A 57207-nucleotide genomic window follows, 5' to 3' on the forward strand; every position below is an offset into this window, starting at 1 on the left:
TAGAAACCGCGATGTCTACGCGCTCTTACACTAAATATGAATCAATCTATAGAGCTATTATCGAAATTTAATGAGATTCACTCAAATCAAGCGAATATAGTGTGAATGCCATCAAAGGTTTCATAATATTAAGAAAAGTCCAAAAGTTGAGGGAAGTAAAAATGTCAATCAGGCAGCGCCGAAGAAACCGCCATAAACTAAAACTAATAAACAAACCAAAACTAGAACCAAATCCAATACTAATTAATTTTACTATTGATACTACTAAAGTAACATCCGCTATGTCTAGCGCCAGTAAGGCGATCGCTATTAGATTTGCTATTAATGCCTCTAAAGCAAAAGCCACTGAATATGAAGAACGAATGAAAAAGCTTGCTGATGGCATTGTTTTGAGAAAACATCATGCATTAGTTGATACCAGTTATTTGCATCCTCGATTTAATCCCAACAATTGTAATTTCTTAGAGAAACATCCCGATACCTAACGGATAGCTAGGATACAACTATGAATATTGACCAAATCAGAGATATGATGCTACTTTTACACCGTGAAGATTTTAAAGTCACGGATTGGGTAAAAGTAATTGATTCTGATTCTAAGAGATATTTATGTGTTGGTGAGGTGATTGAATGCTCTGATGGACATTTCAAAGTTGATTTTAAAGACGGTGAAAAAGAATGGTTCAAATATAATAAAATATCTAGAACCTACGAACCACCAGAAGATAAGTATGAGGATGAAGGTACTGTTAATTGGTGGCCAGTCAAAAAAGAGTAGTAATTTTGAGGTTTAGTAAATGGCGACTGAAGTGTTAAATATACCAGAAGAATATTTAGAGCAAGTAATACTAGTTATCCGTAGGGGTATACAGAAAAGTGAAGAATGTGGAGGAGTGCAGCAGGAAGTAATTGAGCAATTAAAAAAATGGTGTGATGAGGAGGAAGCTTATTTACAAGAAGAAGGCTAAAACATGAATTTGAAAGTTTTTAAATTTGATTGCTACCCCAATGCAATTAACTGGTTAAATGAAAATAGTGGCGTAGCAGTTCGCGGTGAAGATATGCCACCTAGCTCTTTTGGGGGTCGCGTTTCATTACATTTATTATTTTCAAATTTAATGAGCCAAGGAGATAAGTTAAAAATATTAGAATTCTTCCCCCAATCTCAAGACTGCAACCAAATACGGGAAAAACTTGGATATCCACCGCTTGAATATCCTCACGCAAACTATTTAATTCATGGGTATACCCGTAATCAAATAGTTGAGATTTTAAAAAAGAACTTTGGTGCGATCGCGGTTAAATCTCCCTGCTGTATGGAGACTGTAGATAATGAAGAAGTGTTTTCCAGGTTGAAAGAATTAGAAATAAGACTTGGCGGGCCGTTAAGTCAGCAAGACCCAACAAAAATTGGCGGCCTATATAGGAAATTGTACCAATGAGCCTAAAACCAATTCTACACACTCAAACTGGCGAAATTGTTGTTATTGAAGTCTCCCCTTTGTTTGAAATTAATCGTCAAGTTACAATTCTAGGAACTAAAAAATCGCTTGATATGGGTCTAGAATTAACTGATGAAGAATTGGTTACAAGTCTTTCTGCTTGTAGTGATGTTGGTAAAATACTTGAAAGCAAAGGGATTAAAGTTATTTATTGAAATATGCTAAAATTTACGGCTAGTTTGCAAAATGGTGGTACGCTTTATGGGTTTGGATTAGCAGAATCTAACCTTAATAGGTTAGAGTTCAATGACGAACCAATATTTTTTGATTTTGACTATGCCGGACATCCTGAATTGTTCGGATTAATTTTATATTTTGGTCAATTTGCAACACCTGAAGAAATTTCTGCCAATCCTGATGCAGTAGACAATCGCTGTATGCCTTTTATAGACGAAAAATATGGGGTTACAGGAGAAACATTAAGGGTATTTCCAATTGCTAAAAGCATTATGGAGACAATGAGAAATACCCATCTGTACAGTTTTGAAACGAAATGTGAAATTAGTAATCCTAACGATATACAACTATTCTTCTCTGGGCGAACCGAGCAAGAACTCGCAGATTATTTCAGAAAAACTGGGCTTGTTACCCAAGAAACAAGGCAATACAAAGGATTTGAAAAACGAGATAATTGATGTGGTATCAAAATTATGGAAAAGCCTGTAGTTAATTTAGTTCAAGAGTCTGTATACAACATTGATGTAGACTACAAAGTTATCAACAATGCTTACAAAGCTATTAAGGACTTTTACGAAAAGTACCGAACAAATCCCGATTATTTAATAGTTGGATCTTTAGTATTCGTTTCTATCGCTCATTATTTTATGAAAAATTATTATATGGCATTCGATGATATAACCTCTTTTGAAAACGTTCCGATGATTTTAGATCCTACTGCCAAAGTAGATAGTGCGATCGCAGTATTCGCATCTCCCAGCAAAGTATTAAAGTGCCAAGTAACTCCAGATGAAATAATAAAACCCGTAGACCAAAGCTAAATTTCTTCAATTTGAATAGTAACTTTGTATTTCGGGCTACTAGAAGATTCATCACTACCAACAACAAAAAACATAGAGCCATTTTCATTACGCTCCAGATTTGAAAGAACAACTAAATCATTGCCTTGTTCATCTTTTAAAATTAAATCTGCTATTTGGTTTCTGTACTTTTTGTTGTTCATAAACTTGTAACAACGTGCAATATTTAAAGTATACTAGTTAAGTTGTTAACTGCGGCAAGACATATCTCATTGAGGAAATTTGCAGCAAAGCGATTGCGTGTCAGGTGCGATCGCTTTTTTATGACAAAATAGTAATGTACAGCTTTTACTGTTGATTAATAAGCGACTGAAATGGGATAGAAGCAGCGTCAATTGACGCTGCTTTTTAATCAACTGAAGTTTCAAATAGAGCTTTCCAGAAATAAAAATCGGGACAATTGCACCAAACGGTAATAAATCCATCAAACAATTTTATTTCTGTCGGTCTAAAACCTTGAGGCAACATTTGAATTAGAACTGGAATATTTAAATCGCATTCCCAATGCTCAATTTCTTTTTTAACTTGAGCGATCGCATCTGGGTGAAACCCCTTATTGTTATTACAGCATTGAGTAATCAAACAATCGTTGCCATCGCTTTTAGCTTTGTCAATTGATAAAGCTATATAATCCCACGCTGCTTGAACTTGGGCGTTAATATTAGGAATGCCGTAGTTTTCTTTTAATATTTGTTTTCTACGTTTAGATTCTCCCATTATTCTTGCTCGATAATAATGTGTCCTAGCTCAATTTCTTTTTTGAGAGCCTCAAAAAGAAATTGAGTTCGCCCAGTTTCACTGGCCATATCATATCCTTCCATCCAAAAATTTGATTTGGCGTTATCTCTGGGTTGAAAAAGAATATTGCTAATCCATCCATCATAAAAATCATTGTATCCTTTAACTTTCATAGTTTTGGAAACTTCCTAATTTGCAAATCTTCAAGAAATTCTGACACATCGCCGCCTTTTCTATCGCATAATTTAACTTTGTATTAGTAACTGCTACACCATCGATGTAAGGCAAGGAATTAACAACATTTTCACCCAATTGTTTCACAAATACTGGAACACTTGCATCTTGGCACTGCTTGACAAGCGATCGCACCCAGTCAATATGGTTTGAATGCAATCGACCAAGTTTACTACCGCGTTGGCGTAGCCCGCCGGAGGCATCGCACATCCAAACGGCAATGATTCAAAAGTTGATTGCTCTTTAGGAAAGTACTTGTTTTTCATATAAGTCCAGGCATTTTTTTGCTCGGAAGTCTTTTTCTTAGCAGCACAAACAATAAGCGACCGCGATAATTTGTACCCCAAGAACGTGTTTCATATCGCTTCACTTCCATACCAATTAAAGTTGCCCAAGGTTGCCATAATGATAGTGCTTTAATTTCCATTTTTATCCTCACTAGTGATTAACAATTCCTTCAATAACTCCAGACAACATAGCTTGATGTTTAATCAAATTAAACGCAATGCCAGATATTCCATTACTGGGTTCAAAAATAGGGTCTTCTTCTAGGCTTTGAATCTCTAGCTGAATAGCTGCTTGCATTTCCAGAAGTGCCCTTTTATATTGTCTTTTCCTGCTAGCTACAGGGTCGTAATCGCTCATTTGATTCTCCTTTGTGGACTAAACTCCACTGATTTCATGTGACCAAGCAATTTCTTGTACAATATCTTCTGCCTGTTTTTCACTAATAGCAGAATCAGGAGTTTTATAAAACCCAATGATTTGCCCTTTGGGACGCACAATAATGCGCTGTGTGGTCAGTTGCTTATCCCAAACAAAGCATGAAATAGTGATGTTATCAGTTGCCCACCGAATACCCCTCTTATCCTTGCGAAAGCAGTACCGTGGATATACAAGAACTAAGTTCGGTGGGTTTTTCTCTAAGAATTCTGCCCGGTCGTCGCAGGGTTCCAAAAAACTAGTCAACAAAAATGCTGCAACGCCTACTTTTGCTCTCGAATGAGCATTTTTGATAATAGGTGCTGCAAATTCGGCATACGGTGGATTGGTGACAATCCAATCGGCGTCGGGAAACTCATCCCACGACTTAGATAGCGTTACATCAAGATGGTAATCAGCTTGTTTTTTGGGGTCAATATCATTCGTCCAGATACCTCTGGTGTGGGGCCACACATTTAGTAGTGATGCGATCGCACCCCCACCTACACATGGTTCTCCCACTACTCCTTTAATTTTCACGTACCGAAGTAGTTCAGTAGTGAACCAAGATGGTGACTCGTAAAAGTTTAATGGATGTCTCTCAAGTATTTTCATTCAATGATTCCTTGGATGGTGGTAAATAAAACGTGTATGGAGTTTCATAACCAAACTCCAAACGATAATATTTGATTGCCCATTGCTCCCGTAAGCGTTGATTGGGAGCAATTTCTAGCAGTAGTTCTCGATACAAATTCTTGACTTCCGTTGTTGCGTCTTGAAACAATACGTTTTGAAACCATTCAACTCTAGGACGCATGTAGGCACGGGCAAAGCGCTCTATACATGTAGAAAACCACATTCCATTTTTTTCTGATTTAGCAATTCCAAAAGTCTGCTTCCAAGACTGAGCAAATTCTTTTTCAAGGTTTTTAATTCGTTTATTCCAATATTTCTCCCAGTATTCGTCATTGATATCTTTAGAATCATTAGCACAAGTTTTTAGCAAATCATAAGCTGAGTCAATTGCTATAAAATCTTCAGATTTACCTCCGCAATCTGGATGTGTAAGCAAACATAGTTTTCGATAAGCAGTTTTTAGTTCTCCCATAGAAAAAGGAGACTTCAATTCTAAAATTTTAATAGCCTGATTGATTGTCATTTTTGTCATTGGACGCTCCTTTTCGTTACCCATTTATCCCAATACTCGCGTTCAGTTGCAGGGTGCAAATCAAAATATCTTTGGCATATAGCCCAGCTAACTTCCAATCCTGGGGAAACAATTCCTTCTAAGGTATAAAGTTCAGAGTAGCGGCTGCTAGTGAACTTCTTGCAGCGATCGCACCTTTCTCTATACTGTTTACTACCGCTCATTTTTTGCCATTCCCGTAATGCTTGTTCCAAATATCATCAACTGGGAACATAGATTTTTTTGAGTTATCAGATTTAACAGATTCAATTATTGATAAGCGGCTTTCTAAATCTTCATATTTTTGAAGTAGTTGAGCATTTTGTTCTATCAGACTCTCTATTTTACTTCCTACTTCTTGAAGCTTGTTTTCTAATTGCTCTAGTTCTGCAATTTTTGATTGGCAATCATCAGTAGAATTTGGTAGATTCAGGTATTGAGTAATTGCAGCAATCATTACCTGGGTACGCGTCCGACTAGTCAACTTGGCATTATTATCAACTGCTTCCCAAAGTTCTTGAGGTACGCGTCCTGACAAAAAAAGTTTCTCTGAAGCTATCATAATTGTACCTAATTCTTCCAATAAATCTGCTCTAGTTAATCCCTCATTTTGTGCTAATTCACCTAATATTTCCCAAATAGAATCTGTTACGCGGATACTTCTGACTATGCGTAATTCGTTTGATTTAGGTGCAAATTTCCCATTTTCATTACGTCCCTGCATCATCACATTTCTTAAACTCCACAACCCAAATCCAAGGATCTATAGCCCAACTATTTGCCCCATTAACCGATTCCCAAAGACTCTGAAAAGATGTTCTTGGACGTGTATAAACAAAAGCCCCTGAATGATAGTCTTTATATAATTCTCTTGCTGGTTGGTTATAGCTTGCATCCCTGAAAACTTTTTCAACTCCTTCTCTAGTCGCACTTATTTGGTTAATATCCCACAGCTTTTCTACCCGGATATTCAGTATTTCAAGCCAAATACGAGCAGCTTGTTTGGGCATATGGATAGAAGGTTTCCACGCACCATTTACTGCTACAAGTTTCTCAAGTTCTGGTACAGAGGGGGAACATTTATAGGACATGTCCGCTTTATAAGCGAAACACACAGCATCATCAGATGGCGCTTGTCTCCAAGTTTCACGCACCCAAAGCAAATCCCCTGGTTGTCCGTAAGGACAAGGAATATCAACCAATTCTCCTGTTGTTAAATTCTTGAATTTAGCGACTGTCACCAAGTCCTTTTTTGGTTTTTCTAAAATCAATGCTTCAAGGAAGAAGTTATCAGGCGCTTTATTGATGTAATCAAGCGATCGCAATCTGCGAGTTTCCGATTTGGAACCTTGTAAAATTGCACAGACCATATCACCATTAAATAGTAAAGGACGCTCTTTCATAAAATAGTAATAGTTGCAACTAAAGTTTTTTCTCCATCACTTAGTTCACCTATTTCTTCCCAAGCTTGTTTGGTAAAAAATAAGTGTCTTTTTGCAAAGCCTAGTTCAGTTAGATCTTGGATTTCCCAAATACCAGGAATACCTTGGTAAAACCTGACTAAATTCGTCCCAGATAAATAAATATCGTCCGATAACTGGTACAAATCCTGTAAAGTTTTAATTTCAGCAATATGCCCTAAAACAACTTCACTCGATTCAAATCCGTAAAATCTTCTTTTCATTCTTTGATTAAAATTGGGTATATCTGCTTAGCAATGGTTTCAAATTTATCGCCATCTGGGTAGGGGCGTGGAATATCTTTACCTTGTTCATAGCAAACACTTTTTAGGTGGGTTGAAAGGATAGAGCAACAGATTCTTTGTTTGAAGAGCTTGATTTTAGCTCTAATATTGAAACTGATTAATTACCCTATAACAAAAGAAGAGTTCTGCCATACTGTATGTATGGCAGGGTGTTGTAATGACATACAATTTGTCAACGCGGACAATAATTTGGCACACGGACATTAATCTGTCAACGCGGACAAATAATTTGGCAATCGACAGCAATTGCTATCAAAGCAATTTCAGTTTCCAAGGAAATTTGGTTAGTCTGCATAATTTTCCTCACCAAGGATTGATTGAATTAAGGCGTACCAGGCAGGAGCTTTTTTACCGTTCACTGGGGCCAATTTATTGAATTCTTGCCACAGTTGATCGTCTGTTGCGTGTGGTAGTTTTTTCTTGGCCCAGGCGATCGCATCGTGAGGAGTTTTCCACTTATGCCATTCTGAAGCAGGTTCAAGCATCTTTATCGGCTCAACCACCTGAACATCGACATCTATATAATCAATAGCCCTTGCATCTCCCCGCAGCAGACCCTTCACCACAGACTGAGATACTGGAAGCTGTCGGGCTTGATACTCGTTAAATTCAATCCAAGCCCTACGCAGGGCCATATAGTTGGGGTCAATTTGAATTGAAATTGCCCAAATTTTTTTGTCTGCCTTCTTCCCAGTCCGCAGTCCATTTTCAAAAATCGGAATTTTAGTCTTAATCTCAGTCCTACTGAGAATGAATGGAACTTTGTGTTTGTACTGGGAACAAGGAAAGGGAGCATTGGTAATGCTTCCTAGCATCTCTTTGAACTCTCTTAATTTGATATCCAGATAACTAATATCCTCCAGGGAATGGAGGGTCATTTGCCCAGGAATCATCAAGTCGTTATCTAGCAATTCCCGGACATAAAAATGCAGCTTCCCCTCAGCTTTGCATCCATGTTGGCACTGCATAGATAACGATTGCCCCTGCATGGGACAAGGCGTATCGTGACAATCTACAAGTTGGTGATACTGCCCTTTTTTGTCCTGGAGCATCACAGATTTTTTAAGGATATTGGTGCGATCGCACACCAATTGCAGACCTGAGCCTTTATAGCTAGACATTGAAGTTGCAAAAGTTCTATCCACCTCGTCGAACGGCAGATATATATTTAGGGCTTGAGTCAAAAAATCTCCATTGCTATCGGGATTTCCATAACTTTTGGAAAAAATGGTAGAGGCTTCTCTATTGGTGGTAACTAGGCGGATATTACTACCTAAGTCTTTCCCGTAGCCCTCGTATTCTTTTCCCCCATCAGTTCGATTTTTGACCTTACGACTGCCTTTGAATGCAGACACTTCTATCCTGCCTAAAGGATTGAAATTTGCATCATCATAACGGTTTGTCAAACCAGAAATAGGCATATATTAGTTATGTATGAATGATTTATTAGAACTCTACTAATCACAATATCATATTGTAGGTGATATTCGTCATTTTATATATGATATTATTTGCTGAAAGCCAGAAATATATGCAGCATTCAGCTTGATAGGAGATTCTATGCGGATTGCTCGGACAACTTACATTGATATTGAAGGATTGGGGGACAGGATAAGAACAGCAAGGAAGCTTGATAAAAGGACACTTAAGCAAATTGCAAAAGAAGCTGGACTGTCCGAAGGGCACTGGCACGTTATCGAAAAAGAGCAGGGCGTGATACCAGAAGAAACTTTATTGAGGATGCAAGAAGTCCTTCAAGTTAATTTAGGATTCCAGGAAGAATTTGATAAATTATCAAAAAGTTAATTTTTTTACCGCCGTAATATTTTTAGCCAAATTCCCACATTCAGCAGCACAAACATGAACGAGTTACACGAAAGACTTCAAGAGAGCAGGATTAAAGCGCTGACGCCAGTTATTGCAGATGTTCTCTGTAGCTGTGATTTGAACGGATACAGAATAGATGAAGTGTTAATTGTACTAAGCAACTACGTCAAGGAGCGCAAATTAAGTGCGGCGGTGAGGCTTTTGGAAGAAGCCGTTAATGTTGTTCAAATCCAACAGCAAAAAAACCACAATTTACTGCAATTAGCTGAGATTCAAGAACAATTGCAAGAAAATCGCATTGAAGCACTGACGCCAGTCTTTGTTGATGTTCTTTGCATTGTAGAAGCCAACGGCTACACGATTGATGAAGTTGTTATTGTGCTGACAAAATATGCTAGAAAGCGAGATTTGAGCGCAGCTGTTCGACTGCTCGAAGATGCAGCAACCGCTATCCAGCAACAATATCAACAATCAAATGTAGCAGTTTTACCTGCTCTGTCTTATCGAGAGATCTGATACTGCTAAGCATGTCTTCAGCAACTTTTGGTTTTGGATGATGATGTTGTTGTTCCTCCCCTTTGACCACTGCTAAAAGTTGCAGGACATCACCTTGCCCCCAAGCCTCGGCGATCGCAATCAAGTTATCTATAGTAGGCCAAGTCCTAGCCTGCTCCCAGTTGCGTATTGTAGTTTGAGATACGCCTAAACGCATACCAAGATCCTCTTGAGAGTATTTTCTTTGGATGCGAATTTCCTGGACTATATCAGCTAATTTTTGCTTTTCCACGTCTTAATTACCCAATTTTGTACAAATATTGCATATAAAAAATAAACAGTGTTATTAGCAACATGCTGATGTATCATCATGTATGTACTGATGATAAAAAAGCAGCATGGCCCTAAACAGATTTAGGGCTGAGTTTGCTTTGACTTTATATGGGAACTTATATGTACCAAAATAAACGTCCATTTGGCAAGAGTACTCGAACTGTGCGCTTACACAATTCTCCACAGATTACAAATTCGCTATGAAAAATATTGCAAGCTCACGAAACATGAGTGTATACTGTGTTTGTAGCAGAATAGATTATTTTTTATGGCAACTAAATGCAACACTCCGAAGTATAGAGGACTTATTCCAAGGAAACCTACTTGGAATCTTGGAGAAACCACATGCATCAGGATACCGAAAAAAATTAAAGACCAAGTTCTCCAGTTCGCCAGAGAACTGGACGAACAACAACAATAATACAACCCCAAAATTAAAATCCCCAAACACTGCTTGCGACAGTTTTGGGGAATGGGGTACTCCTATCAAATCAAACCTAACTAGGAGCATTACTTATGAATATAGCCGGCTGTGCCCCAAAACTGCAACTGGGGAAAGGCCATGAATAACAGCATCCCCGCGTTGCGGTATTTCGGGGGCAAGCATCGGGACGCTGCCAGAATAATTTCCCATCTCCCCCCACACGAAATATATTGCGAGGTTTTTGGAGGCGGGGCCTCTGTGCTGCTACAAAAAACCCCCTCAGATTTTGAGGTTTATAACGACCTCAGCAAAGACGTAACCAATTTTTTCCGAGTTTTGCGCGATCGCCAAGATGAATTAATTCGCGCAATTGAGCTTACTCCCTACAGCCGCGACGAATGGAAGAGGTCTTTCGAGATTGCAGACGACCCAGTAGAAGCAGCAAGGCGTTTATATGTCCGCAGTTGGCAATCCTATTCTGCCGATGCCATTGCTTACAAAAATTCTGGGTGGAGGTTCCAATACCAGAAGCACCAGGGCTTCAATAATGTAGTCGCCAATTTTAACAGAGTAAATCATCTGTGGGAATTGGCAGCACGTTTCAAGCAGGTGCAAATTGAAAACGATTCGGCAATAGCGGTTATAGAGCGCTATGGGCGTAATCCAAATTGCCTGATTTATTGCGACCCCCCATATGTCCATTCAACAAGAACTGAATCGGGCAATTATCTTTACGAGATGTCTGATGCAGAACATAAAAAATTGGCCGAGTCTCTACATTCGGCCAAGGCAATGGTAGTTCTGTCTGGGTACGACTGCGAATTGTACCAAGAACTTTATAAAGATTGGCGATTAATCCAATGGACGACATTAATCAACGGCAACAAGCGTACTGCCACTGAATCGTTATGGATTTCGCCAAATTGTGAGGATAAAAACAAGCTTCCTTTACTTGCTTTTCTCAATTCATCAGAGATGACGATATGAATACATTACCAGAAACTTTAGATGAAAACGCATCCTATTCAATTCTCACCAAAGCAGAATGTTTGTTTTCTGCCATTTGGCATAACCCCAAGGGTGCGATCGCTACCGAAAAAGTAGCCGAATATTATGGGGTTTCCCCAGACGCTATTTCAGAATTGCTCCAAACCCACTGGGAAGAATTTGATGAAGAAATCACCAGTGGATGGACACCAAGGGCAGCTATTCGATTGGGGATGCTATTAACTTCCCCTACCGCTACAAATGTGCGATCGCTTGCACTGGATGTTATTGAAGCGCACAAAATCCCCAGCAAGCGAGCTTCTGTGGAATTCTTGTTGAAGTCCGCTTCCTTTGTTGAGTGGAGCGACAGAGAAATAGGCAGGATAATTGGATGCGACCACAAAGTAGTTGGCGGCGTCAGAAAAAAATTGGAATCAGAGGGCAAGGTCATCCCCATCGACCGCCGCAGATGTAATAGGGGTGGTAAAACTATCGAGCAACAAAGGCATAAACAACGAGAGAATGAGGATTCTAGCCTTCATCTGGGGACTAACTCCCCAGATGCAGCCCAAAACCCTGATTCTTACGTGGAACGAGAGAATGAGGATTCTAGCCTTCATCTGGGGACTAACTCCCCAGATGCAGCCCAAAACCCTGATTCTTACGTAGCGAAAGTCAGAGTTTCATCACAATCCCACATTCGATATGGGCAGGAAGGCACAATTACTGGTCAAGCAAATATGACACATGTGTTCGTTGCTTTTGCAGATTGTCCTAGTGAGTTGGTTGCGATCGCGGACTTAGATAGTAGCAGTGTTCCGTATCCGCAACCCGCCAGAACCTACACCGAAGAAGAACTCGCTAAGTGCATAGAAGAAGCCTTGATTGGGCGGAAAGTAGAAATTGAGGAGTTGGCCGTTCGTCAAGTGCGAGAACAGCTGCAAGCCTCCAGGAACCTTGTGCAGCAGATGAAGGCGGAAAACGTCAAACTGCAACAAGAAATACAACAATTAGAAGCACTGAAGCTTTTAGAGGAGGAAAACCAACACCTCCAACAACGGAACGCAGAGCTAGAAAAGCTTGTTGCCGAAAAACCTATGGAATGGTCAAATCCAATTCCAGAAGCAGCAGCTAAAGTTTTGAATCAACAGGTGAAACAAGCTTTAAAAAACACCATTGATTTAAGACAGCTAGCCGTTGAACCTCCCAAAGACGCCGTGTTGTGTCTGCAATTGATGGGATTGGCTTTGGGCAACTTAGCCCAAGCCATCAATAACACCCAGGCCTTGGAAGCAGCAGCAATTCTCTTGGGATGTGAAGCGAACAAAACTGCGATCGCTCAAAGGATAATGGCCGAGAAAGCGATTGAAGATATCCGCGCAATCTTATCAACAAAATGCTCTTGGGAAAAATTTTGGACAGTGGCCCAGAAGTACCAAGAAGTAAAAGAACTGTACTGGCCAAAATTAACTAATTCTGAAAAAGATTTCATCAGAACAATCAAACGCAATCACGAAACTCAATTTCCTTCCATTGAAAAGAAGGCAGAGGGCAGCAGTTCGACAAGCTCACTGACCGGGCAGAGGGCAGAAGGTAGGAATTTGGAGAGGGATTCAGCGCAAAGTCAGATCGGAGGCTTCCTCCGCTCTGAACTTTGTAAGACAGACCCCCACCAAATAAATGCCACTGAATCAGAAGATAGTATTCCTTCTGCCTCCTGCCTCCTGCCCTCTGCCTTTCTTGTTGAATTGAACAAAAAAGTTGCGTCTAGCGATATCTACAGCGAACTCTACGTTAAAGAGGGAGTGGTGGTAGAGGAGATTTCATCTGATGAAGTTATGGTGCTTTGGAACCACGACAAAGAAAAGCGTCCCAGGAGATATTTTAAAAACGAGTTGCGCTTAATTTAACACTGTTCAATTATTAACTGGAATCAGCAACATGCAATTACTTCAAATCAATACTCTAAGAAAGCCTAAATATCAAGTATCAATCAACAAAATTGTTATCAAAGGCGATTGGGAAATTCAAATCGATTACGAACTACCATCGCAAGACACGGAACGTAAAAATGTGAAACTGTTTTGTAAAGAACGCCCCACAAAACAGTTTATAGAAGCTTTTGAAAAACTAAAGCCCAACCTCTATACTATTTGCGGATTAGATAGGAAGATTTGGGAGCCAGGGCGAATTACTTCTATTCGCTTCAAAGAACAAGAACAGGGCACAATGCTGTCGATTACGCTTAGAGTTGTGTCAGAAGAAGCAATAGCAATTGCTGGCACTGAAGAACTTTACCCCAAGGGTGAATTCTTAGATAAAGTCAACAACTTAATTGCTGAATTGGAGGACTACATAAATGGTGTAAGGGAAGCCCAACAAATGACGATAGATGGTTATTTAGAAGGTCAAAAGGATAATGGCTAATGGAACCTTCCTTGCTTTATTTTTGGCTATCTTCTCAAGACTTTGCCCGTGTTTTGAGGGGTTGGAATGATTTTACTTCCAGATAACCGAATTCAGATTGGAACACGATGTATTTTCTATGAAAGGACTAGCAATATTCGTATATCGCATCTATATGCGATTATTGGCGATCGCTCTTACTGGACGAATCACATTTGACATGAAACTACCGCATTTGAAACAACAAATGCGGTAGTGGTAACCATAATTTATCGACATGGAATAAGCTTTGTATGACTTATTGTAGCATTAATCAATTGAATATTCATGGCTTTTACTCAAATTTACAAGAGGTGGAGTCATGGGCATGAAATATAAATATTTAGCAGATATAAGAGAAGGTATTCCTTATAGAAAATCCCTGCGAAAACACGTCGGCAGTATTGCCGCAACTATTTTAATCCAGCAATTGGATTTTCATTTTGCTGATTATCCTGATGGAATATATAAATTTCTTGCCCCTACGCCAGGGCATCCAGATTATCGAGAAGGTGATAGCTGGGTCGAAGAATTAGCTTTTAGTGAAAAAGAATTTAGGGCAGCCTTCGATCAACTGGGAGTTAGGCATACTTCCAAAACTGCTTATCTTCAAGCCGACAACCCTTTTATCAACGAGCAAGGGGAAGAAAAATATTACTGTAGCTATCACGACAAGCAAAAAGGACTGACTTGGTACTTCCGCAACCATGATAAAGTCGATGATTTGATTGAGCAGTTAATCAAAATAGACGCGCCAAAAGCTAGCAAACGTCCGACCAGCAAGGAATCTACTGTAACTGCCCAAAGGGAATCTACCGTAACTGCCCAAAGGGAATCTACCGTAACTGCCCAAAGGGAATCTACTGTAGATGACCTTTGGGAACCCTGTAACTTACCTTTGGGCAGTTACGTAACTGCCCAAAGGTCATCTACATTCATATACAAAGAAAATACAAAGAATACAAACAAAGAAGAAGACCCTCCTACCTCCCAAGGTGAAAATTTGGGTGCTGTGGAAAACGGGACAGCAATAGTCAGGCGATCGCTTAGCGAAGAAGAATACGAAATTTTGAGGCAAGCTCAAAATTTGTCCTACAACCCCTCAATTGCTCCTTGGAGGATAAATGCCACAGAATTCAGTTCAGAGGTCTGCAAAGCCGTTTTCGCGGCAAATCCTGAGTGGTATTCGCTTGAGGATGGAACCACAAATTTAAAAAAAATCAAAGATCGGCTGAAAACTCTAGAGAGGAATATTAGAAATTCAAACTGCGTAACGGCACTTGAAGCCTATAGCCAGCTTATGGACTATGTCCACATGTCTGAGATGTCGTCCAGTGGTATCAACGGCAAGCAGATTTTACAGCAATTCAGCGAAGATTCGGAACTACAAAGGATTAGGCGCGCCACGAGCAAAAAATTTGAACTATGATTACCCAAGAAAAATTTGAAAAAGCGATCGCAATACTGCAAACTTACTTCAGCAAGAAAATTGAGCCGGAAGCCGCATTAGCCATCTGGCAGGAATATCTCGGCGACAATTTGAACGATGCTGAGCTGGGCCAAGCTGTTAAGGAAGCCATTATCCAATGCAGACCTCATCCCAGCTTTATGCCGACCCCTAAAGAGCTTGTTGCTTTCGTCAACGGAGGAAAAGAGGTGCAAGCAATCAGGGAATGGCAAGATGTCTTATCAGCAGCATCAGGTAGAAAAGATGCGATCGCTTATTTGTCGGTTAGGGGCAAAGTAGCTTTAAGTGCAATTGGTGGATTACACGCAATTGGCGCGGCCGAAGAAAGAGTGCGCGAGAAGATGGAGAAAAATTTCATCGTGGTTTATTGTCAATGCTCAGACAAAGATTCGCGTTCTTTGCCTATGGCATCACCATCACAAGAACCAACACAGCAAGATTTTGTGCCGATGCCGGAAGAAATCAAAGCACAAATGAAGGATTTATTTAGCAAGAAAGGCAGAGGGCAGGAGGCAGAGGGCAGAAGGAAATTCTGATTCCTGCCCTCTGCCACGACCGTTCGCGTAGCGTCTCGTAGAGAAGCCTACACTGATTGCAAACCTTCTGCCCTCTGCCCTCTGCTCTCTGCCTTCTTCACTAGCATTTCAAACGGTAAAAGAAAGCATGGATGAAAATTACTTACAACAATACTTCATTCAGATTGCCCAACACACCTTGCATGAATGGAACTACTGGAGAAAGCAAAAAACAGAAGTCGTTGGGTGTGTTGCTGATGCTAAAAAGCGGTGGGAACAATACAATAAACTGCGATCGCAAGATGAAATCGCGTCTATTAAATGGTTGATTGACTACCACTTTTGCATTCCCAATCAGCAAACTCCATCTTCTGATTTACAAAGCCTACAAATTTACATTGAAAAGCAATCATCAGATTTTGTAAAAGCTTCTATTAAAACCGCACTACCTTTAATTGATTGGAGTGCAATTGCGCTTGAATTGGGGGAATATGTATGATTTACTAGTTCAATTAAATAGCGGATATAGCCAATGGACTTTAGATGCTCATTTTCTGGTAGAGGCTTTATGCCAGAACTTTATCCGTCCTCAACACTTCAAAACCCACCTTCACGAATTTATTTTAGAGTCCTATGGAATTAAATCTTCTTGCCTAATTCCAGACTTACATTGTTTTGTCAATGCCCAAAGTAATACTTATGGTTATCAAGGGCATTCTGAAGTCAATAATATTGCTGGGTCAATTCAATTGTGTCCAGTTCGTTCTAAAAAGGCTGGCGATGGAAGTCGTAAAATCATAGTCAAGCGTCCCGATTGCAAACATCTTAATTTCAAAGAGTGCAGGAATTTATATGACTCTGGAGCTTTCCCAGAAGTTGTTGCCGATGCCAGAGTAACTCCTGAAGTATCTTTACAAAGACAACTGGATACTCTTGCTCAACTTCCGGAATTCAAAGAAACCCTACTTGTGTCTTACGACCGCCTAATTGACGAAAAACACCACCAAGGAAACCGGATAAAACAGCGTTGGAGTGTAGAAGAAGGAGAATTAGCGGTTGCCCAAACTGTAGAAGCTGCTGCTTACCTCAATTCTCAAAGGTCAAGACTGCAAAACTACACCCTAGTTCAATCCTGTCAAGGTGTTGATGCCCAGCAATATCTCAGATGTGTTGAACAAGTCCTATCCTACTGTCAAAAAGGGGATGTTCTGGGTCTGGGCGGATGGTGTATCTTGGGACGGCAACCTAGTTATCTACAAACCTTTTGGGAAACCATCAATTTAGTAATCCCCCTTGTTGCTTCCTCTGGCATCACCAAAATCCACATCTTTGGATGTACTTGGTACAAACCTAAAAAGTACCACCCTTTACCCCCACTACCACCTTTGCTTTGGTTGTGCGATCGCCACTATATTTCACTCAGCACCGATGGACGTTCCCCCATTGGCAATGCCTTATGGAAGGACGGATGGCAATCTGCTGGTGCAACATTCCCCTATTGGCGGCATAACTTAGCTTGGGTCAAATCAGAATTGGCAACCCTGCGCGACTCTCCCCAGTACCAAGCACCACCAGGATATACAGAAGCACCACGTTTATTTATCATGCCCAATAAATTCTTAGAGAAAAGTTTAGAGTCCCCTAAACTACGCGATCGCGTCACTATTGAACGTTGCGATATCAAGTGGGCCCAAGACCTTGCAACTAAAAACCATTATTTACATCGTCCCATTCATCCCCTATCTTTACCTTTTGCCTATGCCATCAAGCTTGATAGCGAAACGGTCGGGACGATAATTATGAGTACGCCACACTTTACCAAGAAAAAGGACTTATTTGGTTATGACGGGTTACCCTCTAAATGGCAAGTCTTACAAATAGCTAGACTTTGGTTAGACCCGAAAGTGCAAGTTGCTCAAACTAACGGACACGCCAATTGTATAGCGAGTTGTGCGATCGCTAAAATGCTCAAGCGAGTAAACGCCGATTGGTTAGAGCATCACCCCCCAAAATTCCCAGAACAACCCCACCACATTGAATTAATCTTCTCTTATGCAGATACGGGAGTAGGGCATCAAGGAACCATATATAAAGCCTCAAACTTCATCCAGTGGGATGTAACCACTAATAATCGGGGACGCCATACTAAAACAAAAACCGAAACCACAGAAAAAATACTGTATGTCTACAAACTACCCCAGGCTAAAACCCCAATTGTTGCACCAAATATATTCTTAGAGAAAGAAACTGCTCAAAATAGCCAACAAGCAGGATGCCTTTATCAATATCTAGAATCCAAAAAGCTAAAAGACGGTTCCACCATCGAATACCCCAAAGTTGTTGGAGAGCGCGACCCCAATAACCCCCAACACTGGAGATGGGGATTTAACTGGAAGGAAAAGCAAGCAGGGAAATGGAAGGGTAAAAGTATTGGGTCTATTCCCCATAGTGCGATCGCCCAAATTCGCACAATGCAAGAGCAAGGAGCAAAGCGAGAAGAGATTGTTAGCTTTGTCCTTCAAGCTAAAGAACAAATCAAAACTCCTAACCCATTACTCCTTACTCCTAACCCATTATCAACGACCACTCCCATTGCTGTTGTCTTGTTCGCTGGAGGCGGCGGCATTGAGTCCGGTATGGTTGAAGCTGGAATTCGCCCAGTGGTTGCAGTGGAGTGCGATCCAACTAAACCGAAGCTTAGTAGTGCGATCGCTGACTGCCACCAACTCAACTTTCGACAATATGGTTGTAAAGTTGTTCGCCAAACCGTTCAACAAGTTGCTGCATCTAACTTTATCGGACTCCCTTTGCATCCAGACTACTTCCACGCTTCTTTAGTTTGTTCCAGATTCAGCAAATCTTACACAGCAAAAGCTGGGCATAGAGGTGAAAGCCAAGAAGACATATCGGCAGCACAAGCGGTAGGGAAAGCCATTACAAAACTACTTCCCGCAGTATTTACTTTGGAAAATGTTCCTGGCTATATTGAAAGTCAAAGCTTTGAAACTGTTGTTAATGCCTTAAATGAAAGCGGGTATTCAGTCACTTACGAAATTATCGACTTTGCAGACTACGGACTACCTCAATCGCGCAAACGAGTTATCTTAACTGCTGGGTTAGGCTTCAATATCCTCCTACCCCCACCATCAAATAAGAGGATGGGGTGGTATGAAGCAGTTGCTTACCTCATCCCCACCATGCCCGATTCCAAACTATTAACTTCTCAACAAAAAGTAGTCGATGAGTTTTTGCTTTCCAACCCACCCCAACCCCTACTCATCCAACGCACCGGCATCCGCGACAAAAAACCAAAATATAAACCAGGACATTTACCTTGTAATACCATAGTGCGATCGCAATTCACCGATGACAAAGGGCACAACCGTACAAAGTTTGCCGATATCTGGTTACCTAATGGTATGGTGAAGTCCCTAACAATACAAGCAGCAGCAATTTTACAAGGATTTCCCAGTTGGTATGAATTCCCTGCTGAAGTTGCCACCGCTGGTTCAATTATTGGTTACTCTGTTCCACCTAGCTTTGCAAAGCTGCTATTTGTCCACTGCGAACAAGAAAGGCAGAAGTACGAAGGCAGAGGGCAGAAGGCAGAAGGAGTAAGGGCTTAAGTCCCCCACTGAAACGAACTGGATGTGGCCCCAATTAAGGAAGGGTCTGAATCCCCTTCTTAATCGTCCCTTCTGCCTTCTGCCTTCGTACTTCTGCCTTCCTTGATAACAATCATGTTACTTCTGCCCTCTGCCTTCTGCCTTCTCTTCAGGTAGTAACTTCAAGGCTTCAAGTCGCATAGTTTCTAATCTATTTACAGACTGCTTCCCTTCTTTAATGGCCATATCCATAAGTATTGGATATCCACTATCTATGGATTCCAATACTTCTTCCCTGGTCGCCTGCCTCCCTTCCCTAAACCACTCCACTTTCAATGGATTTCCAATTTTAAAAACTACTCCATTTCCTGCATTAATAACTTTGTAGGATTTAGTTATCCAAAGACAAGTTACTCCTGGCTGCCTTGCGATCGCAATTCCACCAGGCTCTTTTATATTATCGGGCAAATGCGTTTCTCTCCTGACTTCTTGCTTCTGAGCTAAAAAAGGGCAAGCTTTGATTGACCACTCAGCACATTCAGTATGTGAAGGAGGTTCTGAAATTGTTCTGTTGATTGCACACATTGGCCCAATTGGGAAGGCTAAATGACTTCCTAATCTTTCTCCACAAATCCAGCATCGCTTCAAATTGACAGCCCTCTTTAACTTTGCCCCATCCATAATCCTAAAATCATATTTCCCGTTAACTTCAGCAACAAACCAAGGCACAGGAAACCCATTTTGTACTGGTAGAGATAATATCCTCTGGGGAAATGGGTGGGGTAAATCAGTTTTATATTTGTTCATGGTTTAGCTAATCTGTATTCAACCATTGCCACGGGATTACTGATATTTGGTGGCGTCCCAATTTGAATTAAATTTAATTGGTATCTACCATTATGAGCGTAAATCTGATTTATTTCTGCTCCACTTTTACGTATATCTCCGGTGGTTTCTCCATTGTTACCTGATTGCACATTTAGCATTTGCACTACAGATCCACTGGATTTAAAATTCAATCTCCAGTAATTGCTGGAAGATAAATTCCCTGTTGTGCTGAATCCTATGTTTAATTTTGTTAAATATAAATGGTTTGTGTTTCCAGTAGAAAAAGAAACATCACTGCTATTATTATTTAATAAGCCAATAATAGTGCCTAAAAGAGATATTGTTTGCCCTGTATATAAATCTACTGTAGTGCGAAATTTTTCTCTGCTTATCCAGCTATTACCACTCCATTCCCATTGAGAAATTCTACCATTGGCGTCAGGTTCATCCCAGTAATCACCAGGGTTTGGCGAGGAATTTGGCGTCAAAGAACAAGAGTACGCTTTTCCCGCCAACGTAGTGCTTGCAGATCTTTGCATTTTACTCTTCCAATAGAATCATCGTGCCATTTTCAGCAAAGGTGAATTGCATATAAGTATTTGTGGCGATCGCTTTCCATGCATTTACTTCACCAGATGTTGGAGCAATCGCTAATCCCGCAATAACTCCGTCCCAAAAAGATTTGAATAAATTATAAGTCGGATGCATCCCGCTAGCATAATCAAGCACCGCAGATTCCAATCGGGTGACTGCGAGTATTTGGGTAGTTTGTGAAGTAATTCTTTGATAACCAGCATCAGATAAAAATCCAATTTTAGCTCCAGTCCAATTTGGAAGAATTGGGAAATTATCAATTTCTTGCACTTCAATTAAAACACCGTTTTCGTAAGTTTCAATATTCATAGTTAACCAGCTCTGAGCCAAAATAATGGGGCAAGATTCCCTGTGATGAATGAAAGATTATCTATTGGCGCAACACTAGGCATTGCTCCATAGGTAAATCCTGATTGCCTTATTGATGCAGTGGCGCTTGTACTTGTAGGAGTTGCCTGTCCCAGTAAATAATTGTTTCCTAAAAAAGTTATTCCATTGTAAAGATTTGGTGGAACTGGCGTTGCGCCAGCGTACCAATACCAGTCAAGGAGTGAAGCGCTAAAAGAAATGATTGCTTCTTTAATGCCTGAAGTTGCTGCAATTATTTCTCCCGTGTCTACCAATAAATTTCCAGGCACACCGTTTTTATTAGTATAGATGCCAAATCTCGCTGCACCATTGGCAACAGTACCAGCGCAGGAAATAGCGAAGCGATCGAAAATGACGTTTTTGTCAATTCTGAATGGAGTATAAGTAAGACTGTTTACAGTAAGTACACCAGTGGAGCTGCTGTCTGTGTAAATAAGGGGAGTATTTTGATAATATCTCCCAGATACATAGCCCGGATGGCTTGGCGTCCATATCAGGTTCCTTTGCATATTAAGTCCAGTACTGAATTAGTACGATTGTTCCGGCAGTGGAACTAGCAAAATACAATGTGCCAGTAAAAGTTGCACTTCCAAAATCCTGCATCTCTTCAACATTAGAATCCAAGGTGTAATAAGGCAAAGTTGGACTTGCGACTTTGTTTATCACATTGGAAAAACGCAAACTTCCTCCACCAGATAGCACTTTAAATGCGTATTTTTTTACTGAAGTGAAGGTAAAAGAATATTCAGTATTGGCAGCAATAATTTGGACGTGGCTAAATGTAGGGGCGATCGCCGTGACAATTGATGATTGCACATCAACCGGAATCCTGCCGCTAATCAAAGCAGGTATCCTTTGAGTAAGGAATAGATAAATTGCTGATAGGAAGCCAAACAAGCCCACGCCACCGCTTGGCATACTTGCGCCGGTGACGGGAGTATCACCAAGACGATCGCGTATCTCGCCTAATCTTGTAATCTCGGCTTGCTGATTAGTAGCAGAAGCATCTCCACCGCTTCCACCCCCTCCAAATTGATTAATTATTTGTCCCGATTCATCGACTATATGACTTCTCGGAAATGATGTTCCTGGCATAAAATGGTTTTATTTTAGATATAATGTCAGACCCAATATTTTCAATTAAATACTCCGACAAACAAGTCAGCGATCGCTTCTCTCGTCTTATGGAACAAACTGGCAATCTCCGACCTGCTTTGCAAGAGATTGGTGAATATATGCTTTACTCCACAGACCAACACTTTGTCACCGAAACTGACCCCCAAGGCATTCCCTGGAAACCTCTTACACCGTTCACTCTTAGAGAAAAACGAGCTAAAGGTCGGATTCTCAAAATTCTTCAAAGCACTGGGTTGATGCGATCGCGCATCAACTACCAAGTCAGCGATAACCAGTGCGTTGTGGGTGTTAACGACGAAAAAGCTAAAAAGCATCAGTTAGGAATAGGTGTTGATAAACGAGAATTTTTAGGTGTTAGTACTGATGATAAACAAGAAATCGTTAGCATTTTAGACGATTATATCCAATCGTAATCTAATTTCTTCTATGTTCGTATTTCTGATTTCTAAATATTTATCTTCAATTGCCAAATCGTCGGTGCTAGTACCAAAGATATCGGCAATAGCTTTGAGTAGCGCGTACTCAGTACGGTTTTTACCGGATTCGATTTTTGATAATGATTCATTGCAAATGCCAAGATAATAGGCAAATTCTAATTGAGTCATAGGTATTTCCTTTCTCACTTCTTTTACGTTTTTTCCAATAATTCTGTAAACCTCTAAATTCTGCAACAAAGGCATTCCTGTTAGTTGTGGCATTTTGACTCCTTATTATTAACCATTTAAATTATATTTTGCCATTTCAGCAAATAGGAAAACATAATTTTGCTGAAACAGCAAAAATTTTAAAATTTTAATAATAGAAATTACGATCTATGCAGTCCAACAAAATCATTGGTCGTAAAGTGGCGATTAGATTTGATGCCGGAACAGCAACTAAAAAACATGAATTTACGCCGGAAGGATATCTCCGCGCCGAAGCAACTTTTGCTAGAGACGGTGTTTTGCAATATCTTACCTCCGACGGTAAAATTCGCCGGGAACTAAGGACTCCTGAGGCAAATAAGCAAGCTTTAACAAGTTTTGGGCTAAAACCCATTTCTTTCGAGCATCCCCGTGAGTTAATCAATTCTGAAAACGCCAAACAATATTCTGTTGGATTAAGTGATTCCACAGTTGTTTATGAAGATGGTTTTGTAAAGGGGGTAATTACAGTCCTTGATAGCGAAGCTGTAAAAAGCATTAAGGATAAAGAAACTGTACAAATTTCGGCTGGATATAAATGCAATATCATTCCTAAGCCTGGAGTTTGGAAAGGGCAGCATTATGATGCCATCCAAACAGATTTAGAAATTAATCATATTGCAATTACTAAAAAAGGTAGAGCAGGTGAGGAAGTTGCAATTCATTTGGATAGCAACTTACAAAATGAAGATGTCGCTTTTGAAATTCAACAATCTAAAAAAGCTATGGCTAGAGTAACTATTGATAGTGTTAGTTATGATGAAATTCCAGAAATTTTTGCTTCTGTAGTGGGAACAAAAATTAGTGAATATGAAAAAACAAAATTAAAACTTGATGGTATTGAAGCTGAAATTATTACTTTAAGAAATCAATTAAAAGAAGCAGAAGAAGAACGCGATCGCGCTTTAGGTCGTGCCGATGGATATGAGGAAATTGTCAATTCTGCAATTCCCATACTTGAAGAAAACGGATATAGCTGGAATTCCGATTCAGCAGAATTCATAACTGATTCCAAAAAGGCTAAAAAACCCATGCCGGAAGCAGAATGGAACGAAGGTGAACCTGAAGATGAGGATGAAGACGAACCTGAAGATGAAGAGGAAGCGATGCCTTCCTCTAAACGTAAAACTAAAAAAACTGATTCGGTTGCTCAAATTGTTTCTACTCTTAGAAAAGCTGAGTTATTGTTAGGCGATAGTTTTGATGATTCAAAGTTTGATTCTGACGATTTAGACGCAGATTCAATTAGACGCTCTACTTTACAAGAGCTATTACCTGACCAAGATTTAAGTGGCTATCATCCTGGATGGATTGAGGGACTTTTTGATGCTATGCATTTACAGAGTTTTTCAGATGAGGAAGAAGAACCACACGTAGATAGCACGCTTCAAGACATGATTAAAATTGCAAGAATTCCAAATTCAACAACTGCAATTAGTCAAAATGAACGCTCTCAATCGTTAGCTAATGCTTGGCAAGAACCTTTGTCTTTGAGTAGGTAAGGGGGTAATTCGTAATTCGTAATTCGTAATTCGTAATTATTTAGGAGTAAAAAGTGACATTTTCATCTAATACACCTATTACTGGGCAAACTAACTTTGACCGCTACATGCCCCCGGCGCTACCGGGGATGTTGTCGGGGTTTGGTAGCTGCACTATCTTGCCACACATCAATAGCGTGGCAGCTTTCGATACAGTGACGATTACACCTCCTGCTACTGTAGATAACTCGAAAGAGTACAAGGTCATTGTTAATGGTAGAACCGTTAGCTTCACCACTGACGCCAACGCGACAACTGCGGAATTAGGGGCCGGATTATATGCAGCAATCCAGCAAGACCCAGTTGTATATGGATTAGTCGATGTTGCCTTAAATACTGGCACTTCTGTTATTACTTTGACTGCCCGGACTGTAGACCTTCCTCTTACTGTTGCGACCAACAGTGCCGATACAACCAACGACATTGCGATCGCTAAAACAGTCAGCACTTCAAGCAACGCAATCATTCCCTTTGGTAGGTTTGTCGGGCGTAAATCAACTTATACCCGCGACACCTTAGAAGGGGTAAGCCAAGCCACCTTGATTGACGCTACCTCTGGATACGAAGTTTTAGGTGTCACTCTTTCATCCCAAGCTACCCAAAAAGTCGGGCGATTTTCTGCTGCTAAAGATGGCTACGCTTTTGACACAGTGATGAATGTTTTAAAAAACATTGGCACTTATAAAGGCGTTTGGGTGGAATCAGTTGATGCTGATTTAGCAATTGGGGATACACCGTATATTGCAGTCGCATCTGGTAATGAAGGCAAAATTACCAAAACTTCTAGTGGAAATTTAGCAGCTGGTAGCAATATCAAAATTATCTCTGCGGCTCAACAATCCTTTGGTAAAAATATCGCCTTAATCGAAATTAAACTTTAATTTAGGAATTAAAATAAATGCCTATTTCATCGCAAATTCGCTTGGATGCCCCCACGGTCGGGGCATTTGAGCAACAACTGGAACTTAAAGAAACAGAAGTAATGAAGCGGATGCTGCCGGAATATAAGGCAGCTTCAGGAAAGTTATTTCAAATAGAAGAAATTAATGCACCTTGGGCACAAACTACTAGTTTTACTAGCATTGATGGTGTTGGTACTTTTGAATTAGATACTGGAGACACTACTAATCTACCTTATGTAGATATGGTGGGCGACGAGTACTATCAACGCACATTTAGATATCGTTCTGGTTACTATTTTGATGAAGATGAAATAGCAGCGACGCTTCATCGTGGCATACCAATTGAGGATCAAAAAGTCAGTCTTGTTCAACAGGCCTACACTGAAACCATGAACAAGTTGTTACTGGTTGGTGATAAAAAAACTGGTAATCCAGGTTTCATTAATCATCCAGCTTGGTTGCGTTCCATTGCACCTTACAAATTAGATGGCAGTGTTACCTCTGCAAACTCCATATTGGCTACCCTAAATGCTGGCGTCCAGGGCATGAAAAACGCCACCAATAAGGTGATGGCTCCCGACACCTTACTCCTAGCCGAGCGCCGCTACGACTTTTTAATGTCCCAGCTACGCCTCAACGACTTCCAAGAAAAAAGTGTACTGAAGTTTTTCTTAGAGAATAATCCCAGCATCAAGAACATCGAACCTCTAGCAGAACTCGAACAAGCAGGCCCCAACGGTGAAGATTTAGCCATCTTCTACAAACGCGACCCCAACTGCTTCAAAGCCAGAATCACTGACGCTTTCCGTCCCCGCCCACTACAAAACGTCGGCCCGTTTAAGGTTTATCGCGCTTACTCTTTCAAGTTTGCAGGATTAGTTGTTTATCGTCGTTACAGCTGTCACGTAATGATTGGAATATAGTTAATTCGTAATTCGTAAGTCGTAATTCGTAATTGCAATACCCGATGCCCGATACCGAATAACCAATAACCAATGACCAATGACCAATGACCAATGACCAATACCTAATACCCATGTCTTATACCTCCGTTATTTACAGTCCCGAATTTGAAAAAGCCACTGGTCTACCTTTCGGTGTGAAAGGCGATCGCATTTTCTACTATCAAATTGAGCGTCCCAAACCTTTAAAAGGGGAAAAGGAAAGGGTAGAACTAGAGTCGATTACTCTAAGAAAAGGTACAAATTTCATTGATACCGATGCTTGGGAAGCGGTCAGTAAGCATCCATCTAACGAGGATGAATTAGCTAGGCTGATTAAAATAAGAGCAATTACTATCTACACCCCAGACGACCCCGAACTGTGTGGCAAGGATACTACTGATTTTGCTGATGAAACAATCGTCCAAGAATTGGTTGAAAATAGCAAGGACTTAGAATGGTTGGGTCTTTGTTTGAACGTAGACCGTCGTTTGAATGTGCGGAAATTAATCAGCGATCGCATTAGGGAACTCAAAGAAGAAATCTCTGCCCAACGGCAACGAGTTGCAGCAAGCTCATTTTCGTAATTCGTAATTCGTAATTTATGAGTGTAGTAAGCGCTGATGATTTTTTGGCTAAAGGATTTCACAGGTTCGCTACTATCGACCCTGCTAACATCCAAATTTGGTTAGATACTGCCACCCTATCTTACGTCCCGGCATCGTTTTGGGGTGTGCATCGAATCACGGGTATTATGCTGTGTGCAGCGCATTTTTTGGAAATGGAATGGTTTCAAACTGCTGAAACTGCTGGGTCTGCTACCGCGATCGCAGCAGGAAATGGCGGACGTTCTCCATCTGCTCAACAAGACGACTTCCAATTAACCACATGGGGTAGGAGATTCACTTTTTTACGCAAAGGTCTACTCGATGGCACTATCTCACCACTTGCCGATAAATCTTTCAATGGCACTCCCAAATTTGGTATTGGGTTTCCTTTATGAGCGACTTTATCTCCCAAATGATTGGGTTGCGCGACTCGCTCCCAGTAGTAGCGACAGCTTTTGGTATCAGCAGCCTCAAAAGATTTTACATCCATCGACGAGAAAATAATGGATTGGTAGTTGAAGAAGTTATCCCAACTCCAGTTATTGAGGAAATCACATTAGAACTGAAAAATGTTGAGGATTTAAACAGTCTAAAAGGTGCATCTAAAGTATTTGAAGTAAAAGGAGTCAGTAAAACATATCAACGCATTGAATTAGAGTCAGAATTTGTAGATTTTGAAATAGAAGGGGGTATTCAATGCCAATTAATTGATATTAAAGAAAATACTTTAACTTGGGATTTAAGAGTCGAACAGAAACTAGGAGAACAGCAAATTTATGGATACTGAAAAAGGCAGAGGGCAGAAGGCAGAAGGCAGAGGGCAGAGGGCAGAGGGCAGAAGGCAGAGGGCAGAGGGCAGAAAGCAGAAGGCAGAAGGCAGAGGGCAGAGGGCAGAAAGCAGAAGTGAAGAATGCACAAATACGATTAGTTCTGGACACCAAGCAGAAAATAAACCTTCTGCCCTCTGCCCTCTAACTTCTGCCTTTCTTATTGATGACTCTCACTTAAAAGGCAATATTTTCTCAAATGTAAATGCTAGCACTAACCAGGGTCAAAACTTATCTAGAAGTTCGCCAGGATATCAACAATCTAAGGCTGAAGTGCAGCAACAAATCAAAACAATGCGGAAACGCCTGCATCCCAAAAATTCATAAATGCCGCTTAACTTCTGAACAACTAAATGCTGTCGTCGAACGAATAGAAAATCAAATTAAAGATAATCCTACAGAACAAGCGATCGCAGTTAACCCAGCTACAGGTAGAGTAATAGTTTCTAAAGGAGGAAATTCAACAAGCGTTTATTTATCTTCTCAAGATTTACGACAAATGAGGGGAGCTATCGTTACCCATAATCACCCGAATCTAGGTTGGTCTAAGAATGACGCTAGGAGTAAAGGACTTAGCTTTTCAGCTTCAGATGTTGAAGTTGCCTGCAAAGCAAATATGGCAGAGATTAGAGCAGTGTCTAGTGGCTATCGGCACTCCCTAAAACCTCCTCCTTCTGGATGGAATGAAAACTTTTGGCGATCACAGGTTAGTCCGACTTATAAAAAATATGAAAAGCAAGTTTATGGAGAGTATTTAACACAGATTCTTACAGGTAGGAAAAAAGTAGACCAAGCAGAAGCAGACTATCATCACGAAGTAATTAAAAGAACTGCCAGTCAATTAGGAATGAATTATTCAAGAAAGGAGTTGTATGGTTAACACAATTGAAGAAAGAAACTTAGAAATAGCAAATATTTTTATACAAGAATTTGATGCACCCGTGCAAATATTAACTGCTTATCAAGACGATGAAGGCGTAATTTACGGTAATTTATTAAGTTCTGGAGATTTTTATACTTATGCTTTTGACGAAGAAAGCATAGGTGTTGTACACCACGAACAAGAAACTGAAGAATTAAACGAATATGCCGAAGGATTACTTGCAGGTTATGGCGTAAAAACAGATAGTGACTCTCCTATCGAATACACTTTTGGAATGCTTAGAATTGACGCTCAAGTTAGGTGTAATAAAGGGGGTACGCCATGCGGAAAAGTATGCCTTCCTAAAGGTTCTGTTTGCCGTAAGTATGGTAGTGGTGGTGGAGGTGGGGGCAAGCTTAAAAGTGGCGGTGGCGCTGCTCTTGGTGCTGGGATTGCGGGTGGGGTAGCCCTTGCTGGCACTGCTGGCGCTGCTGGTACTTTAGCCTATATAAATCGTAAAAATTTAGCAACTGGTGGTAAAGCGGTTGCTGGCAGATTAAAACGGGCAGGACAAGAAGGTTACAGCGAATTAAAAACAGGTTTGTCTGGAGCTAAAATGAGCCTCAAGGCAGGATTTGAAGCTGCTAAAGAACTCGATAAAAATATCGCCTCTGCGGAAAAACAAGTCCCCGAAAAAGAAAAATCAAAAGCTCGGATGACGCGCAGAGTAATAACAAATACTACAGCAGCAGGAGGTGTTGGAGGTGCTATAGGCTCTACATCTGCTGGAGTTGAAAATGCAGCGAGAGCGGTCGGTAGAAATTTAAAAGCCGCAGGGGAAGACATAAAAACAACCGCTAAAAACAGTGCAAATACAACTGCAAGGGCAGCAAAAAATGTCAAAGAAACATTTTTTGGTAAAAAAACCAATACTAATTCCCAACAAGCTACACCGATAGACCCTCAACCAATAAAGCCGCCTACAGCATCTAAAGAACCCAAACGTCAACAAGTAACTGTTATTCCAGTTCCCCAACCCAAATTGCCCCAAGGCGAATCTTCAAAACCATCCCAAAAAAAACCCGGTAGACCCCGTAAAAATAAATAATATTTAGGTAATTTATGCCATCAACTAGTTATTCAGAATCTAAACAGTCAGTATTAGATTCTGTGAAATGTAAAAAAGGTAAACCTTGCGGCGAAATTTGTATTCCTAAAACAAGTAAGTGTTCTATTGGAAATTCTAAATCATCTCGCCTCCAATCTCCTAAAAGTGAATCTGGAACTATTGTTGGTGGCGTCGCTATTGGGTCTACATTGGGAGCAGCGGCAATTGCCGCAGGATTGGGCACTTATGGAGCAGCGAGATTACATCAAGTAAGAGAAAACTATCGAAACAATTTTGCTGTAAGTGCAGTTCGCGCTGAAGTTGAATCAAGAAATGTTAAAGCTCCAATTTTTGGTAAAGATACTAAAACAGCAATTTTAACTGTTGGTGGATTCGGTACTAAAGATGCTTACTCTGAAAGTGAAGTTTTAAAGAAAAATATTGAATCGTTAGGCATCAAAGGACTTTATGTAGAGCCTCAATCTTATGCTGAATTTAACGTCCCAACTCGACCAGTAGATAAAGAGACTACAAAAAAAGCTTCCGAAGAAGCTAAAAATTTGTTTATCAAAACAGTTTTTGAAACGGGGTATAATCCTACTGCTGTAAGCGTAGCTGCCAAAATAATTGCTTATAAAAAAGCTAATCCAGACAAAGAATATCAATTAATGGGTCATTCTGGTGGTGGGTTAGTAGTGCAAGAAGCTCATGAAATTCTACATAAAGCAGGAATTAATATTAAAACTACAGCAATTGGATCTCCTGATGTTGGTTTAATTCCCGGTACTGGAGATTTAGTAACTGCAACTAGTAAACACGATAAAATTCTCAAGCTGTCTGGTGGACGCGGGGTAAATGGTAAAAGTTTTGATAATGTTCTAGACCACGGACAAAATTCTTATTTTGAAGATGCAGATTTCCGCAATTTTATTAAAAATAGATTAACCCCTACCCGACAAGATAGGTTGGATAAAGCAAATTGTAAAATTGGTAAAAATTGCGGTGATATCTGCATACCTAAAAAATCAGTATGTAAGTCAGAAAAACCTTCTACAGCTACAAATACAGCTAATAAATTAGCAATGACTTCTGCTATAGCAGCAGGGGCAGCTATTTTAGGCGTACCAACTGCCGCATATCTCGTGCAAAAAGCACGCTTCCAAGTGGGATTTTCTAAATCGGCAGATATGGCTAAAGAGCAAGCAAAAACTTATAAACTCCCAGACAAAGTATTTACAGGATTTCGGTCGATTGATGACCAGCAGTTACCGGGAAGTAGTGTTAAGTCTGGAGTTAAAAATATTGATACTGGTTCCGTTGCAGACCAAATAACTTTTTTTGCTGGTGGTATCGGAGCAGTAGGAGGACTAGAAGGAGATCATATCGGGCAGCAAATTAGTAAAATGCTACCAAATCATCATGTTGTTGCCGTTGAAACTCCAGAACAAGACGTTTCTTTTACTTCGGGCGATTCGGTTGCTAGCCCTCGGTTCCTGAAAAAAGCTGTATCAGCTTTACTAAAAGATAATATTACCAAAGGACGCAGTGAAATCGCCGTAAGAATTGCGTCCCGTGCCTATGCTTATCACCAAAAAAATCCCAATTTACCTATAAATTTAATTGGGCAGTCTGGTGGCGGAATGCCAGTCAGAGAGTCGGCAGAAATCTTAAAAAGAATGGGAGTTAAAGATATTAGAGTTGCTACAACAGGTAGTCCTTATTTTGGCTTGACTCCGCCAGTAGGTTTGAGTTTAGTCGATACTAAAAAAGACCCTGTAAATAAAATTTACGGCGCAACTATGCCGAATAAAACTCATGTTGATGCCGTTGGGCATTCGTTATACTTTTCAGAAAATCATTATAAATTAATTGAGAATGGTACTTGGAATCAACGAGTTTCCCAGAATATTTGGGAAGAAGCAGTTCCTAATAAAAACGTTCAAAAAGTTTTAGTTGATTATTTTGACCGCACTGCTAAATCTAATAACGCAAACAATATTGTAAATACTTCTAAAAAAGTAGCGAAGGACTCAGTTATTGATAGTAACATTTCCCAAGAAATACAAAAACAATTTGCTATTCTTTTATCTAGAAGTTATGGTAAGCCAATTATTAAAGTTGGTAGTATTAAAATATCTACAAATAATACTGTCACTGGATTAGCTCAAGATAATTCAGGAAAGCTTTTAAGCTTTACCTTTAAAGACGACAAACTTACTTACCAAGTAGCTAAAAATCTTACCAAGTTAGATACTGCTGACTATAGAGAAGACAAATCTGTAAAAAAAAAGTGCCGCAAAGGCATGAGTTGCGGCGATACTTGCATTGCCGCTAACGATACTTGTCGCTTGCAGGTTAACCAAATTGCAACTCCAACTGAAATAACAAGACTTAGGCAATCGATAGTTAAATTTAAACTCGCACAAAACCAAAATATTGTTCCAGCAACGCCCATACCAGATACGTCAGAGCAAATACCTATAAAATCAAAGTATATCGTTAATCCCCAAACCGGAGTTCCCTATACAATCCGCGAACTCAGAAAGCAGGCATCAGAGAAGAGAATTTACAACTACGGTTCCATGACTATCAAAGAGTTGCAAGGTGCTTTGCAGCTATACGACCAAAAACCAGAATCAAGAGACAGAATTGTTCGAGGGATTTCAAAACGTAAAGGATTTAGCACCAGAGCAATTGCGGCTGCTGGACTTTCTGGTAGGGGAACCCCATTAGAGCGTTCTACCAAGCGATCGCTCAAAAACACTGCGGATGTTTGGCGCAAGCTAGAGGCCCTAGCCAAATTTGCCAACACTTCTCCTGTTTCTTGGAGTGCTGCTGCCGTTGGTGCATTCCTCATCGGCAGAACTATTAAAGGTTACGAGCAGGCCAAACAAACCTACCGTGAAGGGTTCAATGAGTCGGCAAGGATGGCTGAAGAACAAGCTAGTAAACTTAACTTGCAACATCCATTGGAGCGTGATGGCGAACCTAGTTTGTTACCCAACGGTAAACCAAGGATGACTTCACGCATCAACCAAGACAATATTACCTTTGCTATTGGGTCTGGTAAAGGTTACGGTGCAGAAGAAATGAAATCTCTGCTGCAACGTGAAAAGAATGCGGACAATACCAAAGACTACTGGCTTACCCACAGCAATTATGTAATTCCTTTCAACCTCAAAGAGTTTGGTACGCCCCAGCCCCCAGGAGGTGGAGAACCAGGAATTGCTAGTACAGTGGTTAATGGTGTGGGTGGCATCATCCAAAATTTTGCTCGCAAGCGTAACCAAGATGCAGTTGATTTGGCTGCTTCGATTTACGCCCATGCGATCGCTGTTTCTCCCCAAGATGGTAAGACTCTAGTCAATAGAAACAAAAAAATCAACATAGTAGCCCACTGCAACGGAGGCTTGGTAACCAAAGAAGCTTTAGAAATTCTCTCCCGTATGGAACTCAAAGGCAGTCCCTCTGGAAAGAAAGTAATGGAGCAAGTGAACGCTGTTTATTTAGGAACTCCACATTTTGGATTCGCAGAAAATGTATCTCGCCGCCAGCGCACCATTATCAGCCCCCAAGACCCAATATCAATTCTCCCTACTTTTGGAGAAGGCGCAAGGCAACAATGGATTAGCTCTGTTACAGGCGGTTCTGCTAGGGATTATTTAACTGACGAACGAGTTAGGGATGCCATCCGAGAGGCTTTTGGATATTATCAAGGCTCTCCCGAAGAAGTAAGGCGCAGAATTGGAAAGCGCAAAGACTCAGCTAAAACCCCGCAATGTTCCACAGATACTAAAAACTGCGGCGAAATTTGTATTCCAAAAGCCAATACCTGTCACGTAAATACCGCAATTGCTGGTGCAACGATGGTAGCAGCGATTGGAACTGTGGGAGGTGCAGGTGCGATCGCTGCTATATATTTAGGTACTAAATCTGACGTTCCGTTACTTGCAGATAATCAGCTACAAATTGTCAATCAAAAATATCTCAACCAGTTAAAACCAGATGGTACTTCTCCGAAACAAGGAGCAATTGGTAAGGCTTTATTTGTTAAAGATGCCAGCAACAAAAGATTTGTTTTCAAAGAAGTGAGGCACAACTTCCATCTTTTAGAAGCGGCTTCAGAAGCTACTGCTTCTGACATTGCTCAAAAATCAAACATTAATATCAATAAAGTTTCTTTAATTCCAGCAAATCTTAAATCTCCATTAAAAACAGGATTTGCTGGAGCATCTTTGCACTCCGTCGTTCCCGGAAAAACACTAGCTGAATTAAAAACTAATTCAAATTCTGTTTTTGAAAATCTTAATATCAAGCAGCAGTCGGGCTTAACTCCAGCAATGCTTTCAAGTTTATCAAAACATTCAGACCTACCTAAAATCGCAGCATTTGATACTTTTATTGGCAATTGGGATAGGAAATCTGAAAATTTGATGTATGACTCTAAAACAAATTCATTTAACGGCATAGATAATGGATTAGCTTTCACGCGAAACCTAGTCTCAAAAACTCTAGATAATTTTAAAAATTTAGATGTTGGACAAATCAGTCTGTCAGAACGCAATGCTTTATCACAATACTTAAAAACTCTTAAAAAACTCCGCAGCGAACATACTGTTGATGAAATTAAAAGTAGGTACATTTCTTATTTCAAACATGAGAAAGGAGATTGGAATTTATTGAAAAGGTATTCAACAATTACAAACATAGAAAATAACTACAGAAGTACTGACAAATTGATTCAAGTTTTAGAACAAAAGTTGAATACATCTAAATTAGACTCGGAAGCTTATAGGTTAGAAAAAAAACTTATACATCTTGATTTTCTTAAAAAATGTAAAACTGGAAATCCCTGCGGTGATATTTGCTTGCCTGCTGGTCGTAAATGCCGGATTAAAGAATTCGATCGTAGGAAGCTATCTGTAAAACTCGGCAGAGGTGCTGTATCGCAAACTATTGGTGGTTTAGGTCAAGATTTAGAAAGGGCATATTTGAGAACATCTAAACTTGTTAGAGAAAAGCATCGTAATTTAACCAAAAAGCCACCTTTAACCACCAAAGAAAAAATCAAAGAAACTCTTGCCCATGAAGCAAAATTACTAGGTGTATTTTTAGGTCAAGGAACTGTTTCTAAAACTTTAAAAACAGTAGATGAAAAATTAATTGATTTTTCGGATTTTGTTGCTGAAACTCCTGAAAAGCTTGCAGATACAGTTGCAGAGGTTCAGAAAAAACTATCTAATTTAATTAATAAAAAGTAGTCTATGGCAGCATCAAGCAGTAATAGCAATAAAGTTCAAGTTGTCATCGAAGCTAAAGATGTTGCTACTGAAGTAGTGAAAAAAACTGGCATCTCCTTCAATAATTTAAATAAAGAAGCGACAGTACTTTCTAAATCTTTAACTGGGACTGGACAAGCGTTGCAATTTGTTATTAATTATGCTGATTTAACCAGAGTTAAACTTACTGATACTAGCGTAGCCATAATTGGTTTGGGCGTAGCAACCACTGGTGCTTTGGGGAGCGCAGTTTCCAAACTTATTGGCTTAACTTCAGTAGTCGGTAAAATCAAAGAAGGCATTCAATCACCGATTGGTCAAACTTTTATTGGACAAATACAGCAATCTGCTGAAAATGCCACTAAAGAGTTAGCACCTCTTAGTACTTTGCTCAAAGAAGTTAGTTCTGTTGGTGCTGGTATTGGTGCTGGGTTTGGACAAAAGCTATTTAATATTGATACTCGCAGCATTTCTCAGCAATTAAATGATGGTATTAACTTAGGAGTTGAACAAATTGCTGATAGAATTAGTAAGCCTTTAAAAGAAGCTTTAGGTATATCAAGTAAAGAAGTTCTGCAATTTGTTGGTAAAACGTTTCAAAGTCTAGATAAACAGATTTCTCGAAGTATTGTTGATACTACATTTGGATTAGCAATTGGTAAAGGCGCAACTCAAGATATTATTAAAAATATTGCCACTAACCCAGCGATCGCACAATATTCACCAGTTTTTCTTAAATCATTACTGAGCGGGTCTACAGCAGGTGCAGTTGATAGTTTACTATTAGGTATTTCTCAACAAATAAAAGGCACACAGTTTAGCCCAATTGCTGATTTATTAAAAAAATCAGGATTGGGAAAACAGATTGAATTATTAGCCAACATAAAAATCGATAAATTAGATGAAAAACAATTAGCCAAAATTAAAATTCAACAAAAAGTCTCTCAAGCTTTGGGTAAGGAAATTACTCCGGAACTTAGATTAGATCTTGATAGTGTTTTTAATCAATTAGATGCTCAAATAGCTAATTTCGTCATTGACCAAAAAATCGGACAAGTTTTAGGTAAAAATGTTTCTACGGGATTAATTAAAAGTATTTTACAAAATTCTGCTGTTAAAGGTGTGCTTTCATCTTCAATTCAAGACTTATTAAATGGTTCTTTTAGTGATGCTTTGTTGAAAGTCACCCAAAGAGGTATATCAGCACCATTAGGTAATCTGTTTAATTTAGCTAACACTTCTGTAGAGAATGTAGCTTATAACTCAGGCGTTCGATTAGCCAATCGCTTGTTTGACGGGCTAGACCCTGAAATCAAAAAACGTAACCAAAGAAGTCGTGAAATTTTAGGCGATACTTTTGATGGTGTAGGGGCAAAGTTTACCGCAGGTTTAGGACTTGGAACTAGCAATTTACCTTTATTAAGTAGTTCTAGGGGTGGCTTACTATCTGGAATTCTGAACGACCAAATTAAAAATCTAATTACTTCATTTGTTCCTGTTCCTGGAGTAGTTGTTGACCAATTATTAGATTTTGATGGTATTATTCAACAACTCTTTAAAGCAACTGGTCTTAAAGGTCAAATTCCTGGATTAAAACAGCTTGATGCAATTTTGGGTAAAGCCGTGGCGGCAAGCCTGGGTAAAGCCATTGATACACAATTACCTGTGCTTTTAGCTCCTTTGGTTGATAATGCTGCCAACTATGTAACTAAACGTTTTAAAGATGCAGGCAGTAATGCCATAGCTTCTGCGGCAACAGCGTTTTTACCTGGTTATTTGAAAAATGTTGTTAAAACTAGTTTGTTAGAAAGTGGAGCAGCAGGATTTGTATTTGATGCTTTACTGGAAAATCTTAAACCCGCAAACCTAAAATCTAATTTTGCTGCTTTAGATGGTGTGCTGGGAAATTTAAAAACTAATGTTAACGCTGGGTTGAAACTAACTGATACATTATTGCGGGGATTTAAAAGCGGCGTTGCAGGAATTCCTAATATTCTCGGAAATACTCAATCATTGATTAATTCTTTAGTAACTAGTGCAGATGTAGGATTAGCCGGATTAAAAGTAGATGCTATTGATTTTGTACTGAATTTCAACTATGGTATTGACCAAATATCTGCGAATATTGTTAATACCTTGCTCGATGCTTCCATTGCCCTTCAAAGCTTGAGAGGCACTACTGTTGGAGATAATATAATTGATGCTTTACAAGAAGGCATTCAAAAAGCTATTCAAGCAGTAGGGTTTTTGCAAGCAAAAATCAAAGCGATTGCCAACGCAAGTCTAGGCTTTACTATTGGTGGCATTGATAATGTTCGTAACTTTTTACAAGGGTTTAACAATTTTTCTCAAAATATAATTCCTAATATTAAATCTGGTATTACGAGCGTTTTTAACACAGTTAATTCTGGCATTGCAATTGCAAATAGAAACATTCAATCATTATTGATATCTGCATCTAGAGGAATAGATTCTATTAAATCTGCAATTCCTAGTATAGTTGCTCAAATTGCTAGTTCAATCAGTAGCTTAAGGACTTCTTTAGGGCAAGGATTTACTAACATAGATACGTTTTTAAATAGTCTTCAAACGTCTACTAGTTTTGGAACAACTTTTGCTACGCAAATACAATTTGTCCGTGATAGATTTACAGACTTAAAATTAATTGCAGATGCTAGTTTGTCATTTATTCAAACCAAAGTAGCAAGTTCAAGTGGATTATTTATTGATTTTGGTAACAAGCTACAAGGAGCCATCGCTGCGGTTTCTGCTTTTAGTAGTGGCACTGCAAGGAATATTCAGTCTGGATTAAGCGCTGGATTGCGTAATACTATTAATGCCATAGATACGGTTGTGCCCAGTGCAGTTAGAACTTTAACTGGACTGATTAATAGTGCTTTAGTCGGCATAGGTGCAAATGGTAGAGGCGGATTTGGTAAATTTTTTAATGAAGCTATTGATAGCGCTAGGGCGATTGTTACCAAGCTAACGCCAATTTTTAATACCGTTGTTACTTCACTAGAGACAACTTTTGGCAACGTCGTCAATTTTATCAGAAAAACCTTTGGCTCCATAGCAGGGGTAGTTGCAACAAACCTTGGCAAGATGATCGGCAATATTTTGAAAGTTGATTTGAACTTCACCGAACTTCCTCCGGGATTGGTTGAGAACATCGATAGATTGTTTGGTGGAGTTTTTTCCAATTTATTTGGTAGAATTGGGCAAAATGCTAATCGAGCTTTCCTAGCTGGATTTTTTGGTGCTGGATTTGAGCGCGTATCCCCCGCTATCGATGCAATTGATAAATCAGCTATCAGAATCTACAATACCCTTTCAACTCTCCCTAGTAAAATTGCTGCTCCGCTCAACACCATTGCTCAGTTTCCAGGTGCGATCGCTGGTTTTAATGAGCCACTGAAAGTATTCGGTTATTTACAAGATACAATTGCTGGATTTGCCAATGGTGTTTCTTCGGTAGTGGAGCGAGTTGCGTTTTTCAGTCAAGGGCTATCTTCGCTACAACAATTTGCCACAACTGGCCCCTTCAAAACTTTGATTGGGCAAAACATTGAATTGAGAGAACAGTTGCTTTCCACTCAATCATCTTTGGTTGCCACGTCTAAAATTTACAGTGGATTTACCGGACAACAAATAACAGACCCCAAAACCGCTATCCAATCACTAGAAGACCCAATCAAAACCGCAATTGATAAACTCAGAATAGAGTCTTTGGATTTAGTCGGGGTCACAAGTAAAGATTTGGTTCCTTTGTATCAGCAAATTGCTGGCCAAATTACAGGCATTGGTGGAAAACTCACAGATGCCAAAGATTTATCGTTGGATTTTGCAGCCAGTTTAGGTACTTTACAAATTCCCCTATATCAATCGCGACAAGAAATCGGCTCCATATTATCTGGAACCATTGACCAAAATTCAGTTTTGGCTAAAAGCCTGAATATCAGTAACGAACAAGTCAATAACTGGAAATCTCAAGGGCGATTAGTTGAGGAGTTGCGAAAAAAACTGGCTCCCTTCCGAGCTGGTAATGCGTTGGCTGCGGCGTCTTTTTCGGGTGTGATAAGTAATATTCAAGAAGTTTTTGATGAAATTGGTAGAAGGGCAGGGGAAAGGTTACTCGACCCATTAATCGAGCAAGTTACTAGTGTTTATGACTATTTAAAAGCCAACCAAGAACAGTTTGTCAGTTACTTCGGATTAATTAGCGACCAGATATTACGAGTTGGTTTAGCAGTAGTAGACGCAGGTAAAACCGTCTTTTCTTCAATTAGTGGCTTGATTGCAGAAGCACCATTATATTTATTCAAATCCTTAGCTAATGCCGCAGAAGCATTAGCGGGAGCAATTCGATTTGTAGCAGAAGCTTTGGGGCCTACTATCCGTTTCATGACGGAACTGGTAAAAGCAGCTGGCCCCTTGGGCGGCGTATTTTTGCAATCTTTTGTCACCGTCAAAGCTTTATCGGTAGGTGTGACAACATTAGGCGATGTTTTTGGAACTTTAACGCAACTGGTTCCAGGGCTTGGCGAAGTGATGTTTGCTTTGGATTTAAGAACCAATGGCGTAGCAAACCAATTCATTAATTTATCTAAAGTCCTTGGTACTGGTGGTGGTGGATTTTTGATTTTGGGTAAATACCTTAATGAAATACCGGGTGCGGCAGAGGCCGCGACGGTAGCTTTGGGGCCGTTGGGCGGACTACTCGTCGGATTTATTCCCACCGTTGCTAGTGTTGGCATTCAAGTTGCTGGTTTGATAACTTTATTTCCAGCAATAGGAGCATTTTTGAGCAATTTGCTTACCCTTACTCCAGCACTAATTACCGCGGCTGGTGCTTTCGTCTCCTCCAATATTTACCTTGCTCCTTTAGCGCCCCTATTCACCCAAGCTGCTAATGCGGTGGGATTATATGCCAATGCCACGGACAGAGTGCTGCTTGTTAACCAACAATTTGCGGCGGTTTTGAAGAACATTGGTACTGCGATCGCAGGACAGATACTCACTTTTGGTTTACTTGCTGGTGGTGCATATTTAGCGTTTCTGGCCTTCGATAAATTCGTGCTGCAAAACGAAACCGTTAAAGAGATTCTTTATGGTGTTATCCAAGGCTTGGGTTCTTTAGCGGATATGGTGAAAATAGCTTTTGGCAATCCTTTTGCTGTTGCTACTGCCGCCGTAGTCGGACTAACCGTGGCTATTAATCTAGGGTTGATTCCTTCAGTATCCAAATTGATTGCCACAACTTTAGCAGGGTGGGCAGTAAATTTAGCTGGAATTTTAGGAGGTTTGGCAACAACATTAAGTGCGCTGGGTTTTGTAGGGGTAGCTGCTTCTGCTTCTAGTGCTGCTGTTGGAGTCCGGGCATTGAGCATTGCCATGACCCAAGGTACTGTAGCATCTGCACAATTCTTGGCCACCAATGGCATCACCATCACTAGTTTATTTGGACTGACCGCGGCCACCGGGGGCGCGACTGTAGGACTTGCTACCTTTGCCACTGCCCTTTATACTGCGATCGCACCTCTACTACTGCTTGCTGCCCCACTAATTGCCCTTGCTGCTGCAATTGGGCTAATTGGTATTGGTTTATATTCTCTGCAACTCAAAGACGCCAATGAAGCTACAGAAATCCTCGGCGATCGCACCGCTAAATTATCAGAACAAGCTATTAAAACCGCCCGCGACTTGAAAAAAGCATCAGATATTCAAGCAGACGCCGACAAACGCGGAGTTAGACTCAGCGATGAGCAGTACAAAGCTAATCAAAAATTAGTCGCCCAAGCTAAAAATCAAAAAGCAGATTTATCTGCTCAACTTGCCGATTTACAAGACCAATTAAAAAATGTGAGAGGAGAAGCTAATAAAGCTAATATTCAATCACAAATTGACGAACTAAATGCCAGAATTAAATTAATTGATTCATTTGTTGGCAACATTAAAATTAAACCCAAAGACCTAGAACGTGTAGGTTCTGGCTACGAACAATTAGCCAAACAAGCCCAAGGTGCAGAAGAAGCAATCCTCAAGTCTTCTGGCGACTCTGCCATTTTCAAACAAAAAGCTGAGGAATTACTTGCTGCCACAGAAAAACAAGCCGAGGCAGGACAAATCAGTGCTGATGAAGCAATTCGCCGCTACAACTTAGTTGCTACAAATGCGTTCGCTTCCCAGGAACTTCAAGACAAAGCCCAACAGGCAATTACCGCAGCATTCAAACGTGAAAGCGATAAACGTATCGGCATTGTTCAAGCGCAACAAGCCGCTATATCTGCACAATTAGCTGTTGGTAAAGTTGAATATCAAGAAAATGCCAAAGCTATTTCAGACGCTCAAAATTCTCTATTAAAATCTCGTCTCGATGCTGAAAATGAAGCTCATCAAACTAAGCTCAAGCAAATTCAAAAAGAGTTTGACGACCAAACTTTTGTTAACAATGCACTCCTTAAACAAAAACAAGACGAAGCTACTAAATTATCTGCCCAAGGGCAAGATGCTTCTGCTCCATTAGCCGAAGCTGAGAAGCTAAAAGCTAAAATTATTCAAATCGAACAAGACAAAAATGCTGCGTTAAATTCAGAAAATACCAGAAATGCTAGAATTACTTCTGAATTGAGTTCTCAAATTGCCGAAAACGAAATATCGGCTAACTTGGTAGCTGCTGACTTGAGAATCAAAGTAAATAAAGGTATTATATCCCAAGAATTAGCAGCAGAAAAACAATTAACTTTCGCTAAAAAAGTTGAACTAGAAACTCAACTACGTAATACCAACGACAACTATGCCGAACGCCGTAAAATAATTGAGCGTGACTTTGCCAATACTACTAAATATTTAGAAGATGAAATAGCTAAAAAACAGTCTGAAGCAAGCAAAGCTCCTACGGATTCCCCAGCAGCTAAAGCAGCAGAGGCAGATATAGCAGCATTAAATACCAAGCTAGTCAACTCTAATAAAGCTAAAAATTCATCACTTTTATTACTAGAACAAAACCACAAAACCGAAGTTACAAAAATTAATGCAGACATCCAAAAAAACCAAGCAGAATCAGCAGATAGAGAAGCAGCTATTCAAATTAAGATTTTAGAACGCAACCAAAAGAAAGCCCTAGATGCAGTGCAATTGGCTCAGAACGAGCGCTTAATTCAAATCCAACAATTAGAAAATAAAGGCTTGCTTGACCACACCGAAGTCGAAGAAAAGAAAACCCAAGCAAGTAAAGCAAATATTGATGCTCAACTTAACGAAGAGCGCCTTAGACTCAAAGCTCTCCAGGCTTTACCCAAACCTAAAAATCAAGAAAAGGCAGCAGATTTTGATGCTTCAATTCGTGCATCCCAACTAAAAATTCAAGATTTAGTTAAGCAGTCGTTATCTGCTGAATTATCATTATATAAACAACATATTGAAGTTATCAAGGCCCAAATTAAAGATGAAGACAATATTAGAGAAACTCAATTAGAAAGCCAAGCAAGAAAAGGACTTGTAACCCAAGCTCAGGTAAATGAGGAACTAGCAAGGCGTAAAGTATCTGCCTTAGAAAAAGAATATAATCTAGAGACTAGGGATGCTTCTAAGAGAATAGAGTTAGCCTTAGCTATTGAAAAAGCTAAAACTGCTTTATTAGATGCTGAAATTAGAACTCGCCAAGAAAAATTAGAAGTTGAAAACCAGAAACTCAAAAACCAAATTGACGAGCAAAACCAATCAATCAAGCGTCAAGGTGACCTGTATCAAATCCTGACTAAAGCTATAGAACAGCGCAATAAACTACTAGAAATTAGTCGTGATTTAGCCAAAGCTGGAACTGATTTTGTGCTTGGCGAACTAGAAGTATTAAATTCTGTAGAGCGCAGTGAATATCGCCGTAAACAGTTAGCAGAAGTCACCGCTAGCATCAAGTTACAATCTCTCCGTCAACAACAAGAATACGAGCGCCAAAGCCTACTCAACCAAATCGAACAAAATAAATTAGCTCTAGAACAAGAAGCCATCCAAAACCGTATAAATCAGGGACAAAAACTAGCAGATATAGCAGGGGTCAAGGCAGACATCGCGGTGCTAGAAGCTGACCCCAGAAACCAATCGGTGGCAGGACAAGCCAAAATCAAAGCTTTGCAAATCAAGTTGCAATCAGAACTTGATGCTCTAGGATTTCTGCAACTTGAGGGCGGATTGATTGGGCAAAAATTTCAAGGGCAGCAAACCCAGGCTCAAGCCCAGCTGCAACAACTAGACCTCAAGCAAAACCTGGATACCTTAAAAGCCCGTGCCGAATTAGCTAACGCTCTACCTCCAGGTAAGCAACAACAAGCTCAAAGACAGCTACAGCAAGAAATTGCCCAATCTTTTGGACAACAAAATATCAGAGAATTTTACAACGCCGCGATCGCTCAATCTAGGGGAATAGCTGCTAAGGAATTTCCCATATCTTCCACGCCAGATATTTTAGCTGCCATCAGTCCAGACCTTGGGGGAATTTTAGATATGGTGGGAGGACAAGCAGCAACGGCGGCTATTACCGATGTAAGTAGGACATTTGATAAGCAATATGGTAGTACCGCAAACATCACGGGTGCTTTGACCACTGGTATTGCTAAAACACCATTGCAGACACCTTTAGAAGTACAGCGATCGCAGTCTTTAAACCAACAAATTCTGCAACAGGCAAACCAACCAATTTCCCTCACTTCAGGAGCATCTTTAAAGTTGCCTCCACCGAACGAACGAGGCGTGACCCTTTCTTTAGAAAGCTCTGGAAAGCTGTTTAAGGAAGGAGTTGATAAATTAGTTGATTATTTAAAACAACCGTTTAACAACAGTAATAATACTTACAATATCAAAATAGATGCTCCCGCACAAAATATTACTGCAACTGGTAACGGTAGTACGTCAAGCTTGGAAAAAGTGCTTGACTACGCAAAACAGATGGCTGGGGCTTATTGAGAAGGGCAGGAGGCGGAAGGCAGAGGGCAGGAGGCAGAGGGCAGAAGTTCCTAGCTTTTTTGGGTAAGTTTAGTACTTACACCAATGCGATATGCACTACTCAGTAGATTAAACTGAAGTTAGCAAGAAAGGCAGAGGGCAGAAGGGAATTCTGATTCCTGCCCTCTGCTACGACCGTTCGCGCAGCGTTCCCGCAGGGTAGGGAGTAAGGGTTTAAGCTCCACACCAAAATTTTTAATTTGGTGTCTTGCAATCAGTGTAGGTCTGTTCGCGTAGCGTCTCGTAGAGAAGCCTACACTGATTGCAAACCTTCTGCCTTCTGCCTTCTGCCTTCTGCCTTCTTCACTTTTCCACTTATCAAAAATGATTAAAACCTCAGTACTTATGTCTGTTATCGCTTGGAGCTTTTTTAGCTTTAGCGCTTGGGGACAACGTCCTCAAGAAAACAGATTTTTGGAAGTTGCTAACGGACAAAATGGAGATCGAGTCTACGTGCAACTTGATTCCATCAAAAAAAGGAATCGGTATGGTGAAAACAAAGTATATTTTTCTCAAATCACTTTATATGGGCAAATGCAGCTAAATAAATCAATTAAATCAAGTTCAAGTTATACAGCTGACTGCAACAATCAGACTTTGACCTTGCATAGATATGCTACATATGATGCCAGCAACAAGTTATTATTCAACGTTTATTATGGCACTCCTTCAACTCCCAATCCTCCTACACAGAAAGTAGCCACTGACACAGTTGGCTACGCATCTTGGCAATACGTTTGTAAACAGTCAAACGAAGGCAGAAGGTAGGAGGTAGAAGGAGGAAAAGCCACCCACAAGGGGGAGCCACTGCGGTGGACGGGTTTCCCGGCATAAAGCAAGTGGCGTCGGGGCTTGAACTCAACAAGCAGTTTTCTTCCCTTCTGCCCTCTGCCCTCTGCCTTTCTTTAGTAAAAAAGTAACTGCTATAATTCTTGTGGGGGATATTATCAAGAAAGGCAGAGGGCAGGAGGCAGAAGTCAGAAGGAATACTGCCTCCTGCCCACTGAGAGCGACCATTCGCGCAGCGTCTCGTAGAGAAGGGAGTAAAGGTTTAAGACCCCCACTGAAACAAAGTTCAGTGGACTCAATTAAGGAGGGGACTGAATCCCCCTTCTTAGTTGTCCCTTCTGCCCTCTGCCTTCTGCCTTCTGCCTTCTTCAATAGCTAGTACTTATGGGCAAAGTTTCTAAATTAAAAATTAGATTGGTATTTATATGTTTTAGAAATGCATATGAAAGCGGCCAATCTGTCAGCTATGAACAATTAGAATCAACAATCCCTGGAATTACATCTAATTATCGATACCTGCTAGAAAGAATTTTTGAAAAGCTTCAAAAAGAGCATCAATACTTCTTTGACCTTAAATCTTCTTCTGCTGGTAAATTTTTTGTTCCGTCCCTGCATGATTCCTATAAATTCGATTACGAAAAGTGTATAAAAAACCCATTAATTCTAATTGAAAACCTAGTACTTTTATTCAAGGAAGCTTACGAACAAAATAATTTTGTAACTAATAGAAAAATTAGAGCAGTATTACTCAACAAATCCAAAAATAAGAGAGGTCGGCATCGCTGCAATTACTTAGTTGAATCAGCTTTGAAAGACGTTGAAGAAAAATTTGGCTATAAATTTGATTTTATAATTAACCGAGGCTACTACCCATTACGGGACGACTTTGCTTTCCCTAGTAATATTACTAAAACCATTGAATTGAGTGTTGTTTTAAAAAAATCTTATGAAAGTAACAAATTTATTAGCCACACTGATTTGAACTCTGTTTTGCCTGATGCTGTGAATAAATATCAATTAAGGCAAGCTTTGTCCGACTTAAAAAAGAACTATGGATACGAATTTATCCGTGATTTAAAGGGATATTACCCAGCGATACCGTCTGTTTTTTGCACGCACTTCGCATCTTCTTCATAGCTTCTAATTCTATTTGCCTAATTCTTTCTCGACTTATGTGAATGGCATCAGAAATCTGCCTTAAAGTTAAGGGATTATCAGCATCCAATCCATATCTTAATGCAATGACCATCCTTTGTTTTTCTGATAAATTGTCGATTAAATTGGACACTTGTTCTTTGATGAACTCTTGTTCTACATATTCTTCTATTGACAGTTGATTGCCTTCTAAAAGCTCTCCCAATTCATTTTCTTGGCTATCCCCGCATCGGGTATTTAAAGATATGGTGTGCTGATTTTGTAAAATTTCTAGATATCTTTTGACTTTAGAAGCATCTATTTTCAAAAACTCAGCAACTTCTTTAATGTTTGGGCTTCGTCCTAAAGACTGGCTTAATACAGACCGCGCTTGCTTGAGTTTACTTAGTTTTTCATTTAGATTTATTGGCAGTCTAATTGTGCGCGCTTTTTCTGAAATAGCACGAGTAATTGCTTGTCTAATCCACCAGTAAGCATAGGTAGAAAACTTGTAACCTTTACTAGGATCGAATTTTTCCACAGCTCTGCACAAGCCTAGTCCACCTTCTTGTATCAAATCCAAGAATTCCATGTTACGGTTCTGATATTTTTTTGCAACTAATACTACTAATCTTAAATTGGCATTTATCATCTGGTTTTTTGCCTTTTCTCCCGTACAGATAATAGCTCGTACCTCATCGCTTGATAAATAGGTATCCCGCTCTAATTTGCACATCTGCTGGGCTTTTTCTTTGATATCCAGCATTTGCTGGACTTGTTTGCCCAGCATAATTTCTTGTTGGGGGGAAAGTAATGGATACTTTCCAATCTCTTTAAGATATGTGTTGATTGAATCGCCGCTAGGTGCTTTTTTAGCCATATTACTCGTTTGAATTAAAAATCATGTCTACAAATTCATTTAAATCTTTAGGGCGAATCCTCCATCCCTTACCTATTTTTTTACCTTGCAATTTTCCAGATTTCAAATTCGATAAAATAAAATTTTTAGAGAACCCAGAAATTTGCGCTGCTTGCTTCACTCCAATTGTTAGTTGACTGCCGATGTGCATCAACTCAAAGTACCTAGAAATTACTTCAACATGGGCTACACCTTCATGAAAATATTCAGATATGGCTTCAATATATTCAGGTGCGACACTGTGCGACAACTCGATGTCGCTCCCTGTCTTAACAATTGCTGGGTGATGGATAGGTTGGGCTTTTTCTTCCTTGTATCTTCTCAACTCTTCCTCTGAAAAATCCCGCTTACCATCAATTTTAGTAACCGCGATTTCGTTCCTTCTTACAGCTCGTTCAATAGTCTTGATTGAAACACCTAAGTATTGAGAAGCATAAAAGATATTCATACTGCGACACTATGCGACACCTTAATTGTCGCATAGTGTCGCAGTTCCAATCAAGACTCACTATGCTGTCGTAGTAACCTTCTAGCTAAAGCTTCTTGTTGTGGCGTCAAAGGTTCTTCTTGATAATCGTCTTCGTAGTCGTCCGCATCTATCGTGGCTGCCGACTTTAACTCTTCACCTGCTGAAACAACTTCAGCATCGATTTGATTAACTTGAATTTGACCTACTATAAGTTTTACTTGTTCTGGAGTTAAACCTTTATCTAAATCTACTAAAGCTCTTTTTAGCTCTGCTATTTTGTCGCTGACTGACAACCTATCTTCTTTCGACCTAACCTTAGACCGCTCCAAAATAGCAATATTTAGAGCAATCATAAATCTACTAATTTCCAAACTATCCAGTGTCATTTTAAAATTGGAAGCACTTTGATAGCTAGCAATATCTGGTGTAATTGTAGGACAAGCAGTAACTAATGCATAAGCTATCCGCGCATCATCTTCTGGGTTGACCATGCCATTTTGCATGGATGCCGCTACTTTGCTTAATAAAGTATCGCTACTGTTTGCGATCGCAAACGCTTTTCCTCTAATTTTAAATTCCATGTTTTTCTACTTTTGAAGAAGGCAGCTATGCTGGAGGCAGAGGGCAGAAGGGACAATTAAGAAAGGGATTCAGATCCCTCCTTAATCGGGGTCACATCCAGTTGGTTTCAGTGGGGATTTTAAACCCTTACTTCTTCTGGTCGTGGCAGAAAAACAGTATTCCTTCTGCTCTCTGCCTTTCTCGATAAATAAAAGTTGCCAAATGTCTAGTTTTTGGCAACTACTAATCTCTATTAGATTTCAATTATGCTAAAGCAGTTACGTCGGGAAGTGCCGCAGCAGCTACATCTATTAGCTGATTAATTTTTTCTAAATTAGTGCTTTCAAGTCCTAGTATCTGTGCTGCTTCTTCTTTTGCGGCGTCCCTTTCTTCTTCAGCAACATTTTTAGCCTGTATTAATTTCTGGACTAATTCGGCTAATTTACCAATGGCTTCACCGGAAATTTGTTCTGTTGATGCTGTCATATTAACTCCTGTAGTTTCAATTATTAATTATGCTCATTTAATCAAATGTTGCCCATTAATATCAACAAAAATTGACATATTTGCTGTTGCTTCACAGGTAATATCTACAATCCAATTGTTTGGAGGTTTTAACGCTTGTCTTTTAACACAAGTAATATCTGAAGTCGTCATCAAATCATAAATCAATCGACTATCAAAAAATTGTTTTAAAGCTGGTATGCCGTGGTGTAAATCTAGTGCTGCCGACAATGAAAGTGCTTCAGATGTAATACGATTGCTAGCACCCAATGTCATCAATATTTCCATCTGCAATTCTAAAAATTGAAACCCCCCCCGGACTGCCCTGCCAGAGGCTCTGTCTCTATTTTCTGCCAGCGACCGGAATGTAATAACTCCAAAGCGATCGCCCTCAGCAATACCTTCGTATCTGTAGGTGGGTGCGAGTTGGAAGTAGTTTACAAAGTAATCATTGAGTTCGGTGAAAAAAACTGAACATAGTTCAGAGTAAGGACTAGGCATAAAGGTAAGGCAGAAGCTAAGAAGGCAGAAAGCAGAAGGTTGTTTATTCGTTTGTGACGATAACTTTCGACATTGAGAGCAATTACATTAATTCCTTCTGCCTTCTGCCTTCTGCCCTCTGCCTTCCCCCTCAAAATCCCTCTGGTGGTATAACACCAATCGCACTAAGTCGCTCCAATATATACAACTTTTTCTCTAAGAAAATCTCGTCATCTACCACCTCAGTTTTTTTATCCCACCCTGTAAATTCTTCTCGCTCATCTGGGTCTTTCATTCTTTCTGAAGCCTGTTTACAAAGCAGGGCACATTCTTCTAGTGAGTGGGTTTGCCAAAGTTTAGGAGCGTGGCGCTTGAATATTAGATACAAATCGGTTTTAACATCTAATATGTAGTCACCGGTGGTTGGTGGGGGTGCGCCAATGAAAGTTGATTGCATGGGTTTTTCTTCTAAGGAATATCCCATCAACTGCTCTAAATAGGACAACCCAGGCCTGAAATTTTCGCCTTCTCCTACTGGGGCACTACAAACCAATAGCAAATGTCGAGATTCATCAGTTAGGCGATCGCAGTCTAATTTTAGTAGTTCGGTGATTTTATGGTAATGCTTACCAAAATTAGCGTACAAAACAGCAGACACTTCATCGACAGGCCAAACTGGTATTCCAGATAATTCCTGCTGCAATTCTAAATGATAAGCACGAATTTGCAGATGTAGTTGTCCTGGGATATCACTTTTAAACAGTAGAGTGAAGTCTCCATCAATAAAGTCTAGGCGTTTCCACATTGCTTAGAAACTAACCACGCCCAACGCATCTTAACCGTTCTCGCCCCTAATAGCCCGTTGTGATGTCCTGGCGTTTCTAGGGAGGGTGGTAATTGATTTGCAGGAATTCCAAGATGAGTTTCGCTAAATTGAATAATATCATTGCAATACATAGGGAATCCACTAGGTAAATCATCCATCATCGTCCCGAATATTTGACAAAAAGCTACCCAGTCGTAACTACACCATTCACCCCAGAATTCCGGCTTGTTATTGTCTGAATTAAATGCGACGAAATCTTTGATAATAGATGCCATATCTTGTTTTCTTAGCCATCTTTCTCCTGGCTTATCTGGCTTAGGAGGTAGATTGACCAAGACATTCTCCTTTACCCAATCGCTGGCTTTACTGTAATCGCAATCCCAATTAAGCAAATAAGTTTCTTTGCCGTTCAAAGTTGTAATGCCAATATCAATTAAATCTATTGTTGTGCCATTCTCGATGAATTCACAATCCAAAAAATAAATCAATCTAATACCTCCACCCTCTTTTCGACAATATTTATTTTTATGGTTGTTAATTTGTTTTTTGCAGAGACACCTTTGTTTTGCTCTAAATTCCCTTTTATTTCTAAATATTCAACGTTTCCGGTTTCTGATAAACAGACTAAATGGGCAATTATTTGCTCCAAATCATTTTGCATCACTATCACCTGCCTGGGGTAAATAACAGGTGTACGCACCTTAACTATTTTGTCTTTGACATTTTTAGAAATATAAATTCTCCCTTCAGAATTAATAGCAATTTGGTCATCATCGAACACTTCATCTGGATGGCTAACAACTTCTAAACCTATTCCTTCACCTGATTTTTGATTTGAATCTACCAAGTAGTAAGCAATGGCACTACTAAGTTCTGATTCAATTAAATGGAAGTTAGTTTTTCCAGAAGTATTTTTTAACCTGCTATTTTGAGATTTTGGATGGGCTTGCAGTAATTCTATGGTTTGGATGTTGTGTTGAACTTCGTAATCGAGTCCCAATGCGATCGCATTTAGTTCGCTAGACTGATTTTCAGTCTTAAAAGTCATCTGCAACTTATCAACAGATATTTTTACTAAATGCGGTATGGCTAAAGCTTGAATCACTTCTTGTTTGGCTTCTAGCCATGCTCGGTAAATTTTTTTGATTCCCACTAGCTAGAAGGTCTTGCAATTCCTTGGGCAAGTTGTATGGCGTCGAGCGTAGCGTAACCAACACCAGTTAATGGCCCAAAGGATTGTTTTTGTACTGGTGATAGCGCAGCATCGTACCATTTACCAGAAGTGCTAATTTTTGGAAATCCAGATTCATTAGCACTAAAGTCAATTTCTGCTTCTGCAATTTTCCTGTGTAACGCGGTTCCTGAATTTGCTGTAGTTGTCGCTATTACTACATTACCGACGGTTGTAGAGTCGGTGTTACTAAGTGTAAATGCCTGTCCGGGTATCAAAGACTTAACTGTAATTACCCCTCCCACATTTGTAGCTTGGACATTGGGATTGGTGTTAATTAAAGTCGCCAAAAAAGTTGCAATGGAAGCAGCTGTTTCGCTGGCGACTTGTTTGTGTCTATAAGTTAGGGCGCTACTGCCTACAGTGACCTTAACAGCGTATTCGTCGCCAGTACTGCCAGAGGTAATAGTAACAGTGGAAACTTGTGGTACGTTGTCGGGATTTAAAGTTAAATACCACTCGATTTTGACTTTGTTGTTCTCGGCAGAGCTAATTCTATATTCTGCTTCTAATTCAGTGGGAGTAGTAGAGGTATTTCTAGGGCGTTCGTAGTCAATAACTCCAATTGGCATGGCGCTTGTAGTAAATGAAACTGCTTTTTATTTTCATTTATTAGCGAGTTAAAAATAAAAACTTTGCTATTTCAGCAAAATTTTGCTGAAATAGCAAAGTTGTTGAATTGAGATTGGAGATTTTGCATTATCGATGAATGAATGCAAATCCTTTTTCAATTGAAGACGAAGACGTTCGGCTAGATGCGGCTTTAATCAACCTCATTACTCAAATGGGGACAAGCGGCGATCGCTCCGAACACACCACAGTTGGTAGAAGTCACAAAATTCCCAAACAAGATTTAGAAGAACTATACAAAGTCCCAATTTGTCGGAGAGTGGTTAGGGCACGGGCAGATAGCGCCGTACTAAAAGGATGGCATTTAACTTTAGGAGGTGAAAAATCAGACCAAAAAATAATCCCCAAATTTACCAAATATCACGACAAGCTAAAAGTCAAAGAAAGCTTTCATGAAGCCCAGATTCAAGCTAATATTTACGGGGGCGCAGTTATTGTAATTGTGGCCAATGACGGTAAGAATGCCTCAGAACCACTAGATATAACAAAAATCAAAAGCATTACTGCTTTAGAAGTCCTTGACCGCTACAAAATTCAGCCAGAAATAGATATCGGCATCAACCCATCCAATCCGGAGTTCTATCGGCTAATACTGCCAGAATTTTTGCAACGCAAATTTAGTCAATTGTTTCCGAACCAAGGAGCAAATTTTAAAATTCACGCATCTCGAATTATTCGATTTGATGGTATTTCTTACACCCCCGATATGCTTGGGTGCAACGAAGGGTGGGGAGGCAGTATTTTAGAATCTCTTTGGGAAGATTATCGAGATTGGAAAACCGCCCTAAAAGCTCTTGGGGCAATGCTGCACGACTGTTCCGTGTTTGTGTACAAGCTCAAAGGCTTGGCACAAATGGTGAAAACCCAGGACGAAGGGCTTTTGAAATCACGTCTGCGGTTGATGCGGATGATGATTTCAGTTTTTGGTGGGTTTGCTGCTGACGCCGAGGGGGAAAATGTGGAATTTCCCAGTCGGACATTTGCAGGCGTTGACCAAGTAGCTAATCAATTGAGAGATGCCTTTATTGGCTCTACAGGCATTCCCCACGACCGCTTATTTGGTGAATCTCCTAGTGGATTGGGGGCGACCGGAGAAAGTGAAGAGAAAAACTGGGCTACTGATGTAGCTTCATTCCAGCAGACTGAGTGGAAACCCAAATTAAAAGATTTTGGGCGATTAATTTTTTTGGCGAAAGACGGCCCTACAGGAGGTAAAGAACCGGAAGACTGGGACTATGAATTTCCATCTTTGCTACAACAATCTGAATCTGAAATTGTTAGCACCCGGTCTAGCCAAGCTTCCATTGATAATACTTATCTTGCAACTGGTGTATTGCTACCTGAAGAAGTCCGGGCTTCTCGTTTTGGTGGCTCAAAATACTCAATTGAAACTGTTTTAGATACAAAACTTTTCTCTAAGAAACAACAAGAGGCGCAACAACAACAATTTGGTGGATTTGATGGGTTTGGTGAAGAGGAGTTACCACCCGAAGAAGCACCTCCTGAAGAAGAAACAACGAATCAAGATTCCCTTGAAAGGTATGACGCTTTATATTCCCAATTGCCCAAGGATGAACAAGGACGAGTTAAATATTTGGGTAAATGGTGGAAGCCCAATAAGCCGGTAGCAAGTAGTCGTCAGGGTAAAAAGCGGATGGTGCTAGCTAAAAAAGGCGATCGCGTCAAGTTAATCCATTATGGTGCAGAAGGTTACCAACATAATTACTCCCCAGAAGCCAAAAAAAATTACCTCACCCGCTCTGCTGGCATCAAGGATAAAGAAGGGAATTTAACTAAAGACGATCCATTTAGCCCAAACTACTGGGCCAGGAAGGACTTGTGGAATAAAAGACTTCCTGCTGATGGGAGAACCTTGTATCAAGGCAGAGGACAGAAGGCAGAAGGCAGAAGGGAAGAAACTAATGGAAATGGTAAGCCATGCGGCGATGGGTTTATTCCTGGCAATAAAGAGTGCCACAAAGACTCTGATTCATTACCTTCTGCCTTCTGCCCTCTGCCTTCTGCCTTCAAAAAAGACGCCGACCCACCAAAGAAAATCGTCAACTGGAACGGTTTATCAATCGGCGTCACTCACCAAGTTGGAGATACTCGATTCCCCCTTGCTCGTCCAATGGTTGCAGACTACGGGCACTTACGCCGTAGCTATGGCAGCGCACCAGACGGCAAAGCATTGGATTTCTATTTGGGCGAAAACCTAGAGTCACCCAACGTTTTTAAAATCAGACAACTCGACCCCCAAACTGGGATGCCCGATGAAGATAAATATTTCATCGGATTTGAAGATGCCGCATCAGCTAGAGATTGCTTTACTTACCACGCGGGACGCGATCGCTTCGGGGGAATAGAGCCAATTGACCAAAATCAACTGCAAGTTTACAGAAAAGATAATTGTGCAATTTCTGAACCCAAGTTAAATAATGGCGTCAGAATTTTTGATAACAAGTTACTTATTGATAATCCACCAGATAATCATCAAATTTTGGGTATAGTTACCTCCACTTTCCCCGAACAAGTATTAGGTTTGGGCAACTGGAAATACAAAGCCGATGGTACTGTTGATGGGGAATTTTACACACCTATTGGTGTTTATGGGTTTGGAATTAAAAATAATTATTGTGGGTATTCTTGGAAGCGGGAATTGAGTAATGAGGGCAGAAGGCAGAAGGCAGAAGGCAGAAGGGAAGAAAGTTACCCTACTTCGTCCTTCGTTTTAGATTCTGACCCCATAAGACCCGGTTACACCTGGGTTAACGATAAGACTGTAAAAGGTGGTGGCTACTTCCGCAAGGGTGAAGCTAAAGAAGAACCTGAGTCAGCATCCAAGAAGAAAAATACGAATATACTAAAAAATCTCAATAAAACTATTGAAGAAATTAGCAATATAGAGGAGATGCCAGAAGGTAAAGAAGGCTCTGCTTTTAGAAAGAAATATAATGATTTGCTTTTAGGTGCTATTTATGATTTGGATGATGCCCATATTGAAGATGTCAGAAAGCTCAAATCTATTATAGATGAACCAGTTACTTTAAAGGACTACTCTGGATTTTTTGCTAGCAAAATAGTTCAAGAAGAATTTGATATAAAATTTGGCAGATTATTTCAAGTAGAAAACGACAGAAAAAAGAGGCTATTAAGCAGCAATTATTCTAGTAGGCTTTTAAAATCTATCTATATTAAAGGTGCTACTGAAGAAGACAATAATAGTTTATCTGAGTGGGAACAAACTTTAAAGACAGATAAAACTTTTTCAAATTTTGTCGATGGTAGTAGCTTAATGACCAAAGAAAGCGATTCTTTTAAATATGCAAATGCTGTAATTAACGTTTCTCAAAAAAATCCTGGTGCTTTTAGAGGAATTAGAGATAATCAAGGCAAACTTCAAGCGGCTGCAATAGTCTATCCAGAAATAATTAAAGGATATTTATTTGTTAATTATTTAGCTTCAGCACCACACAATATGATAGAAAATCATCCTGACAAAGCTGCTGGTGCTGGCGTTGAGATGATTTCACAATTGATTCAAGAATCTAAGGAATTAGGATTTGAAGGCAAATTGGTATTAGGTGGACAAAGCGGTACTGGGTATGAGTTTTATAAAAAATGTGGTTTTGAAGGTAATATTTTACCTCCAGAAAAAGCTGAGCAGTTCTTACGAAGATTAGAAGAATCAAAAAAAGATTTAAAATGAGTTTTTTACAAGAGTTACTTTTAACTGAAGATAAATACGGTTTTAGCGTAGGTCAAGATAACCGTCACGACTCAGACCCAGTACGCCCTGGTTATACCTGGGTTAACGATCGCACTGTAAAAGGTGGTGGCTACTTCCGCAAAGGTGAAGCTAAAAAAGACCCCCCGAAAGTTTTTCAACGCAAATCTCAACACTCCCCCGAACCTGAAGGCCCAGGAATTTCTATTTCTGAAGATTTACTTGAAGTAGATTCTGAACAGGAAGGCAGAGTTAGAGGCGCTTTAATCAGTCTGATGGACGAAAACATTACTCGTGCCATCGACTCTATCAAACAAGTGCATTCTTTATCGGGACTTCCGGAATTTGACATCGATTTATACAGAAATCCTCAACGCCCGCAAGAAAGTGGTGGCATGAGGATTGCAGGAAGAGGATTAAACCCAGACGGCAGCGCCAAAATTGCGTTCCAAGATATGAGGTTGAATCTCGCAACACCAGAACGTTTACTTCAAAATCGCGTCCCTATTGCTGATGTGAAGACCTTTCTTAAACTAACTGTAATTCATGAAATGGGACATACAGTTGATTTGACTCTTCTGGGGACAAGAAAAGACCGTTTCGCCTCAGCAGCGATTGATACTACTGATAATAATTTACCTAACTCTGCCGATCCAGAATTGGCTAATCTGATGACCACTCTAAACAACTCCCAAGGGGCAGAAAAAATTAGGCGAGGGACTGCTAACGACCCAAATCTTAGAGAATATGGCGACTATTTACTTTCCAATAACGAGTTGTTTGCGAGGGCTTATACTCAATACGTCGCTACTAAATCAGGCGATCGCACACTCCAAGACAATATTCAAAATTTTGGCATTTCTGCCAACCGCCCAGCAAGAGATACACCATTAGGTCACGGTCACTGGGATGAAGAGGAATTTAATTCTACAATACTCCCAGAATTTGATAGAATCTTTGCAAATAAAGGGCTATTAAAATGATTGACCAAAATACTTATAATTTACTGCTATCAGAATATAGCGTATCAATACAAACCCTAGAAACACTATCATTAGATAAAAATTCAACTCTACAATCTCCTGGATTTAGCATTTTAGACTGTGTTGCCAAGCAAATACCATACAATGATATTTTAGGATTAATTCAATATGTATACGGCACAAATCTTTATAATGCCAATGAAATGTACCAAGTCGTTGTAGATAAGCGCAAACCAATTGAAATTGTTTTTGAAAATGAGGTAAAAAAAAAGTCGATAGCGTAGAAGAGAAGGCAGAGGGCAGAAGGCAGGAGGCAGAAGAGGAAGAAGATGTTGTAGATTTAATTGTTAAGAAGTACGCTAAGAAACTACCACTTGATTATATAATTCGCACTGTTTCTAAAAGCCTGGGTCAATTCTCATCTTTAGAAGATTTACGCGATCGCACTGCTGAAATCTACCTGAAAATCAGCCCTAAACTATTCACCCAAACAATTGAAAAATGCCGAATGCTGTCTCATTTAGCAGGTATGGCAGATGTTGAAGATGAGTTTTTAGAAGACAGGGGTGATAGTGCTACCCAACAAAGAACTGATGCTAAAGTTTTCGCATGGCTTAGTCAACCCTTCAAAGAAGCGATCGCATATTTCCGCAAAAAAGTCATCATTCCCACCCAACGCTGGGACGAGTTCACCGCCCAAAACCACGATTTTGCTTTCACTGTTGCTGGATTAACCAAAGCAGACTTACTTGAAGATGTGCGCTGGCTAGTTGATAAAGCCATCTCTGAGGGTAACGACTACGAAACCTTTAAAAGTCAATTTCGCCGTCTAATTGGGCGTAAAGGTTGGCATCCAAACGACAAACGAATCTATACAATTCTGGATACTAATTCTCGTCGTGCTTATGCTGCTGGTCGCTACGAGCAAGCCACCAATCCTGATATGCTGCAACGTCGCCCTTATTGGGTGTGGAAGCACCGCGATTCTGTTGTTCCTCGCCCAAATCACTTA

At 40.0% G+C, this 57207-nt stretch carries 62 protein-coding genes (1 of these 62 only partly in view); 33 read left to right on the forward strand and 29 right to left on the reverse strand.

Annotated elements, in window-relative coordinates; genetic code table 11:
* Nucleotides 1-161: 161 nt before the first annotated feature.
* Genes VF06_RS14915 through VF06_RS14940 form a run of 7 tightly spaced genes read left to right on the forward strand, consistent with a single transcriptional unit; the run spans nt 162 to nt 2500 of the window.
* The gene (locus VF06_RS14915) at nt 162-485 is read left to right on the forward strand and encodes a hypothetical protein (RefSeq protein WP_099076426.1); all 324 of its coding nucleotides are present in this window, start codon (nt 162-164) and stop codon (nt 483-485) included.
* 20 nt (nt 486-505) lie between these two features.
* On the forward strand, nt 506-778 hold the full coding sequence (locus VF06_RS14920) for a hypothetical protein (protein ID WP_099066592.1): 273 nt from the start codon (nt 506-508) through the stop codon (nt 776-778).
* Between the two features lie 19 nt (nt 779-797).
* On the forward strand, nt 798-968 hold the full coding sequence (locus VF06_RS40790) for a hypothetical protein (RefSeq protein WP_180267710.1): 171 nt from the start codon (nt 798-800) through the stop codon (nt 966-968).
* A gap of 3 nt (nt 969-971) precedes the next feature.
* A complete protein-coding gene (locus VF06_RS14925) occupies nt 972-1442 on the forward strand; it encodes a hypothetical protein (protein ID WP_099066593.1) in 471 nt (156 codons plus the stop codon).
* Entirely contained in the window at nt 1439-1657 is a 219-nt protein-coding gene (locus tag VF06_RS14930) for a hypothetical protein (RefSeq protein ID WP_099066594.1), read from the forward strand. The genes VF06_RS14925 and VF06_RS14930 overlap by 4 nt, the downstream gene beginning before the upstream one ends.
* A gap of 3 nt (nt 1658-1660) precedes the next feature.
* Nucleotides 1661-2137 carry a hypothetical protein gene (locus VF06_RS14935; protein ID WP_099066595.1) on the forward strand — a complete coding sequence of 159 codons (477 nt, stop codon included), beginning with the start codon at nt 1661-1663 and terminating at the stop codon, nt 2135-2137.
* Between the two features lie 15 nt (nt 2138-2152).
* The gene (locus VF06_RS14940; protein WP_099066596.1) at nt 2153-2500 is read left to right on the forward strand and encodes a hypothetical protein; all 348 of its coding nucleotides are present in this window, start codon (nt 2153-2155) and stop codon (nt 2498-2500) included.
* Here VF06_RS14940 and VF06_RS14945 read toward each other — a convergent pair.
* The 13 genes from VF06_RS14945 to VF06_RS14995 all read right to left on the reverse strand — a co-directional run bounded on the left by VF06_RS14945 (nt 2497) and on the right by VF06_RS14995 (nt 8585).
* A complete protein-coding gene (locus VF06_RS14945) occupies nt 2497-2682 on the reverse strand; it encodes a hypothetical protein (protein ID WP_099066597.1) in 186 nt (61 codons plus the stop codon). The two genes, VF06_RS14940 and VF06_RS14945, sit on opposite strands and share 4 nt — an antisense overlap.
* A 205-nt stretch (nt 2683-2887) precedes the next feature.
* Complete coding sequence (locus VF06_RS14950) at nt 2888-3256, reverse strand: hypothetical protein (RefSeq protein ID WP_099066598.1); 369 nt, start codon at nt 3254-3256, stop codon at nt 2888-2890.
* Entirely contained in the window at nt 3256-3450 is a 195-nt protein-coding gene (locus tag VF06_RS14955) for a hypothetical protein (RefSeq protein WP_099066599.1), read from the reverse strand. The genes VF06_RS14950 and VF06_RS14955 overlap by 1 nt, the downstream gene beginning before the upstream one ends.
* Nucleotides 3440-3721, reverse strand: a complete 282-nt coding sequence (locus VF06_RS14960; protein ID WP_099066600.1) for a hypothetical protein — start codon at nt 3719-3721, stop codon at nt 3440-3442. Before VF06_RS14960 ends, VF06_RS14955 begins: the two co-directional genes overlap by 11 nt.
* Nucleotides 3722-3773: 52 nt before the next feature.
* Nucleotides 3774-3938: an ASCH domain-containing protein gene (locus tag VF06_RS43670; RefSeq protein WP_180267711.1), complete on the reverse strand. Its 165-nt coding sequence runs from the start codon at nt 3936-3938 to the stop codon at nt 3774-3776.
* An 11-nt stretch (nt 3939-3949) separates the two neighbouring features.
* Nucleotides 3950-4156, reverse strand: a complete 207-nt coding sequence (locus VF06_RS14965; RefSeq protein WP_099066601.1) for a hypothetical protein — start codon at nt 4154-4156, stop codon at nt 3950-3952.
* 18 nt (nt 4157-4174) lie between these two features.
* Nucleotides 4175-4828, reverse strand: coding sequence for a class I SAM-dependent methyltransferase (locus VF06_RS14970; protein WP_244918030.1), 654 nt, complete (start codon nt 4826-4828; stop codon nt 4175-4177).
* Nucleotides 4815-5381, reverse strand: a complete 567-nt coding sequence (locus tag VF06_RS14975; protein ID WP_180267712.1) for a DnaJ domain-containing protein — start codon at nt 5379-5381, stop codon at nt 4815-4817. The genes VF06_RS14970 and VF06_RS14975 overlap by 14 nt, the downstream gene beginning before the upstream one ends.
* The gene (locus VF06_RS39180; RefSeq protein WP_143861692.1) at nt 5378-5584 is read right to left on the reverse strand and encodes a hypothetical protein; all 207 of its coding nucleotides are present in this window, start codon (nt 5582-5584) and stop codon (nt 5378-5380) included. Before VF06_RS39180 ends, VF06_RS14975 begins: the two co-directional genes overlap by 4 nt.
* Nucleotides 5581-6129: a hypothetical protein gene (locus tag VF06_RS14980; RefSeq protein ID WP_143861915.1), complete on the reverse strand. Its 549-nt coding sequence runs from the start codon at nt 6127-6129 to the stop codon at nt 5581-5583. Before VF06_RS14980 ends, VF06_RS39180 begins: the two co-directional genes overlap by 4 nt.
* Entirely contained in the window at nt 6110-6802 is a 693-nt protein-coding gene (locus VF06_RS14985) for a hypothetical protein (RefSeq protein WP_099066604.1), read from the reverse strand. The genes VF06_RS14980 and VF06_RS14985 overlap by 20 nt, the downstream gene beginning before the upstream one ends.
* Nucleotides 6799-7083 (reverse strand): hypothetical protein, encoded by a 285-nt coding sequence (locus tag VF06_RS14990; protein WP_099066605.1) that lies wholly within the window; start codon nt 7081-7083, stop codon nt 6799-6801. Before VF06_RS14990 ends, VF06_RS14985 begins: the two co-directional genes overlap by 4 nt.
* Before the next feature lie 365 nt (nt 7084-7448).
* Nucleotides 7449-8585 carry a hypothetical protein gene (locus tag VF06_RS14995; RefSeq protein WP_099066606.1) on the reverse strand — a complete coding sequence of 379 codons (1137 nt, stop codon included), beginning with the start codon at nt 8583-8585 and terminating at the stop codon, nt 7449-7451.
* 139 nt (nt 8586-8724) lie between these two features.
* On the opposite strand from VF06_RS14995, the gene VF06_RS15000 reads away from it, so the two are divergent.
* Complete coding sequence (locus VF06_RS15000; RefSeq protein ID WP_099066607.1) at nt 8725-8970, forward strand: helix-turn-helix domain-containing protein; 246 nt, start codon at nt 8725-8727, stop codon at nt 8968-8970.
* A 54-nt stretch (nt 8971-9024) separates the two neighbouring features.
* Entirely contained in the window at nt 9025-9507 is a 483-nt protein-coding gene (locus VF06_RS15005) for a hypothetical protein (RefSeq protein WP_099066608.1), read from the forward strand.
* On the opposite strand, the gene VF06_RS15010 is transcribed toward VF06_RS15005, so the two are convergent.
* Nucleotides 9440-9778, reverse strand: coding sequence for a helix-turn-helix domain-containing protein (locus VF06_RS15010; protein ID WP_099066609.1), 339 nt, complete (start codon nt 9776-9778; stop codon nt 9440-9442). The genes VF06_RS15005 and VF06_RS15010 overlap by 68 nt on opposite strands.
* 603 nt (nt 9779-10381) lie before the next feature.
* Between VF06_RS15010 and VF06_RS15015 the strand changes: the two genes are divergently transcribed.
* The 7 genes from VF06_RS15015 (at nt 10382) to VF06_RS42655 (ending at nt 19284) form a co-directional block, all read left to right on the forward strand.
* On the forward strand, nt 10382-11230 hold the full coding sequence (locus VF06_RS15015; RefSeq protein ID WP_099066610.1) for a DNA adenine methylase: 849 nt from the start codon (nt 10382-10384) through the stop codon (nt 11228-11230).
* The gene (locus VF06_RS15020; protein WP_099066611.1) at nt 11227-13140 is read left to right on the forward strand and encodes a hypothetical protein; all 1914 of its coding nucleotides are present in this window, start codon (nt 11227-11229) and stop codon (nt 13138-13140) included. Before VF06_RS15015 ends, VF06_RS15020 begins: the two co-directional genes overlap by 4 nt.
* A 31-nt stretch (nt 13141-13171) precedes the next feature.
* Entirely contained in the window at nt 13172-13657 is a 486-nt protein-coding gene (locus VF06_RS15025) for a hypothetical protein (protein WP_099066612.1), read from the forward strand.
* Nucleotides 13658-14003: 346 nt separating this feature from the next.
* Nucleotides 14004-15104, forward strand: coding sequence for a hypothetical protein (locus VF06_RS15030; RefSeq protein ID WP_099066613.1), 1101 nt, complete (start codon nt 14004-14006; stop codon nt 15102-15104).
* Nucleotides 15101-15679, forward strand: coding sequence for a hypothetical protein (locus VF06_RS15035; protein WP_099066614.1), 579 nt, complete (start codon nt 15101-15103; stop codon nt 15677-15679). Before VF06_RS15030 ends, VF06_RS15035 begins: the two co-directional genes overlap by 4 nt.
* Before the next feature lie 127 nt (nt 15680-15806).
* The gene (locus tag VF06_RS15040; protein WP_099066615.1) at nt 15807-16157 is read left to right on the forward strand and encodes a hypothetical protein; all 351 of its coding nucleotides are present in this window, start codon (nt 15807-15809) and stop codon (nt 16155-16157) included.
* Nucleotides 16150-19284, forward strand: coding sequence for a DNA cytosine methyltransferase (locus VF06_RS42655; protein ID WP_244918031.1), 3135 nt, complete (start codon nt 16150-16152; stop codon nt 19282-19284). Before VF06_RS15040 ends, VF06_RS42655 begins: the two co-directional genes overlap by 8 nt.
* A 117-nt stretch (nt 19285-19401) precedes the next feature.
* Here VF06_RS42655 and VF06_RS15055 read toward each other — a convergent pair whose 3' ends face one another.
* Genes VF06_RS15055 through VF06_RS15075 form a run of 5 tightly spaced genes read right to left on the reverse strand, consistent with a single transcriptional unit; the run spans nt 19402 to nt 22149 of the window.
* Complete coding sequence (locus VF06_RS15055) at nt 19402-20070, reverse strand: hypothetical protein (RefSeq protein WP_099066616.1); 669 nt, start codon at nt 20068-20070, stop codon at nt 19402-19404.
* Nucleotides 20067-20630: a hypothetical protein gene (locus tag VF06_RS15060; protein WP_099066617.1), complete on the reverse strand. Its 564-nt coding sequence runs from the start codon at nt 20628-20630 to the stop codon at nt 20067-20069. Before VF06_RS15060 ends, VF06_RS15055 begins: the two co-directional genes overlap by 4 nt.
* A 1-nt stretch (nt 20631) precedes the next feature.
* The gene (locus VF06_RS15065) at nt 20632-20994 is read right to left on the reverse strand and encodes a hypothetical protein (RefSeq protein WP_099066618.1); all 363 of its coding nucleotides are present in this window, start codon (nt 20992-20994) and stop codon (nt 20632-20634) included.
* 2 nt (nt 20995-20996) lie between these two features.
* The gene (locus VF06_RS15070) at nt 20997-21563 is read right to left on the reverse strand and encodes a hypothetical protein (RefSeq protein ID WP_099066619.1); all 567 of its coding nucleotides are present in this window, start codon (nt 21561-21563) and stop codon (nt 20997-20999) included.
* Nucleotide 21564: 1 nt separating this feature from the next.
* Nucleotides 21565-22149, reverse strand: coding sequence for a hypothetical protein (locus tag VF06_RS15075; RefSeq protein ID WP_099066620.1), 585 nt, complete (start codon nt 22147-22149; stop codon nt 21565-21567).
* 23 nt (nt 22150-22172) lie between these two features.
* Here VF06_RS15075 and VF06_RS15080 point away from each other — a divergent pair, with 23 nt between their 5' ends.
* The gene (locus VF06_RS15080) at nt 22173-22604 is read left to right on the forward strand and encodes a phage virion morphogenesis protein (RefSeq protein WP_099066621.1); all 432 of its coding nucleotides are present in this window, start codon (nt 22173-22175) and stop codon (nt 22602-22604) included.
* Here VF06_RS15080 and VF06_RS15085 read toward each other — a convergent pair.
* Nucleotides 22581-22889, reverse strand: coding sequence for a helix-turn-helix domain-containing protein (locus VF06_RS15085; RefSeq protein WP_099066622.1), 309 nt, complete (start codon nt 22887-22889; stop codon nt 22581-22583). The two genes, VF06_RS15080 and VF06_RS15085, sit on opposite strands and share 24 nt — an antisense overlap.
* A gap of 116 nt (nt 22890-23005) precedes the next feature.
* On the opposite strand from VF06_RS15085, the gene VF06_RS15090 reads away from it, so the two are divergent.
* From VF06_RS15090 to VF06_RS15155, 12 genes are all read left to right on the forward strand, one after another.
* Nucleotides 23006-24376 carry a DUF2213 domain-containing protein gene (locus tag VF06_RS15090; RefSeq protein WP_099066623.1) on the forward strand — a complete coding sequence of 457 codons (1371 nt, stop codon included), beginning with the start codon at nt 23006-23008 and terminating at the stop codon, nt 24374-24376.
* 53 nt (nt 24377-24429) lie between these two features.
* Nucleotides 24430-25296 (forward strand): structural cement protein Gp24, encoded by an 867-nt coding sequence (locus VF06_RS15095; protein WP_099066624.1) that lies wholly within the window; start codon nt 24430-24432, stop codon nt 25294-25296.
* Nucleotides 25297-25313: 17 nt separating this feature from the next.
* On the forward strand, nt 25314-26240 hold the full coding sequence (locus VF06_RS15100; protein WP_099066625.1) for a major capsid family protein: 927 nt from the start codon (nt 25314-25316) through the stop codon (nt 26238-26240).
* Nucleotides 26241-26326: 86 nt separating this feature from the next.
* Entirely contained in the window at nt 26327-26845 is a 519-nt protein-coding gene (locus VF06_RS15105; RefSeq protein WP_099066626.1) for a hypothetical protein, read from the forward strand.
* Nucleotides 26846-26862: 17 nt separating this feature from the next.
* Nucleotides 26863-27261: a DUF4054 domain-containing protein gene (locus VF06_RS15110; protein WP_099066627.1), complete on the forward strand. Its 399-nt coding sequence runs from the start codon at nt 26863-26865 to the stop codon at nt 27259-27261.
* Entirely contained in the window at nt 27258-27653 is a 396-nt protein-coding gene (locus VF06_RS15115; protein ID WP_099073008.1) for a hypothetical protein, read from the forward strand. The genes VF06_RS15110 and VF06_RS15115 overlap by 4 nt, the downstream gene beginning before the upstream one ends.
* 245 nt (nt 27654-27898) lie before the next feature.
* Nucleotides 27899-28573: a hypothetical protein gene (locus VF06_RS39185; protein WP_100793636.1), complete on the forward strand. Its 675-nt coding sequence runs from the start codon at nt 27899-27901 to the stop codon at nt 28571-28573.
* On the forward strand, nt 28566-29663 hold the full coding sequence (locus VF06_RS15130) for a hypothetical protein (protein WP_099066485.1): 1098 nt from the start codon (nt 28566-28568) through the stop codon (nt 29661-29663). Before VF06_RS39185 ends, VF06_RS15130 begins: the two co-directional genes overlap by 8 nt.
* Before the next feature lie 14 nt (nt 29664-29677).
* Nucleotides 29678-34924, forward strand: a complete 5247-nt coding sequence (locus tag VF06_RS15135) for a hypothetical protein (protein WP_099066486.1) — start codon at nt 29678-29680, stop codon at nt 34922-34924.
* A 3-nt stretch (nt 34925-34927) separates the two neighbouring features.
* Nucleotides 34928-43903 (forward strand): hypothetical protein, encoded by an 8976-nt coding sequence (locus tag VF06_RS15140; protein WP_099066487.1) that lies wholly within the window; start codon nt 34928-34930, stop codon nt 43901-43903.
* A gap of 384 nt (nt 43904-44287) precedes the next feature.
* Complete coding sequence (locus VF06_RS15145) at nt 44288-44710, forward strand: surface-adhesin E family protein (RefSeq protein ID WP_099066488.1); 423 nt, start codon at nt 44288-44290, stop codon at nt 44708-44710.
* Between the two features lie 405 nt (nt 44711-45115).
* Entirely contained in the window at nt 45116-45868 is a 753-nt protein-coding gene (locus VF06_RS15155; RefSeq protein ID WP_099066490.1) for a hypothetical protein, read from the forward strand.
* On the opposite strand, the gene VF06_RS15160 is transcribed toward VF06_RS15155, so the two are convergent.
* The 9 genes from VF06_RS15160 to VF06_RS15200 form a co-directional block, all read right to left on the reverse strand.
* Nucleotides 45795-46745 (reverse strand): sigma-70 family RNA polymerase sigma factor, encoded by a 951-nt coding sequence (locus VF06_RS15160; RefSeq protein ID WP_099066491.1) that lies wholly within the window; start codon nt 46743-46745, stop codon nt 45795-45797. The genes VF06_RS15155 and VF06_RS15160 overlap by 74 nt on opposite strands.
* Before the next feature lies 1 nt (nt 46746).
* Nucleotides 46747-47232 carry a helix-turn-helix domain-containing protein gene (locus VF06_RS15165; protein ID WP_099066492.1) on the reverse strand — a complete coding sequence of 162 codons (486 nt, stop codon included), beginning with the start codon at nt 47230-47232 and terminating at the stop codon, nt 46747-46749.
* Between the two features lie 50 nt (nt 47233-47282).
* The gene (locus VF06_RS15170) at nt 47283-47834 is read right to left on the reverse strand and encodes a hypothetical protein (RefSeq protein ID WP_099066493.1); all 552 of its coding nucleotides are present in this window, start codon (nt 47832-47834) and stop codon (nt 47283-47285) included.
* Between the two features lie 244 nt (nt 47835-48078).
* Nucleotides 48079-48300 carry a hypothetical protein gene (locus tag VF06_RS15175; protein WP_099066494.1) on the reverse strand — a complete coding sequence of 74 codons (222 nt, stop codon included), beginning with the start codon at nt 48298-48300 and terminating at the stop codon, nt 48079-48081.
* 33 nt (nt 48301-48333) lie between these two features.
* Nucleotides 48334-48819 carry a hypothetical protein gene (locus tag VF06_RS15180; protein WP_099066495.1) on the reverse strand — a complete coding sequence of 162 codons (486 nt, stop codon included), beginning with the start codon at nt 48817-48819 and terminating at the stop codon, nt 48334-48336.
* Between the two features lie 130 nt (nt 48820-48949).
* On the reverse strand, nt 48950-49603 hold the full coding sequence (locus VF06_RS15185; RefSeq protein WP_099066496.1) for a hypothetical protein: 654 nt from the start codon (nt 49601-49603) through the stop codon (nt 48950-48952).
* Nucleotides 49588-50112: a 3'-5' exonuclease family protein gene (locus VF06_RS15190; RefSeq protein WP_180267704.1), complete on the reverse strand. Its 525-nt coding sequence runs from the start codon at nt 50110-50112 to the stop codon at nt 49588-49590. The genes VF06_RS15185 and VF06_RS15190 overlap by 16 nt, the downstream gene beginning before the upstream one ends.
* Complete coding sequence (locus VF06_RS15195) at nt 50109-50777, reverse strand: hypothetical protein (RefSeq protein ID WP_099066498.1); 669 nt, start codon at nt 50775-50777, stop codon at nt 50109-50111. Before VF06_RS15195 ends, VF06_RS15190 begins: the two co-directional genes overlap by 4 nt.
* Entirely contained in the window at nt 50777-51427 is a 651-nt protein-coding gene (locus tag VF06_RS15200; protein ID WP_099066499.1) for a hypothetical protein, read from the reverse strand. The genes VF06_RS15195 and VF06_RS15200 overlap by 1 nt, the downstream gene beginning before the upstream one ends.
* A 137-nt stretch (nt 51428-51564) precedes the next feature.
* Between VF06_RS15200 and VF06_RS15205 the strand changes: the two genes are divergently transcribed.
* The 4 genes from VF06_RS15205 to VF06_RS15220 form a co-directional block, all read left to right on the forward strand.
* Nucleotides 51565-55194 (forward strand): anti-CBASS protein Acb1 family protein, encoded by a 3630-nt coding sequence (locus tag VF06_RS15205; protein WP_099066500.1) that lies wholly within the window; start codon nt 51565-51567, stop codon nt 55192-55194.
* Nucleotides 55191-56195, forward strand: a complete 1005-nt coding sequence (locus VF06_RS15210; protein WP_099066501.1) for a hypothetical protein — start codon at nt 55191-55193, stop codon at nt 56193-56195. Before VF06_RS15205 ends, VF06_RS15210 begins: the two co-directional genes overlap by 4 nt.
* Nucleotides 56192-56479, forward strand: a complete 288-nt coding sequence (locus tag VF06_RS15215) for a hypothetical protein (RefSeq protein WP_099066502.1) — start codon at nt 56192-56194, stop codon at nt 56477-56479. The genes VF06_RS15210 and VF06_RS15215 overlap by 4 nt, the downstream gene beginning before the upstream one ends.
* A gap of 224 nt (nt 56480-56703) precedes the next feature.
* Nucleotides 56704-57207, forward strand: the 5' end (the start) of a protein-coding gene (locus tag VF06_RS15220; RefSeq protein WP_099066503.1) for a phage minor head protein. It continues 1386 nt past the right edge of the window; only the first 504 of its 1890 coding nucleotides appear in the window; its start codon is at nt 56704-56706; its stop codon lies off the right edge, out of view.

Source organism: Nostoc linckia z4, assembly GCF_002608075.1.
GTDB classification, from domain to species: domain Bacteria; phylum Cyanobacteriota; class Cyanobacteriia; order Cyanobacteriales; family Nostocaceae; genus Nostoc; species Nostoc linckia.

Excerpts from the sequence above, each read along its gene's own strand:
- VF06_RS14940 (WP_099066596.1), top strand. The coding sequence starts at position 2,153 with ATGGAAAAGCCTGTAGTTAATTTAGTTCAAGAGTCTGTATACAACATT.
- VF06_RS14990 (WP_099066605.1), bottom strand. The coding sequence starts at position 7,083 with ATGAAAAGAAGATTTTACGGATTTGAATCGAGTGAAGTTGTTTTAGGG.
- VF06_RS14920 (WP_099066592.1), top strand. The coding sequence starts at position 506 with ATGAATATTGACCAAATCAGAGATATGATGCTACTTTTACACCGTGAA.
- VF06_RS15030 (WP_099066613.1), top strand. The coding sequence starts at position 14,004 with ATGAAATATAAATATTTAGCAGATATAAGAGAAGGTATTCCTTATAGA.
- VF06_RS14985 (WP_099066604.1), bottom strand. The coding sequence starts at position 6,802 with ATGAAAGAGCGTCCTTTACTATTTAATGGTGATATGGTCTGTGCAATT.
- VF06_RS15080 (WP_099066621.1), top strand. The coding sequence starts at position 22,173 with ATGTCAGACCCAATATTTTCAATTAAATACTCCGACAAACAAGTCAGC.
- VF06_RS15005 (WP_099066608.1), top strand. The coding sequence starts at position 9,025 with ATGAACGAGTTACACGAAAGACTTCAAGAGAGCAGGATTAAAGCGCTG.
- VF06_RS14935 (WP_099066595.1), top strand. The coding sequence starts at position 1,661 with ATGCTAAAATTTACGGCTAGTTTGCAAAATGGTGGTACGCTTTATGGG.
- VF06_RS14995 (WP_099066606.1), bottom strand. The coding sequence starts at position 8,585 with ATGCCTATTTCTGGTTTGACAAACCGTTATGATGATGCAAATTTCAAT.
- VF06_RS14960 (WP_099066600.1), bottom strand. The coding sequence starts at position 3,721 with ATGTGCGATGCCTCCGGCGGGCTACGCCAACGCGGTAGTAAACTTGGT.
- VF06_RS14955 (WP_099066599.1), bottom strand. The coding sequence starts at position 3,450 with ATGAAAGTTAAAGGATACAATGATTTTTATGATGGATGGATTAGCAAT.
- VF06_RS15065 (WP_099066618.1), bottom strand. The coding sequence starts at position 20,994 with ATGAATATTGAAACTTACGAAAACGGTGTTTTAATTGAAGTGCAAGAA.
- VF06_RS14975 (WP_180267712.1), bottom strand. The coding sequence starts at position 5,381 with ATGACAAAAATGACAATCAATCAGGCTATTAAAATTTTAGAATTGAAG.
- VF06_RS15085 (WP_099066622.1), bottom strand. The coding sequence starts at position 22,889 with ATGCCACAACTAACAGGAATGCCTTTGTTGCAGAATTTAGAGGTTTAC.
- VF06_RS15020 (WP_099066611.1), top strand. The coding sequence starts at position 11,227 with ATGAATACATTACCAGAAACTTTAGATGAAAACGCATCCTATTCAATT.
- VF06_RS15145 (WP_099066488.1), top strand. The coding sequence starts at position 44,288 with ATGTCTGTTATCGCTTGGAGCTTTTTTAGCTTTAGCGCTTGGGGACAA.
- VF06_RS15155 (WP_099066490.1), top strand. The coding sequence starts at position 45,116 with ATGGGCAAAGTTTCTAAATTAAAAATTAGATTGGTATTTATATGTTTT.
- VF06_RS15140 (WP_099066487.1), top strand. The coding sequence starts at position 34,928 with ATGGCAGCATCAAGCAGTAATAGCAATAAAGTTCAAGTTGTCATCGAA.
- VF06_RS15070 (WP_099066619.1), bottom strand. The coding sequence starts at position 21,563 with ATGCAAAGGAACCTGATATGGACGCCAAGCCATCCGGGCTATGTATCT.
- VF06_RS15200 (WP_099066499.1), bottom strand. The coding sequence starts at position 51,427 with ATGCCAATTGGAGTTATTGACTACGAACGCCCTAGAAATACCTCTACT.
- VF06_RS15185 (WP_099066496.1), bottom strand. The coding sequence starts at position 49,603 with ATGTGGAAACGCCTAGACTTTATTGATGGAGACTTCACTCTACTGTTT.
- VF06_RS15055 (WP_099066616.1), bottom strand. The coding sequence starts at position 20,070 with ATGAACAAATATAAAACTGATTTACCCCACCCATTTCCCCAGAGGATA.
- VF06_RS40790 (WP_180267710.1), top strand. The coding sequence starts at position 798 with ATGGCGACTGAAGTGTTAAATATACCAGAAGAATATTTAGAGCAAGTA.
- VF06_RS15205 (WP_099066500.1), top strand. The coding sequence starts at position 51,565 with ATGAATGCAAATCCTTTTTCAATTGAAGACGAAGACGTTCGGCTAGAT.
- VF06_RS15115 (WP_099073008.1), top strand. The coding sequence starts at position 27,258 with ATGAGCGACTTTATCTCCCAAATGATTGGGTTGCGCGACTCGCTCCCA.
- VF06_RS15160 (WP_099066491.1), bottom strand. The coding sequence starts at position 46,745 with ATGGCTAAAAAAGCACCTAGCGGCGATTCAATCAACACATATCTTAAA.
- VF06_RS14965 (WP_099066601.1), bottom strand. The coding sequence starts at position 4,156 with ATGAGCGATTACGACCCTGTAGCTAGCAGGAAAAGACAATATAAAAGG.
- VF06_RS42655 (WP_244918031.1), top strand. The coding sequence starts at position 16,150 with ATGTATGATTTACTAGTTCAATTAAATAGCGGATATAGCCAATGGACT.
- VF06_RS15215 (WP_099066502.1), top strand. The coding sequence starts at position 56,192 with ATGATTGACCAAAATACTTATAATTTACTGCTATCAGAATATAGCGTA.
- VF06_RS14950 (WP_099066598.1), bottom strand. The coding sequence starts at position 3,256 with ATGGGAGAATCTAAACGTAGAAAACAAATATTAAAAGAAAACTACGGC.
- VF06_RS14945 (WP_099066597.1), bottom strand. The coding sequence starts at position 2,682 with ATGAACAACAAAAAGTACAGAAACCAAATAGCAGATTTAATTTTAAAA.
- VF06_RS14915 (WP_099076426.1), top strand. The coding sequence starts at position 162 with ATGTCAATCAGGCAGCGCCGAAGAAACCGCCATAAACTAAAACTAATA.
- VF06_RS15135 (WP_099066486.1), top strand. The coding sequence starts at position 29,678 with ATGCCATCAACTAGTTATTCAGAATCTAAACAGTCAGTATTAGATTCT.
- VF06_RS14925 (WP_099066593.1), top strand. The coding sequence starts at position 972 with ATGAATTTGAAAGTTTTTAAATTTGATTGCTACCCCAATGCAATTAAC.
- VF06_RS15075 (WP_099066620.1), bottom strand. The coding sequence starts at position 22,149 with ATGCCAGGAACATCATTTCCGAGAAGTCATATAGTCGATGAATCGGGA.
- VF06_RS15060 (WP_099066617.1), bottom strand. The coding sequence starts at position 20,630 with ATGCAAAGATCTGCAAGCACTACGTTGGCGGGAAAAGCGTACTCTTGT.
- VF06_RS39185 (WP_100793636.1), top strand. The coding sequence starts at position 27,899 with ATGCTAGCACTAACCAGGGTCAAAACTTATCTAGAAGTTCGCCAGGAT.
- VF06_RS15210 (WP_099066501.1), top strand. The coding sequence starts at position 55,191 with ATGAGTTTTTTACAAGAGTTACTTTTAACTGAAGATAAATACGGTTTT.
- VF06_RS15015 (WP_099066610.1), top strand. The coding sequence starts at position 10,382 with ATGAATAACAGCATCCCCGCGTTGCGGTATTTCGGGGGCAAGCATCGG.
- VF06_RS15165 (WP_099066492.1), bottom strand. The coding sequence starts at position 47,232 with ATGAATATCTTTTATGCTTCTCAATACTTAGGTGTTTCAATCAAGACT.
- VF06_RS15035 (WP_099066614.1), top strand. The coding sequence starts at position 15,101 with ATGATTACCCAAGAAAAATTTGAAAAAGCGATCGCAATACTGCAAACT.
- VF06_RS15000 (WP_099066607.1), top strand. The coding sequence starts at position 8,725 with ATGCGGATTGCTCGGACAACTTACATTGATATTGAAGGATTGGGGGAC.
- VF06_RS15175 (WP_099066494.1), bottom strand. The coding sequence starts at position 48,300 with ATGACAGCATCAACAGAACAAATTTCCGGTGAAGCCATTGGTAAATTA.
- VF06_RS15105 (WP_099066626.1), top strand. The coding sequence starts at position 26,327 with ATGACCAATGACCAATACCTAATACCCATGTCTTATACCTCCGTTATT.
- VF06_RS15040 (WP_099066615.1), top strand. The coding sequence starts at position 15,807 with ATGGATGAAAATTACTTACAACAATACTTCATTCAGATTGCCCAACAC.
- VF06_RS15100 (WP_099066625.1), top strand. The coding sequence starts at position 25,314 with ATGCCTATTTCATCGCAAATTCGCTTGGATGCCCCCACGGTCGGGGCA.
- VF06_RS15090 (WP_099066623.1), top strand. The coding sequence starts at position 23,006 with ATGCAGTCCAACAAAATCATTGGTCGTAAAGTGGCGATTAGATTTGAT.
- VF06_RS15025 (WP_099066612.1), top strand. The coding sequence starts at position 13,172 with ATGCAATTACTTCAAATCAATACTCTAAGAAAGCCTAAATATCAAGTA.
- VF06_RS43670 (WP_180267711.1), bottom strand. The coding sequence starts at position 3,938 with ATGGAAATTAAAGCACTATCATTATGGCAACCTTGGGCAACTTTAATT.
- VF06_RS15180 (WP_099066495.1), bottom strand. The coding sequence starts at position 48,819 with ATGCCTAGTCCTTACTCTGAACTATGTTCAGTTTTTTTCACCGAACTC.
- VF06_RS14970 (WP_244918030.1), bottom strand. The coding sequence starts at position 4,828 with ATGAAAATACTTGAGAGACATCCATTAAACTTTTACGAGTCACCATCT.
- VF06_RS15110 (WP_099066627.1), top strand. The coding sequence starts at position 26,863 with ATGAGTGTAGTAAGCGCTGATGATTTTTTGGCTAAAGGATTTCACAGG.
- VF06_RS14930 (WP_099066594.1), top strand. The coding sequence starts at position 1,439 with ATGAGCCTAAAACCAATTCTACACACTCAAACTGGCGAAATTGTTGTT.
- VF06_RS39180 (WP_143861692.1), bottom strand. The coding sequence starts at position 5,584 with ATGAGCGGTAGTAAACAGTATAGAGAAAGGTGCGATCGCTGCAAGAAG.
- VF06_RS15170 (WP_099066493.1), bottom strand. The coding sequence starts at position 47,834 with ATGGAATTTAAAATTAGAGGAAAAGCGTTTGCGATCGCAAACAGTAGC.
- VF06_RS15130 (WP_099066485.1), top strand. The coding sequence starts at position 28,566 with ATGGTTAACACAATTGAAGAAAGAAACTTAGAAATAGCAAATATTTTT.